This window comes from Streptomyces kronopolitis (genome assembly GCF_050953795.1).
GTDB lineage: Bacteria > Actinomycetota > Actinomycetes > Streptomycetales > Streptomycetaceae > Streptomyces > Streptomyces kronopolitis_A.
The window spans coordinates 5,985,872-6,043,542 of record NZ_CP191850.1; the positions used below are offsets into that span (position 1 = coordinate 5,985,872).

Consider the following 57,671-nt stretch of genomic DNA (forward strand, 5'->3'; position numbering starts at 1 on the left):
CTCCTTTCGGCGGGCCCGTTGCTGGACGTGCAAAGCGCCCGCAAGCCGCAGGCTTCGTGACGCGAGGGGGCCGGGCCGATACCCTTCAGGGACCGTCGGCCCGGCTTCCCGCAGAATCGCGACTTCTTCCCCGCGATCTTTCTTGACCGCCGGAATTTCCCTTCCTGACCGATAGCACCGCATCTGCCCCGATTCCCTGAACACGGTTTCCTCACGGGCGAGTTGAGCATGTTGTGATCCCGCAACAAGGGGCCTCCCCCAGTTGGGAACAGACGTGTGGAGTGGTTAAAGTGAGCGAAGGCGTCAGCAGGAGATGCCCACCACGCAAGCCGGCTTCGTCGGTGCGGCGCGGTACGACGTACAAGTCTCATGGGGGACGTTGACTATGGCTGGTCAGCAGTACACAACCACCGAGGAGGAGATGGTCGCGTTCAGCGGCAAGATCTCCTCGGTCAACCAGTCGATCCAGGGCGAGATCTCGCGCCTGAACACGGTCGTCGACACCATCACGTCCGGGTGGAAGGGTGCTGCGGCCTCCTCGTACAACCAGCTGCAGACGCAGGTGAACGAGGACGCCAACCGTCTCAACCAGCTTCTGGGTGAGATCAAGGAAGCGATCGACGAGACCACGAAGAACTACTCCGCCTCCGAAGAGGAGCAGGCCCAGTCGATTTCGCACGTCTCCGCCTCGGCTTCCCCGTTCGGATGACGGAGCCGCGCCGCTCCGTGCGGCGCAGTGGCTCAGCGGCCGCAGCACGGGCCTGTCGGGTACGCCCGCCGGCCCGCTGCGGCATGAATCGACCAGGCTTCATCAACTCCTGAGGAGACACCATGTCAGGCCAGATCCTCGTTAATTTTGCGACGATCTCCCAGGCCAGTTCCGACGTGCGCGGTACTGCCAACAACATCCGCCAGCAGCTCGACGACCTCGAGGCCGGCGTCAAGAAGATCGCCGCCAGCTGGGAAGGCGCGGCGCAGGAGGGCTACCAGGCCCGCCAGCGCGAGTGGGACCAGCGTGCGGCCTCCCTGCACTCGACGCTCGAGGCCATCGCCAAGGCGCTCGACCAGGCCGCCCAGAACTACCAGGCCACCGAGCACAAGAACTCCGGTATCTGGGCGGGCTGACCTCGCGTCGGCACACGTACGGATAGCGATCGGCTGAGCAGCCCCGACGGCTCGCACAGTGGTCCAAGAGGGCGAGCGCGCTGCTTCAGTGCGCTCGCCCTTCTGCCGTCCACACGGCCGCCCGCATGTCTCCACCTCCCCTCCCCACTCCCTCCTCGCCCCTCCCCTTCCGCCCCTCATGGAGAGCAGACAACCCGTGGGATCTCGCGCCATCGGTCATCGAGCCGGGCACCGTCGCCGCACGACGGGCGCCCTGGTCACGGCGGCCTGCCTCGTCGGCCTGTCCAGCCTCACCGCCGCACCGGCCGTCGCGGACGAGAACGTCCCGCTCAACAGCGGTGAGTGCAAGTTCGGCGCCGACTACATCAAAGAAACCCCGTGGTCGCTCCAGCGCATACTCACCAATCAGATGTGGGCGTACGGAAAGGGAAAGGGAATCCGGGTCGGCGTCATCGACACCGGAATCGATGCGCAGAACCCGCAGATCAAAGGTGCCATCGGCAGCGGCGGCATCTCCCTCGTCAAGGGAAAGCCGACCGATGACAAGGTCGGTCACGGCACCAAAGTGGCAGGCATCATCGCCGCCCGCCCCTTCAAGGGCTCCGGCTTCTACGGAATAGCGCCCGACGCGACCGTCATCCCCTTCCAGCAGACCTCGCAGGAAAAGCCCGGCACCGCCGACAGCCTCGCCACGGCCATCAAAAAGGCCGTCGACGAGCACGTGGACATCATCAACATCTCGCAGGGCACCTCCGCCAACCCGCGCCTGCTGCCCACCCTTGAGAACGCGGTCAAGTACGCCAACGCGCACAAGGTCCTGATCGTCGCCTCGGCCGGCAACGGCGGCGCCGACGGCGGCGAGAAGAACATGTACCCAGCTGCCTACTCGGACGACTACCCCAACGTCCTCGCAGTGGCCGCCTCGGACCGGAACAACGAGCGGGCACCCTTCTCCCAGTCCGGCACGTTCGTCCAGATCGCCGCGCCGGGCGTCGACATGGTCTCCACCGTCCCCGACGGCGGAAACTGCGTCGACCAGGGCACCAGCTTCGCCGCCCCCTACGTCGCGGGCGCCGCGGCCCTGCTCAAGGCGAAGCACCCCACCTGGGCCCCGCAGCAGCTGATCTGGCACCTGGAGGAGACCGCCGAGCGCGTCCGCCCGAACCGGAACGACTTCATCGGCTGGGGCGTCGTCGACCCGGTCGCGGCCCTCAACGACAACACGGTGCCCACCGGAGAACCGAAGCCGGACAAGCCCTCCAACGTGGCTGACGGCTCCAACATCCACCCGGTCGCCGTCGCCCTCGGCGAAAGCCCCGAGGACCGGCGCGCCCGCTATTCCATCTACATCGTCGGCGGCGGACTTCTCGCCGTCGGCACGGTAGTTGGCTCCGCCATCGCACTCCGCGACTGGCGCCGAAAGACTGGTTTGCGAACACACGGGGAGGCTTAATCATGGGTGGTAAAGGCGAGTACGGCGTTGACCTGGACGCTTTGGACCAGGTGGTGAAGGAGCTCAACCACGTCCTCCAGATGATGGGCGACTCCACGAGCACGGCCAAGAACAGCACCTATCTGGCAAAGGGCACCCTGGGGCAGGGATTCGCCGAGGAAAGCCAGCTGTATCAGGCTCATGGCGCCATGAAAGGCGACATCGAGCAGCTGATGGAGATGGTGGAAGGCCTGATCGACCGGTTCGGCAAGAAGTCGTCCAAGGTCAGGGGTGCCTACCAGGATGCCGAGGCGGACAACACCGTCAACATGTCGTGACATCGGCGGGTTGATTGCAGTGACAGATGGAGCATGTTCGATGACGGAGTGGGGGACAGCAGATGGCTTCGAATCACGATAAGTTCAAGCCCGCCGAGGTCCATGTACCAAAGAACGCCGGTTCGGCGCAGGCGGGTTCGGGCGCGGCTCAGGATCAGAGCTACGAAGTCGGCCAGAGTCGGCCTCAGTTCACCAAGCTGAGGCTGAACCAGGTCAAGCAGATGGTCGACGGCTCCAATCCGGGCGAAGTCGGCAACGTCGCCGAGGGTTGGAAGCTCGTCCGCATCAAGCTGGTCGGCGGCGGCAGCGACTGGACCTCGCAGGACTGGAATGACGGCATCAAGAAGAAGTTCGATGATGCGGTGACCAAGGTCCTGCAGTCCTGGCACGGCACCTCCGCGGACCAATTCGCAGCCGAGGCGCAGAAAATCAGCAACAACTTCGCCAAGCTTGCCGCCTACCCGCACAACACCGGCTACGTCCTGCACCAGATCAGCGAGCGGCTGGCGTCCGTCAAGAAGGCGGTCGAGGGCGTCCAGGAGCCCAGCGAGTGGGAGCGCATCAAGGACCGTGCCGCCGACGGATTGGGTTCCGGCGCCGGAAAGGGCGCGGCCATCGGGAACAGCATCATGCCGGGCGGCGGTGCCCTGGTCGGCGGTCTCATCGGCGGAATGACGGGCGGCGACGGCCGGGACGACTCGCAGCTGAACGCCGACCTGGCCAACCCGAAGATGAGCATCTACGACGCCGTCAACAAAAACCGGGGAAGTCTGTCGATCGACCGCGAACGCGAGCTCGAGGCCGCCCATTACATGGAGCAGCTGGCGACCACCTACCGGGCGGGTGTGACGGCTATGGGGAAGCCGCCGATCGGTGGTCGGGGCGTGGGCCGCGCCGACGACGAGGTGCCGGACCGCGATGGTAGCGACGTTCCCATCCCCCCGATTGGCGCATACGGTCCGACTCCGTCAGGCCCGAAGGGCGGCACTGCGCCGAACATCCCGGGTATGAGGGACGGCGGCGGTTACACCACGCCACCGGCAATGGAAGCGCCGCGACCGCACGGCATTGACGGCGGTATCGGTAGCGTGCCGAAGACGCCTGCGCCGCATGTAGGCACCGGACTCGACGGCCTCTCAGGAGGGAGTGGCCTGGGAACCGGCGGAGGCGCCGGCGCTGGTGGAATCGGCGGCGGTGGTGTCGGCGGCGCTGTAGGAACCGGTGGTCTGGGCACAGGCGCTGGAAGCGTCGGTGGAGGCTCTGGTCCGGGCATCGGTAGCTCCGGTGCACCTGGGATGGTCGGGGGTGTCGGCGCCGCAGGCGGAGCTCGTACCGGCGGCACAGGTGCTGGAGCGGGCGCCCGGGGTGGTCGCGCCGGCATGCCGGGAATGGGTGGAGCCGCTGGCGCCGCCAAGGGGGCCGGCGCCAAGGGCGCTGGTGCTGGCGGCAAGGGGGGTCCGCTGGCGCGGCAAAAGGGCGGTGTCATCGGTGGCAAGGGAGGCAAGCCCGGTGCCGCGGGCCAGGGAGGCTCCGGCTTGCATCGAAGTCGTGGCGGTACGCAGCAGGGTGCTGCAGGCGGTCGCCGCCCGGCAGGAATGTCCGGTGCTCATGGAGTCCACGGCGCCAAGGGCAAGGACAAGAAGGGCGAGAACGGAGAGCGCCCCGACTACCTGGTCGAAGAAGAGGAGACCTGGACGCCGGAGCGCAACGTGGCGCCGAAGGTCATCGAGTAGGGCCCCTCAGTCCGGATAGGGTGCTCGGCGGAATCGAGGTGGGGCCCGCAGCCCTCGGGCTACGGGCCCCACCGTCGCTACGGAGAGGTGTACGGCATGAGCTTCACGCGGACGCTGCGTGCGGTGGGCGGCGCGGTGGTGGCGGGAGCACTGCTCTTCGGCGCCGCTCCGACCGCTCTTGCGGACCAAATCAGAGATGATCAATGGCCGTTGAAGTCATTTGACGCCGCAAATGTGTGGAAGGAATCTACTGGTAAGGGTGTCACGGTCGCCGTGATCGATGATGCCGTTAATGCGGCTCACTCTGACTTGAAGGGTAATGTACTTCCAGGGAAAGATGTTGTGAAAGGTGGAACTGCAGACCATGAAAGCGTAAACGATCATGGTACTGCGATGGCTTCCATTATTGCTGGCCATGGGCATGGCGCCGGTGGTTCGGAAGGGGTAAAGGGCCTTGCTCCCGATGCCAAGATCCTGCCGGTAGCAGTTCCCCGCGAAGCTGATGTACCAGATTTGAACGCCGGGGACAGTCTGGCTGAAGCCCTAAAATACTCCGTCGACCATGGCGCGTCCGTCATCAACATGTCGATTACCACGCCTGCGCTAACCGATCAGGAGAAGGAGGCGCTTTCTTATGCGGCTAAGAAGAACGTCCTCCTTGTGGTCTCGACAGGTAACGAGGGACAAGGGCATCTTGATGAGTTGCCATCTCACCCTGGCGTAATGGCTGTTGGTGCAGTCGACAAGGCTGGCAAGGTGTGGGACAAGTCCAACTACGGTCCGCAGACGATGGTCACGGCACCTGGGACTCTCATCAGGTCTGCAGGGGCGTCCAAGCCTTATCGATTGGCCAATGGCACATCCGACGCAGCAGCGTACGTCTCCGGTGCCGCAGCTCTTCTCCGTGCCAAGTACCCAGACCTCACTGCCGGCCAGATCGCCAACCGGCTGGTGAAGACGGCTGGACTGCCGCCGGGGCAGGAAGGCATGAAGCTCCCTGACCCGCACTACGGGTATGGCTTCATCCGGCCCTTGAGGGCGCTGACTCAGGACATCCCGGCCGGTTCGAAGAACGGCCCGCTGAAGACTCCCAAGACTGAGCCGGGGGCCGGTGCCGGTGGCGCAACTGCTCTCGGTTCGTCGGGTACTGGTGGCGAGTCCGGTGAACAGAAGAGCAGTGGGCTCGGACTGGGCGCCATTGTGGGCATTGGGGCCGGCGTTCTGGTCGTGGTCGCGCTCATCGTGATCGTCGTGGTGCGGCAGAAGAAGAACGGTCGTAACGGACCGCCGTCCGGCGGCCCTGGTGGCTACGGCGGCCCCGGGTTCCCGCAGCAGCCGGGCCCGTACCAGCAGCCTCCCGCCCCGTACCAGCAGCAGCCAGGCGCCTACCAGCAGCCGACTGCACCTGGTTCTTTCCCGCCGCCTCCTAACCAGCCGCCCGGCCAGTAGATGGTGTCGTGCGTAGTGCCGTCAGGCCTTCGTCGTGGTTGGCCGCTTGACGGTGTCGTCCGATACGTGGTGATGGCGGACGGCGCAGGGACGCGATAGTCGATCATCAGAATGGACTTGGGGCTCGCAGTGTTGTTGCTGCGGGCCCCAAGTTGTCTTGTGGGGGATTTCGAAATGAGTTTCACGCGGAAGCTGTGTGCGGTGGGCGGCGTGGTCGTGGCGGGAGTGCTGCTCTTCGGGGCTGCCCCGGTCGCCTTGGCTGATCAGAGCAGGGATGATCAATGGCCACTCAAGGCCTTTGACGCTGCCAGCATTTGGAAGGAGTCGACGGGTAAGGGCGTCACGGTTGCGGTGATCGATGATCCCGTGAACGGTGCCCATCCGGACTTGCAGGGAAATGTGCTGCCCGGGAAGAGTTTCATCGATGGCGGGCGCGGGGATCGTAAGGGGCCGGGTGACCACGGGACCGGCATGGCATCGCTCATCGCCGGGCACGGGCATGGCACCGGTAGTGCCGACGGTGTAATGGGTCTTGCGCCCGACGCGAAGATCTTGCCCGTTGGGAGGCCGCAGGTCGGAGCCGGATCGGAGAACTCCGGTCCGGGTGATTGGATCAGATACGCAGTCGATCATGATGCCTCGGTCATCAACATGTCGATCGGCCCCGCGTTTCTCACCGATGCTGACAGGAGCGCTCTGGCTTATGCGGCACAGAAGGACGCCCTTGTCGTGGTGGCGTCCGGAAACGACGGTGAGACGAAGCTTGGTGGGTTGGCTGCCAGCCCGGGCGTTGTAGCTGTAGGTACTGTGGACAGAGCCGGAAAGATGTGGGCCAAGTCCAACTCTGGCGATGAACTCATGCTGACGGCTCCTGGCGTGGAGATCACTTCTGCTTCGGCTACTCCTGGGCAGTACCGGCTGGCGGACGGCACATCCGATTCCGCGGCTTACGTTTCAGCTGCCGCAGCCTTGCTGCGTTCCAAGTTCCCTGACCTTTCCGCCGGCCAGATCGCTAATCGCCTTGTGAAGACAGCGGCGCTTCCAAAGGGTGAAGAAGGCATCAGCCTTCCGGACTCGCACTACGGGTTCGGCGTAATTCGTCCCTACAGCGCACTGACCAGGGAAATCCCTGCCGGCTCCAAGAACGGTCCACTCAAGGCACCCAAGATGAATGCGTCCGGAGGCGGGGCTGCGGCGAGCGCAGGTGGCGGCGGCCAGCAGGCAAGTGGTGAGAAGGGCGCAGGTCTGGGTTCAGGCGCCATCGTGGGTATCGCGGTTGGTGTCCTAGTTGTCGTCGCGGTCATCGCCGTCGTCGTTGTGCTGCAGAAGAAGAACGGCCGCGGTGGGCCGCCCAACGGCGGTCCCGGTAGCTTCGGGGGTCATGGCTTCGCGCCTCAGCAGCCCGGTCACTACCAGCAGACCGGTCCCTACCCGAATGCCGGTCCGTACCCGCAGCCCGGGCCGTATCACCAACCCACCCCCAATCAGAGTCCGGCGCCCTACCCGCACCCCGGCCCGTATCAGCAGCCGGGGCCGTATCAGCAACAGCAGGGTGTTCCGGGGTCGTTTCCTCAGGTGCCGCCGCCCGGGCAGTGACGCAGTGGCCGTGTGAAGGCGTAATTCTTGGGGGTCCGCAGGGCGGTTCAGCCTGCGGACCCCGAAGTGTGTGGGATGAGGGAGGGGCGGGCGGGGTTCAGCCCATCGCCTAGGGCCCGTCTGCCCATGGTGTGGCCGGGGGTGTTGGCGGGTCAGCCGAAGACTGAGCGGACCTCGTCCGTGACGTCCTGGTGGCGGGTGGCGGCGCCGCCGGTGTGGCGGTCGGTGTGGCGTTGGGCGGCGTCCAGGCCCCGGGTGGTGAGGTCGTCCTTGGCGTGGTCGAGGTAGGTGCCGGGGTCGGCCAGGCTGGTGACGCCGTCCTTGTATTCCTGGGCGCCTTCCTTGAGGCCGTCGACGTATTCGCCGGCCTTGTCCTTGCCGATGTCGGCGGTTTCGCCCCAGTCGATGCCGTCGCGCGCGCCGAAGTGGCTCTCGACGCCCTGCTGGGCGACGTTCTGGGCCATCTCCGTGGCGGCCTCTTTGGCCTTGTTCTTGCCCTCTTCGACGATCTTGTCCTTGGCGATTTCCTTCGCCTGGTCGACGACCTTGTCCTTGACGGTCTCCTTGACCGTCTTCTTGACGTAATCCGTCGCGATCTTGCGGGCTTCCTTGGATACGGCCTTCTTCGCCATCTTCTTGATGGCGTCCATGGTGGCGTGCTCCATGGCCTTGGTGGCCGCTTCCATGACCTCGCGTTTGATCTTGTCGAGGATCTGGCGGACCACCACGCGGGTCGCCTGGGTTCCCCCTGCGGCGCCGATCTCGGAGAGGCCGAGGGTGAAGGGCGCGGCGGCCTGGGCCGCGATGATTTCCGCGGCCAGGATCACGAGCTGGACAATGACGGCGATCTTTCCCGCCAGCACGGCGATGGCCGCCGCGTCGAAGGCGACGGCGATGACTTCCGCCGCGGCGGCCGCGTCGCGGAGGTAGTTGTCCCCGCTGTCGCCGCCGCCGGCGAAGGACCCCCATTCCTGGGAGAAGCCTTCGACGGCCTCGCCGGAGTTTGCCGAGACGATTTCGCCCGCTGCCGAAGAGCCCTGGGAAGACGCCCGGTTGACCGCCTCGGCGAAGTTGCGCCAGACCTGGGCGCATTCGTGGAGCTTGTCCTCGTCGGCGTCCGGCCAGTTGTAGCCGAGCAGGTCAAGGACCCAAGCCACCTCGCTTGGCAGCGTCAAAGACACAGTGATTGTCCCCCGTGCGGTGGTAGCCCATTGCCGAGCGCAATGGAGAGAAAGAGAAGGAGAAGGGAGAAGGAGAAGGGAGAAGGAGAAGATGAAAGTGAAGGGAAGGGAAAGGAAAGGAAGGCGAGGAAAAGGGAGGCGAGGAAAAGGGAGGCGAGGAAAAGGGAGGGGTGAGGGGGCCGCTGCCGGGTGGCCAGTGGGTGCGGCGGGTGGAACTCAGAGAGCCGGGTGGCCTACGGCGCTGATGGTGTGGATGCCCTGTTGGTCGGATTCGGTGTACGAACCGGCCATCTGCTGCAACTTGTCGCCGATGCCTTCGAGACGCTCACCCAAGGAGTCCATCGACTCGAACATGCCGTCGCGGAGGGGCGTGTAGATCGTTTCGAAGATGTCGCCGAAGTCGCAGTTCTCCCATGGGCTGCCGAGGCCTTCCAGGTCGTCCTGGAGCTTCTTCGACGCTTTGGAGAAATCGCCGCCGAGGTGGACGAAGGTGGTGCCCTGCGTGTGCAGTACATCCGGATCTACGTCGAATGCCTTGCCGCCTGTCACGCTTGCCCCCGTGATGATGCCGTGTATGTCGCGCAGAAATCCGTCGCGTCTTTAGTGATCCACCCTAAGCGCTGTCCCGTAACTGCTGGTCACGAGTGAGATGATCTCGCTGTGTCTGGTGTGATCACGGCGTCGGAGCCGTCCTGGATAGCCCCGTTCACCGGGCTGAGCCCGCGTGCCTTCGGGAAGCTGGTGACTGTTCTGCGGCGCGAGGGTGCGGACGCGGTCCGTAAGGGCCGGCCGTGGAGCCTTCCGCTGGAGGACCGGACCCTGCTGGTCGCGGCGTACTGGCGCACGAACCTGACGATGAGGCAGCTCGCCCCGCTGTTCGGGGTATCCAAGTCGGCTGCGGACCGGATCATCGACCACCTCGGGCCGATGCTCGCGCTCCAGCCCCGAAAGCGGTTCGCCAAGGACACCGTGCTGATCGTCGACGGCACCCTGGTACCCACCCGGGATCACACCATCGCCGCGCAGTCGAAGAACTACCGGTACTCCACCAACCACCAGGTCGTCATCGACGCCGACACCCGCCTGGTCGTCGTGGTCGGCCGGCCGCTCGCCGGGAACCGCAACGACTGCAAGGCGTGGGAGGAATCCGGCGCCAAGGCCACAGTCGGCAAGACCCTCACGATCGCCGACGGCGGCTACCCCGGCACCGGCCTCGTCATCCCGCACCGCCACGAGCGCGGCCAGACCGAACTCCTCGCCTGGAAAGAGGAACACAACAAGTCCCACAAGCAGGTCCGAGCCCGCGTCGAGCACGTCTTCGCCCGTATGAAGACCTGGAAGATCCTCCGCGACTGCCGCCTCAAAGGCGACGGCGTTCATCACGCCATGCGCGGCATCGCCCGGATGCACAACCTCACTCTCGCCGGATAGGCGAGCGGGCCACACCTGCGGCCGACCATGCCCGAGGCGACTCAAAGATCATTTACGGGACAACCCTTAGGTGATCTCGAACCAGACATGTCAAGGCGAGGAGTGTGGAGGGAGCGTGGGCATTGTGATGCCCAACGGGCGGGAGGAGGAGGCGGATTGAGGCGTGGCGTGGGCGCGTGGGTGGGCGCCTGTGGGTGGGTGGCGCCGGGCGGGGGAGTGGCGGGTGGTGGCGGTCGCCGGTCCCGTAGCATTCCCCCTCATGGACATGCCCGGCAATGAAGAGCCCCTGATCGACAGTCGTGTGGGGCTGACGCCACGTCAGGCACGGCGGATACGCATCGTCCTGGCCTCGGTGCTGATGGCCGCGATGGCGGTGGTGCTCGTGGTGCGCCTGGCGTCGCGTACGTCGGTGCTGGTGGTCGGGGTGTACGGGGCGGCGCTGGTGCTCTGCGGCGTGGTGATCGAACTCAGCCGGCACGGACGTACCCGGCTCGGCACCTGGATGCTGGGCCTCGGCCTGGCGGCCGCACTGGCGGCGGACTGGCTGCTGTTGCCCTGAGGGCGTCCAGGCGGCCTGTGTCGACATGACGGCCTGGTGGCTTCATGTGCCCCATGCCGGACTGCTGCCCAACTGCCTTGAGAGAGGGCCGGTCTCCGGGTGAGGGACGGCCCGTTTCCGAGCCGTCCCTCACCCCTCACCCCTCACTCCACCCCTCAGAACAACCCGTGCCACATCTGCTCGATGATCAGCGACCACCAGTTGCCCTCGTCGTCCAGGGCCCAGGAGTCGAGGGCGGCGATCTGCTCCTGGAAGGCGGCGACCGCGGTGCCCGCCGCTCGTGGGTCCATGCCCTGCATCTGCCGGCGCGTGGTCGCCAGCAGGGCGAGGGAGCGGAGGTAGGCGGCCAGGGTGCGGTTGACGAAGCGGCCGCCGCCGGAGGACGGCTGGACGGCCCAGACGGTGCCGATCAGGCTCTGGTTGTTCTCCGGGGCGACGCACTGGACGGCGAGCGTGTAGAGCCCGTCCGTGCCGAGCCGGACGTAGCCCGCAAGGGTCGTCAGGGTCTGCTCCGGAGCCTGGGTGCCCGTGGTGCGCAGCTGGGTCGCCACATCGGTGAACAGCCCGCCGGCGGGCGGGGACTGCGGACGGTCGGCGCTGAAGAAGAGCGGCACCGTCAGGGGCAGCCCGGCCAGGGTGAGCGTGTTCCGGGTGGACTCGGGCAGCGGGGTCGCGCCGAGGGCGTCGGGGTGCGGACGCTCGATCCCCTCGGGGCCGAAGACCTCCACGAGGTGCTTGCCCAGGGCCACGTCCTGCATCGCCGGGGCGGCCTCGACGTCCTGCGGGACCGGCAGCCGGTGCGGGCGCGGCGGCGCCTGCCGGCCCGCCGTCCGGTGCATCGCCTCGACGTGCCGCAGCAGCCCGGCGACGCCCTCCGCACGCTCCTGGGGGCGCATGCCGTAGCCCTCGGTGCAGGAGAAGGCGGCGTTCGGGAAGGCGCGCAGCACGAAGTCGGCCGGGTAGCCGCCGGGGAGCAGGGCCGGGCGCAGATCCGTGCGGACCGCGCGGACGTCCGCGGGGTTGACGCCCAGCCGCCGCAGCTCGTCATGGAGCTGGTACTCGACGGGCGGCGCGCCGGGCGCCGCGACGCGGACGAGGGTGGTCTCCTCGCCGGTCGACGGGTCGGTGTAGGTCGCCACGGCGGTGTTGCCCGGGCCGGTGACCGGCGGCTCGGCGGGGGCCTCAGCCGGAGCGCCCTGCGCATCCGTACCCGAGCCGTGCTTGTGCTGGTACATCCGGACGACCTCGTCGACCGGCACCGACGGCCACACCGTCAGCTCGCCGGACGCCCGGTCGACGACACCGCACGCGGCGCCGATCTCGGCGGGCGGGCGCCGCTGCCCGGTCTGCGGATCGACCTCCGGGGGCGGCGGCACGGCCCACACCACCCAGCCGAGGTCGAATTCCTGCATGGCCACCTCGCGCGGCGGCCCCTGGTGCCCCTCGGGGTTGAGCCAGCGGGCGGCGGTGGCCTGCGCCTGCGCCTGGGTGATCATCAGTGGTCTCCTTCGAGGCCGTCGGAAGAAGCGGAGTCGGGGGAGCCGGTGCGCTGGGCCGGCACGGTGGGAGCGGCCACGGGCGGCGCGGCGAGGATCCGGCGGGCGGTGACACCGCGCCCGGTGGCGACGACGAGCACGCCGTCGGGGGAGAGGTCGGCGCCGGTGATCGGGGTGTCCGAGAGCAGCGTGGCCACCACCTCCCGGCTCGCGCGCGCCCAGATCCGCAGGTAGTCGGCGCCGCGGCTGAACCCGAAGGGCGCCGCGGCCCGCGCCGCCTCGGAGGGGCGCCGCAGCCGTGCCGGGTCGGCGTCGACGTACCCTGGGCGCAGCAGCTCGTGGACGAGGAGCGCGCCCGCGGCACCGTCCTCGTCGGCCGCGCCGTCCGGGTCGGGCACCGGGTGGGAACCAGGGGTCCCCCGGGGGACGAGGAGGGCGGCGACGGGGTGGGAGGCGGCGGTGTTCGTCCCGTCCGGTGCCGGTCCCGCCGTCGTCTCCGCGGCCTCGGCGTCCTCCGGCGGGAGGGTCCCTGCCGTCACCTCGCGGACGCCGGTCAGCGGCACGCTCCACAGCGTGCGCCAGGGCAGGGCGAAGTCGAGCCCGTGCAGCGCCTGGGCGTAGGGGTCCAGCCCGTCCTCGACGAACGCGGACTCCAGGAAAGCGGCCCGTACGGCGGCCGGTGCCCGGGAGCGGGTGAGCAGCGGCGCGGTGCGCAGATACGTCCGGGCCGGGGCGCCCAGCCGCTCCAGGGGTACGGCCTCGATGGCGGCCCGCATCGCCACCGGATCGGCGTGGGCGAACAGGGCCGGGTCGGTGAGGAGTTGGGGGAGGAGCCCGGCGTCGAGGGTGTGTGCCGCGAGATGGTCGCGGATGTAGGGGTCGGCCCGGGACCAGTCCTGCTGCGGCACCGCTTCCAGCAGCGCCATGGCGATCCTGGTCTGGGCGTCGCGGGCGTCCGGCAGACCCGCGCGGATCTCCTCGGCGATGCCCGGGTGCGTCAGGCGCAGCAGCGTACGGGCGCCGTCGACGGCGCCCCCGGCCTCCTCCGCGCCCTTCGCCCCGTCCGGCTCCCCGCCACTCGCCCCGTCCCCCTCCGCCGTCGCGACCGGTTCGAGGAACGGCGCGGCCAGCAGCATGCCGTCGGCGAGGTCGCGGCTCATGTCCCGGCCGGCGACGGCGTCGGCCAGCGGGCCCCACAGCTGGACGGGCAGCCCCTCGCCCTCGGCGAACGCGAGCGGTGCCAGCATCAGCCGCAGGGTTTGCGGGTCGGCGCCCAGCCGGCGGGCGTGCAGATCCAGCGCCTCGCCCACGCTGCCGGGCAGCATCGACGGGTCCGCCGGGTCGAAGCCTTCGGGCCGCATGAACAGCGACTGCACGGCGAGCTGGAGGGTCAGCCGGCTGCCACCCGCGCGCTGCGCCATCGCCTCGGCGAGCGCCCGGCGGGCCGCCGGATCGGTGACGAAGGGGAGTTCCGGCACCCCCGCACCCAGCGAGAGCGCGGTCTCGGCGTGCCGCACCAGGCCGTCGGGGTCGGCCCACTCGGGGTCGTCGAGATCGATGATCCGCGCCTGGCCGGACGGCAGCGCCCCCGCCAGCTCCGCGGCCAGCGCGCGCGGCACATCGGCCAGCAGCTGCACCCCGTCGGTCGCGGCGAGCGGCATGAGGACCTCCCGGACGAGGCGGGCCGGCTCGTCCGCGGCGCGCACCGGGCCGGCCCGGTCGACGTCCGGCACCACAATCGTCACCGGCTCTTCACGGGCGGCGAGTTCGGTGCAGATGTCTTCGCCGCGGGCCGCCTTCAGCTGGAAGTGGTCGGCGAGCAGCCACAGCAGCTGCGCCGCGGTGCGCCCCTGCGGGTCGGGCACGGCGGGCGCCGGCAGGTCCGGCGGCACGGTCGCCGGGTCCATGTGGTCCAGCGGCAGCTGCCGCCGGCCCTCGGGGTCGCACATCATCAGGAAGCCGGTGAGCAGGCGCGAGCGCCCGCTGCCCGGACTTCCGGTGAGGACGATGACCCGCGGGGCCCCCGGCCACCGCATACGCCAGGCCGCCAGCGCACGGAGCACGGCCGTGCGCCCGCCGATGTACGGATGCGGTGCGTATCCGGCCGCCGCGGCGAATCCTTCATCTGAGGCGCTCATGGCTCCCTCGTCCCCCATCGATCCCGCTTCCACCTTTGTGGATTCCTGCACCTGCCGGCTCGATCTTATGTTCCGGGCCGCATGCTCCCGACCGTTCGGGGTGCGCCGTTCCGGAACTGGAACACGCAGGCCGGACGGATGCGGAAGGAACGGAGTCGGATGGCGCGGTGACGGTGCCCGAGAGCCGCGCCGGGAGATCCGGTGTGGAGAAAAGGGGATCACCCTGTGCGGAAAGAAAGCAGGCCTGTGCGGCAATTCCGGCGGCGGTCCGCTTTCCGCCGTATCGGCACCCCGGGCGCGGTATGCCGATTGCGGGAAAGGAAAAGGCCGGCCGGGCGTGGTGCCGGGCCGGCCTGTCGCGCACCGTCCGCGCGGTGCTCCGCTCAGCCCCGGTGGCCGCCGCCGCGCCCGCCGCGCCGGGGAGCGGTCACGATGTCGCCCGTAGGACCGTCGCGCTCCGCGCGCTCGGCGTCCTCCTGGGCCTCCTGCTCCTTCTGCCAGGCGGCGAACTTCTCGCGCGACGCCTCGCGTTCGGCCATGGTCTGGTCCTCCGCGGCCCGCCGGATCTGCTGCATCCGGTCGCCCAGCGCGTCCATGTACCCGGGCGTCTCGATGGCGTCCTTCATGCCGATGCGGCCGGAGAGCACTTCCCGCGCCATCTCCTGGAGCTTGCCGCCCACATTGGGGTTGTCCGCCAGGACCTTCAGCGCCTTGCGCAGCCGGTGCGCCTGCTCCGGATCCTGGGCGACGTCCATCAGGTCCTCGTCCTGGATCTGCCGCTCATTGCTCATCTCTGCCCCCTTGAACGTGCTGGCACAGCAACCGCAGGTGCGGCACCGGCGTCCAGAGTCTCATGACGGCCGTGAACACCTCGTCCAGGCGGGTGTTGTCGGTATTGCCGCATATCGCTGCGTATGCATTCCGCGCGGCTCCGGTGACCGCTTCGCGGAAGACATCGGGGCTATTGCGGGTGTGCTAGACCTGTGAGGCGGTGCCGGCAGGCAGCTGTCATTCCATTCGGGGAGAAATCATGGCCGACGAAGTCCGGCTCAGTACGGAGGAGTTGCACGCACTCGGTGCGGCCTTCGAGGTACGCGCGGAAGAACTGAGCCGGCAGCTTGCCGCATTCAGACGGCGGGCGGACGCCGAGGCGCTGCGCGAGGGCTTCGGCGGCGACGAGGCGGCGCGGCCGCACCGTGAGCTGTACGAGCAGGCCGAGCACGCCCTCGTCCAGCTCCAGCAGCGGCTGCGCGAGGTCGGCGGAGGAATCAAGGAGACCGTCGCGCACTGGCGGGCGGCCGAGGAAGAGCTGGACGAGATGATCCGGAGCGTCACATGAGCGAGCGGCGCAACCCCGAGGCCCTGCACGAAGCGGCGGCCGGCTGGCGGGAGATGGGCAAGCACCTCGACGGCCTCGTCCGCGACCTGGACCGCAAGGTCGCCACCGCCGCCGCGGCCAACTGGCACGGCCCGGCCGGTGAGGCCTTCGCCGGGGAGTGGCACCGCCTCAAGCGGTCCGTCGACGAGTCGCTGCCGGCCTTCGAACTCGCCGCCGCCGACCTGGAGACCGCTGCCGCCGCGCCCCCCGACGACAACGAGGGCGCGGACGGCGGGCACGACAAGGGCCACGGCGCACCACCGGCGGACCGTTCCGCCGGCGCCGCGCAGTCCTCGTCCGGCAACGAGACCGCGTACGGCTTCATGGCGCTCGGCCAGCTGGCCAACGGCCTCGGCGGCGCCTTCGGCAAGCGCGGCGGGGGCGGCCGGGGCCAGGGCCCGGTCGTGGCGCACCGGTGGGACACCTCGACCGCGCCGCCCGGGCCCGACCCCTTCGACCCGGAGCGGGACGCCAAGCCGACGACGCGCGGCGGCGAGGGCATCGCCAAGGGCGTACGCAGCCGGCCCGCCGACGCCGAACCGGCGCCGGGCGACGCACGGGACCCCAAGGCCGGAACGGCCCCCAAGGCCACGGCGGCCCCCAAGGGGACACCCGCCGCACCCGGGACGAGCGCCGCGGCGGCCGACGGCCCGCCCGGCCCCGACGTCACCCGGCACGGCGCCTTCGGCTGACCCACGGAAACGGCGGTGGGGCGCCCCTCCCAGGAGGAGCGCCCCACCGCCGTCGTGAGGTGCCGCGTCAGCCGCTGCTCGCCGGCAGCCAGCCCGTCTGGACCAGCTGCGCACCGCGCTTGCGCGTGATGAACGTGGCCCGGCCGGGCGTCAGGCTCTGACCCTTGACGCTGCCCATCAGCGGGCCCTCGGCCGGGTCGGCCGAGAGGATCAGACCCTGCGCGCCCAGTTCCTTGGTGCGCTGCATGACCGGCTCGAACGACGACCGTCCGGCGCCCGAGGAGCTGCGCGCGATGATCAGGCGCAGACCCAGGTCACGGGCGAACGGCAGGTACTCCAGCAGCGGCTGCAGCGGGTTGCCGCTGCTGGTCGCCACCAGGTCGTAGTCGTCCACGATCACGAACGCGTCCGGCAGGTCGTACCAGCTGCGGTTGCGCAGCTGCTCCGGCGTGACGTCCGGCCCGGGCATCCGGCGGCCCAGCGAACCCGCCAGCCCCGTGATGACCTCCTGCAACTGCGGCCCCGCGGCACAGTACTTGTACATGTGGCTCTCGGGGATCTCGCCGAGCAGGGCTCGACGGTAGTCGGAGACCACCATGAGCGCCTTGTCCGACGGGTACCGCTCGGCGATCTGCTTGGCCAGCAGCCGCAGCAGCGACGACTTGCCCGACTCGCTCTCGCCGTAGACGACCAGCAGCGGGTCGGTCTCGAAGTCGATGAACGCCGGCGACAGCGTGGTCTCGTCGACACCGATCGCGATCCCGTGCTCGGGGTAGTCGTTGCCCTTGGGCAGGTCGGTGGCGCGCAGCATCGTCGGCAGCATCCGCACCTTGGGGGCGGGCTCGCCCTGCCAGTGCTCGCTGACCGTCTCGACCAGGTTGGCCATGCCGTCGCTGAGGGTCTCCGGGTCGCTCATCCCGTCCAGACGCGGCAGCGCCGCGAGGAAGTCGAGCTTCTCGGGGGACATACCGCGGCCCGGCTTGCCCATCGGGACGTTCTCTGCGCGCTTGCGGTCGAACTCCGACTCCATCGGGTCACCCAGGCGCAGCTCGACACGGTTGAGGAGCTGGTCGCGCAGCGCGGGCCGCACCTCGGTGTAGCGCGAGCCGGCCAGGATCAGGTGGATGCCGAAGCCCAGACCACGGCCGGCGATGTCCAGGATCACCGGGTCGAGCTGCTCGTAGTCCGTCTTGAACGTGCCCCAGCCATCGATGATCAGGAAGACGTCCCCCCACTTCTGGTCGGGGAAGGCGCCCGCGGCCCGCCGCTGGCGGTAGGTCGCGATCGAGTCGATGTGGTGCGCGCGGAAGAACTCCTCCCGCTCGTTGAGGATGCCGACGACCTCGGCGACCGTACGGCGCACCTTCTCCGCGTCCAGGCGCGAGGCGACCCCGCCGACGTGCGGCAGGCCCTCCAGCGCCAGCATGCCGCCGCCACCGAAGTCGAGGCAGTAGAACTGCACCTCGGCCGGGGTGTGGGTGAGCGCGAACGAGGCGATCGCGGACCGGACGAGGGTGGACTTGCCGGACTGCGGACCACCCACGACCAGGCCGTGACCGGCGCCGGCGGAGAAGTCCAGGTACATCACGTCACGCCGCTGCTCGAACGGCTTGTCCACCAGCGCGACCGGCACCACGAGCTTGCCGAGCGCGGTGTACTCCGCGGCGTGCACGCCCCGTTCGGGCGTGACCGCGAGCGCCGGCAGCAGCTGGTTGACCGTGGGCGCCTCCTCCAGCGGGGGCAGCCACACCTGGTGCGCCGGCGGGCCCTGGCCCTGCATCCGCTGCACCATGACGTCCAGCACGGTGTCGGCCAGCGCGTCGTCGATCTCCGGCTCGGCCGCCTCCACGGAGACCGGCTCCTCGATGATCTGCTCGACGACCGGGGCCGCGGTGAACGGCACCGGCATCCGCCTCGTCCGGCCGCCGGCGCCGCCGCGGCCGCCGCCGCCCGGGCCGCGGTAGGTGCCCGAGACGTACGCGGCCTTGAACTGGACCATCGTCTCGGTGTCGTACTTCAGGATGCCGGAGCCGGGGACGTTCGGCAGGTGGTAGGCGTCCGGCACACCGATCGCGGTCCGCGACTCGGCCGCGGAGAACGTCCGCAGACCCAGCCGGTAGGACAGGAAGGTGTCCAGACCCCGCAGCTTGCCCTCTTCCAGCCGCTGCGAGGCGAGCAGCATGTGCACACCCATGGACCGGCCGATCCGGCCGATCTGGATGAACATCTCGATGAAGTCCGGCTTGGCGGCGAGCAGCTCGGAGAACTCGTCGATGATCATCACCAGCGAGGGCAGCGGATCCAGCGGGGCACCCGCGGCACGCGCCTTCTCGTAGTCGGTGATGTTGGCGTAGTTGCCGGCGGAGCGCAGCAGCTCCTGGCGGCGCTGGAGTTCACCGGTGATCGAGTCGCGCATGCGGTCGATCAGGGTGACGTCCTCACCGAGGTTGGTGATGACCGCCGCGACGTGCGGCATCTCCGACATACCGGTGAAGGTGGCGCCACCCTTGAAGTCCGCGAGGATGAAGTTCAGGGTCTCCGAGGAGTGCGTGACCGCCAGGGCGAGCACCAGCGTGCGCAGCACCTCGGACTTGCCGGAACCGGTCGCGCCGACACACAGGCCGTGCGGGCCCATGCCCTGCTGCGAGGCTTCCTTGATGTCCAGCATGACCGGCTGGCCGTCGCGGTCGACACCGATCGGCACCCGCAGCCGCTCGGCCAGCGTCCGCGGCCGCCAGGTCCGCGCGACGTCCAGCGAGCCGGCGTCGCCGATGTTCAGCAGGTCGGTGAAGTCCAGGGCGGACAGCAGCGGTTCCTCGCCGTCCGCACCCGAGCCCGCCCGCAGCGGGGCCAGCTGGCGGGCCAGCGCCTCCGCCTCGGGGATCGACAGGGTGTCGCACACGCCGTGGTAGACCGCGCCGCCGGCCGACTCCAGGGTCAGCTTGCCCGGCCACACCTGCACGGCAAGACCGCCGCGGATCTCGTCCAGATCGCCCGGCACGACCTCCAGGATGGTGACGCCCTGCAGGCCCTCGGCCCCGGCGATCACCGAGTCCATCGGCACCTCGCCGCCGTCCAGCACGATCACCACGTGCGGGGTGTCGGTCACCGGAGTGCCCTGCGGGCTGAACCGCCCGCGGCCCTCCAGCTCGTCCGCCAGCAGCTCCTCGATCTCCCCGAGGTCACCGACGACCAGCCGGCGCGAACCGGCGCCGTCGGTGCTCTTGTCCTGCACGTGCGGCAGCCACTTCGTCCACTCCCACTCCGCCTGCGCACCGGGCGCGGCGACGACCGCCACCACCAGGTCCTCGGGCGAGTGCAGGGTGCACAGCTGGGCGAGGGCGGCACGCGAGGCGCCGTAGACCGTGTCCGGGTCACCCGAGACGGTCAGGTGGTAGAAGGCGCGCAGCGAGACCGCCAGCGGCAGGCTGTCCAAATGGCCGTGCTTGTCGAGGAATTCCTTCATCGCGTGCGCGGTCAGCGGCTCCAGCTCGTCGACCGGCGCGGTCTCGGGGGCCCGCAGGGGGGTGGCCAACTGCTGCGGCCCCAGGCCCAGTCGCACCTGCCCGAAGTCCGGATCGGTCGTCCGGCGCTCCCACACGCGTTTGCCCTCGGCCACGACCGACCACAGCTGGCTCGGATCGGGGTGGGTGAACAGCTGCGCGTCCCGCTGCTTTCGTGCGGTGCGGCGCACCTCTTTTCGCTTCTGCGTCAGGTACTTGAGGTAATCCTGACGCTCTTGAAGCATTTGCCCGGAAGGCCCTTGGCGAGCCTTGACGATCTGCACGATCGCCATTGCCAGGGTGGATGCCACCATAAAGCCGCCCATGATTTTCATGAACGGCTGGTTGCCCATGAACAGGAATCCCGCCGAAGACGCCATACCCATCATGGGCATAAGGGTCATCAGCATGTTTTCTGATTCGCCCTCACGGGGCAGCTCCGGAGGTGCCTCGAGTGTCACCTCCTCGGAGGGGACTTCGGGTGGCAGCGCGCGGGGCGGGCGCTTAACGATGACAACGCTCACCGAGGCATCAGTCCTTCATGCATCTCGCAGTCTCGGACCGCCCCCGTTGGATTCGACGGTCCCCCCGAGCCAAGTGCTTGGCCCGAACCAGGCGTTGATCCTACTGTCAACCGTCAGCACTCGGGGTGGGTGGGGCGACCGCGGAATTGGACGGTACGCTGACGCCTCGCGAGCGTGCCCCAAGTCCCGAGTAACGGCTCTCTATAGAGAGGGCGCGCGACGCGACAAAACGCCCAACGGATAGGGGGAACCGCCAGGTGAGCACGAGCACTGGCACCGGTTTTTGCCGGGTCACTGTCGCCGCGCCGGATGCACGGATCGATGTGGCGCTGCCGGAGGATGTCGCACTCGTCGACATTTATCCGGAGATCCTGCGGCTCTCCGGCCAGTCGCAGGCCGAAGGCGCCCCGACCGGCTATCACCTCGTACGCCGCGACGGCACGGTGCTCGACGCCGGCCAGTCGCTCGCACAGCAGCAGATCCTCGACGGCGACCTCCTTTTGCTGAAGCCGTTCGCCGAATCGCTGCCGCTGCCGGTCTTCGACGACGTCTCCGACGCCGTCGCCTCCGCGGTCAAGCGCAACCGCAGCCGCTGGAGCGACGACCTCATGCACGTCGTCGGCCTGTCCGCCGGTGTCCTGCTGCTCGTGATGATGGCGTTCGCCCTGTGGTTCTCCAACCCGCTGAACCGCGACATGCACCGCCTGCCCGGCCTCATCGCCGGCGTCGTCGGCATCGTCCTGGTCGCCCTGGCCGGCGTCCGCGCCCGGGTCTACGACGACCACGGCTCCTCCATCGCACTGGGCCTGGCCGCCCTGCCGCACCTGCTGCTCGCCGGCTCCGGCATCTTCCCCGTCGACCAGGGCTCCGGACCCGGCCGGCTGCACCTCCTCGTCGGCTGTGTCGTCGTCCTGATCGCGTCCGTCCTGCTGGTGGTCCTGCTGCCGCGCGGTGACGCGCCCTTCGTCGCCGCCGCGTTCCTGGCCGCCATCGGCACCCTCGCGGTCTTCGCCGCGATCCTCACCGACGCCGCGCCCCGCGAGGTCGCCGCCGTCACCGCCGTCGTGTCGATCGCCCTGGTCGCCTGGCTGCCCGGCCTCTCCGCCCGCTTCGCCCGGCTGCCCATCGGCTACAAGTCGCCCGACCAGATCGCCAAGGGCTCCTACGACAACGGCGGCGAGACCGAGTCCGTCGACTTCGTCAAGATCGCCAACCAGGCCAAGCGCGGCCACGAGCTGCTGCTCGGCCTCGTCGCCGGCTGCGCCGCCCTGGTCGTCGGCTCCGCCGGTGTCGTCCTCGGCTTCTCCGACAATATGTGGGCCCAGCTGCTGGCGCTGGCCGCCGGCATCACGATCATGCTCCGCGCCCGGCTCTTCGACTACACCGCGCAGGTCGCCTGCCTGACCATCGCCGGCATCCTGACGATCGTCCTGCTCATCCTGGGCATCGCGCTGAACCCGCCGTCGGACATCTTCGTCGACCTGCTCCGCTTCCAGGACTCCGGTCCGCTGAACATCCGCACCGTCTGGTTCTCCAGCAGCATCGCGGCGGGCGCCGCCCTGCTCGTCGGCGTCGGCCTGATCGTCCCGCGCAAGGGCGTCACCCCCTTCTGGGGCCGGATCTTCGACATCTTCGACGGACTGTTCCTGCTCTCCCTGGTGCCGCTGTGCCTGGCGGTCCTGGAGGTCTACGGCAAGGTGCGCGGCCTCACCGGCAGCTAGCCGCCGGCCCCTCCCCGCCCGGATTTCCGGCCCCCCGACCACCCGGTCGGGGGGCCGTTTCCAGCTGGTACGCTGTGTGACGGTCCGGTGGAGTCATCCAAGATTCCCTGTGAGGCAAACCAGGGGCGCTCACGGACCGCAACCAAGAGGAGTACCGCGTGTCGCTCGACGCCGCTACGAAGAAGCAGATCATGGCCGAGTTCGCCACCAAGGAGGGTGACACCGGCTCCCCCGAGGTCCAGGTCGCGATGCTCTCCCGCCGCATCTCGGACCTGACCGAGCACCTCAAGATGCACAAGCACGACCACCACTCCCGCCGTGGTCTGCTGCTGCTCGTCGGCCAGCGCCGCCGCCTGCTGCAGTACCTGGCGAAGAAGGACATCACGCGCTTCCGTGCGCTGGTCGAGCGCCTGGGCATCCGCCGCGGCGCGGCGGGCGCCAAGTAGTACACCGCATGCGCCGCAAGGGGAGCGGTTCCCGCCGGGGGCCGCTCCCTTTGCCATAGGCGCCGGACGCCCGTGCCGCCTCATGACGGCCGGAAGCTTTGTAGTCTGGTGCCGTACGCAAAACTGAACGCGGTAGGAGCGCCACCTGGCCGCCGGTCCTCGGTAGTGGCCCCCGGACGATGCACGGACGCCCGCGTCCGTCGCTCCGGGTGCTTCGATCGAAGACCGGCCCGCACCGGCGCTCCACCGAAGACGGTCCGCCGCCACACGGGCAGCGGACGCTGACGAGGAGATATTCCTGGTGGAGAACGAGACCCACTACGCCGAAGCCGTGATCGACAACGGTTCCTTCGGCACCCGCACCATCCGCTTCGAGACGGGCCGCCTGGCCAAGCAGGCCGCCGGTTCCGCCGTGGCGTACCTGGACGACGACACCATGGTGCTGTCGGCCACCTCCGCTTCCAAGACCCCGAAGGACCAGCTGGACTTCTTCCCGCTGACCGTCGACGTCGAGGAGCGGATGTACGCAGCCGGGAAGATCCCCGGTTCCTTCTTCCGCCGTGAGGGCCGCCCCTCCGAGGACGCGATCCTCACCTGCCGCCTGATCGACCGCCCGCTGCGCCCCTCGTTCAAGAAGGGCCTGCGCAACGAGATCCAGATCGTCGAGACGGTCATGGCGCTCAACCCCGACCACCTCTACGACGTGGTCGCGATCAACGCCGCCTCCTGCTCCACGCAGCTGGCCGGTCTGCCCTTCTCCGGCCCGGTCGGCGGCACCCGTGTCGCGCTGATCAACGGCCAGTGGGTGGGCTTCCCGACCCACACCGAGCTCGAGGACGCCGTCTTCGACATGGTCGTGGCCGGCCGCGTCCTCCCGGACGGCGACGTCGCGATCATGATGGTCGAGGCCGAGGCCACCGAGAAGACCATCCAGCTGGTCAAGGACGGCGCCGAGGCCCCGACCGAAGAGGTCGTCGCCGCCGGTCTGGAAGCCGCCAAGCCCTTCATCAAGGTCCTGTGCAAGGCCCAGTCGGACCTCGCCGCCAAGGCCGCCAAGCCCGTCGGCGAGTTCCCGATCTTCCTGGACTACCAGGACGACGTCCTCGAGGCGCTGACCAAGGCCGTCAAGGACGAGCTCGGCCAGGCGCTGACCATCCCGGGCAAGCTGGAGCGCGAGGCCGAGCTGGACCGCGTCAAGGCGCTCGCCGCCGAGAAGCTCCTGCCGGAGTTCGAGGGCCGCGAGAAGGAGATCTCCGCCGCTTACCGCTCGCTGACCAAGACCCTGGTCCGCGAGCGCGTGATCAAGGAGAAGAAGCGCATCGACGGCCGCGGCGTCACGGACATCCGTACGCTCGCCGCCGAGGTCGAGGCGATCCCGCGGGTGCACGGTTCCGCGCTGTTCGAGCGTGGCGAGACCCAGATCCTGGGCGTCACCACCCTCAACATGCTCCGCATGGAGCAGCAGCTGGACACCCTCTCCCCGGTGACCCGCAAGCGCTACATGCACAACTACAACTTCCCGCCGTACTCCGTCGGTGAGACCGGCCGCGTGGGCGCCCCCAAGCGCCGCGAGATCGGCCACGGCGCGCTCGCCGAGCGCGCCATCATGCCGGTCCTGCCGACCCGCGAGGAGTTCCCCTACGCGATCCGCCAGGTCTCCGAGGCGCTGGGCTCCAACGGCTCGACGTCCATGGGCTCGGTCTGCGCCTCGACCATGTCGCTGCTGAACGCCGGTGTGCCCCTCAAGGCCCCGGTCGCCGGTATCGCCATGGGCCTGATCTCCCAGGAGATCGACGGCCAGACCCACTACGTCGCCCTCACCGACATCCTCGGTGCGGAGGACGCCTTCGGCGACATGGACTTCAAGGTCGCCGGCACCAAGCAGTTCGTGACCGCGCTGCAGCTCGACACCAAGCTCGACGGCATCCCCGCCTCGGTCCTGGCCGCCGCGCTGAAGCAGGCCCGTGACGCGCGTCTGCACATCCTGGACGTCATGAACGAGGCCATCGACGTCCCGGACGAGATGTCCCCGAACGCCCCGCGGATCATCACCGTCAAGATCCCGGTGGACAAGATCGGTGAGGTCATCGGCCCCAAGGGCAAGATGATCAACCAGATCCAGGAGGACACCGGCGCCGACATCACGATCGAGGACGACGGCACCATCTACATCGGTGCCGCCGACGGCCCGGCCGCCGAGGCCGCCCGCGCCACGATCAACGGCATCGCCAACCCGACCATGCCGGAGGTCGGCGAGCGCTACCTGGGCACGGTCGTCAAGACCACCACCTTCGGTGCGTTCGTCTCCCTGCTCCCGGGCAAGGACGGCCTGCTCCACATCTCGCAGATCCGCAAGCTCGCCGGTGGCAAGCGCGTGGAGAACGTCGAGGACGTGCTCGCGGTCGGCGCCAAGGTCCAGGTCGAGATCGCCGAGATCGACCAGCGCGGCAAGCTCTCCCTGATCCCCGTGATCGAGGAAGAGGACGCCGACAAGGCCGCCGCGGACGACTCGAAGGACGACACCGACAAGTGACGTCGCGTACGCACACGACGACGGCCCGCACCTCTTCGGAGGGGCGGGCCGTCGCCCGTACCCAAACGCTTCTCAAGGGCACCGCGGGCGCCGGCACGGTCCGCCGGACCACCCTGCCCGGCGGCCTGCGCGTGGTCACCGAGACCCTGCCGTCGGTCCGCTCCGTCACCTTCGGGATCTGGGCGCACGTCGGATCCCGTGACGAGACCCCCTCCCTCAACGGCGCCACGCACTACCTGGAGCATCTGCTCTTCAAGGGCACCGAGCGGCGCAGCGCGCTGGACATCTCCGCCGCCATCGACGCGGTCGGCGGCGAGATGAACGCCTTCACCGCGAAGGAGTACACCTGCTACTACGCGCGGGTGCTGGACTCCGATCTGCCGCTCGCCATCGACATCGTGTGCGACATGCTCACCGGCTCGCTGGTCGAGGCCGAGGACGTGGACGCCGAGCGCGGCGTCATCCTCGAAGAGATCGCGATGACCGAGGACGACCCGGGCGACTGCGTGCACGACCTGTTCGCGCACACCATGCTCGGCGACACCCCGCTCGGCCGTCCCGTGCTCGGCACCGTCGACACCGTGAACGCGCTCACTCCCGAGCGCATCCGCCGCTTCTACAAGAAGCACTACGACCCCACGCACCTCGTCGTCACGGCCGCCGGCAACGTCGACCACGCCAAGGTCGTCCGCCAGGTCCGCCGCGCCTTCGAGCAGGCCGGGGCGCTGGACCGCACCGACGCCGTCCCCGTCGCGCCGCGCGCCGGCTCCCGCTCCGTGCGCACCGCCGGCCGCGTCAACCTGCTCAACCGCAAGACCGAGCAGGCCCATGTGATCCTCGGGCTCCCCGGCATGGCGCGCACCGACGACCGGCGCTGGGCGATGGGCGTGCTGAACACCGCCCTGGGCGGCGGGATGAGCTCCCGCCTCTTCCAGGAGGTCCGTGAGAAGCGCGGCCTGGCCTACAGCGTGTACTCCTACACCTCCGGCTTCGCCGACTGCGGCCTGTTCGGCGTCTACGCCGGCTGCCGCCCCAACCAGGTGCACGACGTCCTCAAGATCTGCCGGGACGAACTCGACCAGGTGGCCACCCACGGCCTCACCGACGACGAGATCCGCCGCGCGATCGGCCAGCTGCGGGGCTCCACCGTCCTCGGCCTGGAGGACTCGGGTGCGCTGATGCACCGCCTCGGCAAGAGCGAGCTGTGCTGGGGCGAGCAGATGTCGGTCGACGACATGCTGGCCCGCATCGCGGCCGTCACCCCCGACGAGGTGCGCGAGGTGGCCCGCGACGTCCTGGGCGCACGGCCTTCACTGTCCGTCATCGGCCCCCTGAAGGACCGGCAGGCGGCCCGGCTGGACGACGTCGTCGCCTAGCACCACCACGAGAGAGACGGGAAACGATGAGCAAGCTGCGCGTGGCCGTACTGGGAGCCCAGGGGCGCATCGGCTCCGAGGCCGTACGGGCCGTCGAGGCCGCCGAGGACATGGAACTGGTCGCCGGGCTCGGCCGGGGCGACAAGCTGGAGAAGCTGGTCGAGACCGGCGCCCAGGTGGTGGTCGAGCTGACCAACCCCGGCGCGGTCATGGGCAACCTCGACTTCTGTGTCCGCCACGGCATCCATGCGGTCGTCGGCACCACCGGATGGACCGACGAGCGGCTCGCGCAGCTGCGCACCTCGCTCGCCGCCGCGCCGTCGGCGGGCGTGCTCATCGCCCCGAACTTCTCCCTCGGCGCGGTGCTGACCATGCGCTTCGCCCAGCAGGCCGCTCGCTTCTTCGAGTCCGCCGAGGTCGTCGAGCTGCACCACCCGAAGAAGGCGGACGCCCCCTCCGGCACCGCCGCCCGCACCGCACAGCTGATCGCCGCGGCGCGTCAGGAGGCCGGCTGCGCCCCGCAGCCGGACGCCACCACCACCGCGCTGGACGGCGCCCGCGGCGCGGACGTGGACGGCGTGCCCGTGCACTCCGTACGGCTGCGCGGTCTGCTGGCGCACCAGGAGGTGCTGTTCGGCGGCGAGGGCGAGACCCTCACCATCCGCCACGACTCCCTGCACCACAGCAGCTTCATGCCGGGCATCCTGCTCGGGGTGCGCCGCGTGGTCACCACTCCGGGCCTGACCGTGGGCCTGGAAAACTTCCTCGACCTGGGCTGACGGCATGGGCGGCAAGATCACGTACTTCTTCCTCGCCACCGTGCTGGTGCTCGTGTTCGGCGTGGTGGCGCTGGAGGGCGTCCTCCTCCTGCTGACCGGTGAGCCGGCGGCCATGGGCATGGGCGCGGTGGCCTTCGTGCTGCCGTTCATCGGTGCCTGGTTCCTCCGGCACAACACCCGCTTCGCCCGCGACGCCCACCGGCTGGCCCATGCGCTGGAGGCCGAGGGCGGGCTGCCGGCCGACGACCTGGAGCGGACCCCCGGCGGCCGGATCGACCGGGACGCCGCCGACGCGGTCTTCGCCCGGCGGCAGGCCGAGACGGAGGAGGCGCCCGGCGACTGGCGTACGTGGTTCCGGCTCGCCGTCGCCTACCACGACGCCCGGGACACCCCGCGCGCCCGCAAGGCGATGCAACGGGCGATCGCGCTGCACGACGGCAAGGCCCTGCCGGCCGCCTGAGCATGTGGTCCGGGCCTTCCGGACCAAGCCATGGACCGACGGGGAGGGCCCCGGTCACCGAGGAACGCCGCGGCGCGTCCGGGCGGTGCCGGGGCCCTCGGCCGTCAGCCGCGGTACTCCGCCGCCCACGCCTCCAGTACGTCCGCGGCCTGCTCGAACGCCTCCGGGCGGGACAGGAAATCCCCGTTGTGGTCCGTGATCAGCGTCCGCAGCGGATCACCCTGGGTCCGCTCGACGATCAGCGCCTGGCCCTGCACCGTCCGGGGCAGTCCCAGCCAGCGCACCGGCTGCTGCCGGGTGCGCACCGAGGTGATGGCGCTCCACGGCTCCGTGGACGTCCGCAGGAGGTTCACCTGCCGCAGTCCCTGGGAGCTGACCCACAGGCCGACGCGCAGCAGGCGCAGCGCGAAGGCGATCGTCAGCGCGCCCAACAGGACACAGACCGCGGCGCCGGGCAGCGAACCGGCCAGCGCGATGATCATCGCGGAGAGCAGGACGAACGACGCGAGCAGCAAAAACACCGCCGCCGCCCCCACCCGCCACGGTCCGGGGCGATAGGGACGGCGCCAGTGATCGGGCTCGTCGTGCGGCAGCGCGGTGTGATCCGCGGCAGGGGTGTCGAGGTCGCGGTCGGCCGTCAGGAAGGGCAGGGGCACGGCTGATCCTCACTCATGGTCACGCTGACGGAAGCTGTGACCGGTGAGGCTATCGGGACCGGCGGAGCGGAACCACTTGCGGCCCGCTCCGCCGGACCGATCAGCGGTGCGACGCTTCGGACTGATGCACCCGGCTCGAGGTGGAACTGTCCTGCTGCAGTGCGGGAACGCCGAACAGCAGGGCGCCTGCCAGGCCGCCCACGACTGTCAGCGTGATGAGAGACTGGCCGAGCAGTTGCCCACGGGAGGCGCGCTGACGCGGCGGGGGAGTGACATTGCTGCGGAACCGGTCTGCCTCGGCAACGAAGGCGAACGGGACGGGCTCTCGCCGGCGGAACATGAGCGGGCTCTCCTAGGAACCTCGAAGTGGGCACTGTCACAGGGTTAGACGTGTGTGCGGTGCGATTGGTGCCCGTTTTCAGGGACTTCTGTGAAAAATATCAACTGCCGCTCCGGACGCCGCTCGCACGCCGTCCGTTTTGCGGTGAACGCGGCGTCACGCGGCATTTCCCGGGCTGTCGGAGGCGGGCCGTAGTCTGGTCGCGCACGAGGATCGATTGGAAGGAACCGCCGGTGTCCCAGACCCCCGCCGAGAGCACTGAGAGCGCTGAGAGTCCCGACAGCGCAGCCGTCAGCTTCCGGAGCGAGGTGACGGTCGAGCTGGTCAAGCACAGCGCCGCGGACAGTGACGTGCTGTGGGCGGCCCGAGTCTCCACGGCCGGCGAGCAGTCCCTCGAGGAGCTGCAGAAGGACCCCGAGCGCTCCAAGGGCTTGATCAACTACCTCATGCGGGACCGGCACGGCAGCCCGTTCGAGCACAACTCCATGACCTTCTTCATCAGCGCGCCGATCTTCGTCTTCCGCGAGTTCATGCGCCACCGCGTCGGCTGGTCGTACAACGAGGAGTCCGGCCGCTACCGTCAGCTGGACCCGGTCTTCTACGTCCCCGGTGCCTCCCGCAAGCTCGTCCAGCAGGGCCGCCCCGGGAAGTACGAGTTCGTCGACGGCACCCCGGAGCAGTCCGACCTGACCGGCCGCGTCATGGAGGACTCCTACCGCCGGGCGTACGAGGCGTACCAGGAGATGCTGGCAGCCGGCGTGGCCCGCGAGGTCGCCCGCGCCGTGCTCCCCGTCGGCCTCTTCTCCTCCATGTACGCCACCTGCAACGCGCGCTCGCTGATGCACTTCCTCGGCCTGCGGACCCAGCACGAGCAGGCGAAGGTCCCCTCCTTCCCGCAGCGGGAGATCGAAATGGTCGGCGAGCAGATGGAGGCCCACTGGGCCACGCTCATGCCGCTCACGTACGGCGCATTCAATGCGAACGGCCGGATCGCCCCGTAAGACCCAGGCCGGGGGCCGGTTCCCGGGCCCCGTGGGGCGGGGGTGCAAGGTGTCCGGATTGCGGCATTTTAAGAAGTTCATCTACGCTGAACAGACGGACCCGGCACTGCTTGAACCCCCGAGCAGGCAGTGCCGGTGTCCACATCCCTGCTCCCCAGAGGCGCATCCTGTGGGGAGCTACGAGTAGCGTGGGACCCATGGCTCCGACTTCCACACCGCAGACCCCCTTCGGGCGGGTGCTGACCGCCATGGTCACGCCGTTCACGGCGGATGGCGCTCTCGACCTCGACGGCGCGCAGCGCCTGGCTGCCCACCTGGTGGACGCCGGTAACGACGGCCTCGTCGTCAACGGCACCACCGGAGAGTCCCCGACCACCAGCGATGCGGAGAAAGCCCAGCTGGTCCGCGCCGTGGTCGAGGCGGTCGGCGATCGCGCCTTTGTCGTCGCCGGAGCCGGCACCAACGACACCCGGCACAGCCTGGAGCTGGCCCGCGGCGCCCAGGAAGCCGGAGCCCACGGACTGCTCGCGGTGACGCCCTACTACAGCAAGCCCCCGCAAGAGGGCCTGCTGCGGCACTTCACCGCCATCGCGGACGCCACCGACCTGCCGGTCATGCTCTACGACATCCCCGGCCGCAGCGGTGTCCCGATCAACACCGAGACCCTCGTCCGGCTCGCCGAGCACCCCCGGATCGTCGCCAACAAGGACGCCAAGGGCGACCTCGGCCGCGCCAGCTGGGCCATCGCCCGCACCGACCTCGCCTGGTACAGCGGCGACGACATGCTCAACCTCCCGCTGCTCTCGGTCGGCGCCATCGGCTTCGTCTCCGTGGTCGGCCATGTCGTCACCCCCGAGCTGCGCGCCCTCCTGGACGCCCACCTCAACGGCGACGTCACCAAGGCCACCGAGATCCACCAGACGCTGCTCCCCGTCTTCACCGGCATGTTCCGCACCCAGGGCGTCATCACGACCAAGGCGGCGCTCACCCGGCAGGGCCTGCCCGCCGGACCGCTGCGGCTGCCGCTCGTGGAGCTCTCCCCGGAGGAGACCGAACAGCTCACGCGCGATCTCGCCGCCGGCGGGGTACACCTCTGATCACAGACTTCACAACTGAATACGGACCAACAACCGCCACATAGCAAGTGCACGAATGTCATGCGCGCCACGTGCCCCGACGGCAGCGTGGCGCGTGTGGTGAGGAGAGTCTTTTGAGTCATCCGCATCCTGAGCTCGGCGCCCCGCCCAAGCTTCCCAAGGGCGGGCTGCGCGTCACGCCCCTCGGCGGCCTCGGCGAGATCGGCCGCAACATGACGGTCTTCGAATACGGCGGCCGGCTGCTGATCGTCGACTGCGGAGTGCTCTTCCCCGAGGAGGAGCAGCCCGGAATCGACCTGATCCTGCCGGACTTCACGTCCATCAGGGACCGCCTCGACGACATCGACGGCATCGTGCTCACGCACGGCCACGAGGACCACATCGGTGGTGTCCCCTACCTCCTCCGGGAGAAGCCGGACATCCCCCTCATCGGCTCCAAGCTGACCCTCGCCCTGATCGAGGCCAAGCTCCAGGAGCACCGCATCCGCCCCTACACCCTTGAGGTGAAGGAAGGCCACACCGAGCGGATCGGCTCCTTCGACTGCGAATTCGTCGCGGTCAACCACTCCATCCCCGACGCCCTGGCCGTCGCGATCCGCACCCCCGCGGGCATGGTCGTGCACACCGGCGACTTCAAGATGGACCAGCTCCCGCTGGACCGCCGCCTGACCGACCTCCCCGCCTTCGCGCGGCTCGGCGAGGAGGGCATCGACCTGCTCCTCTCCGACTCCACGAACGCCGAGGTCCCGGGCTTCGTCCCGCCCGAGCGGGACATCTCCAACGTGCTGCGCACGGTGTTCGCGAACGCCCAGAAGCGCATCATCGTCGCCAGCTTCGCCAGCCATGTGCACCGCATCCAGCAGATCCTCGACGCGGCGCACGAGTACGGCCGCCGGGTCGCCTTCGTCGGCCGCTCGATGGTCCGCAACATGGGCATCGCCCGCGAACTGGGCTACCTCAAGGTCCCCGCCGGCTTGGTCGTCGACGTCAAGACCCTCGACGACCTCCCGGACGACGAGGTCGTGCTGGTCTGCACGGGTTCCCAGGGCGAGCCGATGGCCGCCCTCTCCCGGATGGCCAACCGCGACCACCAGATCCGGATCGTCCCCGGCGACACCGTGATCCTGGCGTCCTCCCTCATCCCGGGCAACGAGAACGCGGTCTACCGCGTGATCAACGGCCTCACCCGATGGGGTGCGGACGTGGTCCACAAGGGCAATGCCAAGGTCCATGTCTCGGGCCACGCCTCGGCCGGCGAGCTGCTGTACTTCTACAACATCTGCAAGCCGAAGAACCTCATGCCGGTGCACGGCGAATGGCGCCATCTGCGGGCCAACGCCGAGCTGGGCGCCCTGACCGGCGTACCGAAGGACCGGATCGTCATCGCCGAGGACGGCGTCGTGGTCGACCTCGTCAAGGGCGTCGCCAAGATCACCGGCAAGGTCCAGGCGGGCTACGTCTACGTCGACGGCCTTTCGGTCGGCGATGTCACCGAAACCCATCTGAAGGACCGCCGCATCCTCGGCGACGAGGGCATCATCTCGGTCTTCGTGGTCGTCGACAGCAGCACCGGCAAGATCGTCGGCGGCCCGCACCTGCAGGCCCGCGGTTCCGGCATCGACGACGCGTCCTTCGCGGCCGTGGTCCCGAAGATCGACGAGGCGCTGGCCAAGGCGGCTCAGGACGGTGTCGCAGAGCCTCATCAGCTCCAGCAGCTGGTCCGCCGCTCGGTCGGCAAGTGGGTGTCGGACAACTACCGCCGCCGCCCGATGATCCTCCCCGTGGTCGTCGAGGTCTGACACACGGGGTCGTACAAACGTGCCCAAGTGGGAGCGGGGCGCCCGGATTTGCATCCGGGCGCCCCGCTCCAGTACGTTTACGGCTCCGCCTGAACGGGAAGCACCGGACGCCTGCGCGTACGGGGCCTCACCAAGTCGGGCGGGAATTCCGACCCAGAGCAATCTGATAAAGTCGGATCAGCCGAAAGGCAAACTCCCTCCGATCAAAACTCGGACCGAATTCGAACCGGAAACGGAACGAAATCGGGTCTGGTAGAGTCGGAAAGGTCGAAAAGCGAAAGCCGGACGGCCGAGCCCGCTCCAACAGGGCGCCGGACACGGAAACGGATCTGGTAAGGTTGGAAACGCGAAGAAGCCGAAAGGCGGAAACGCACCGGCGAAAATCGGGCCCGCAAGGATCTGATAGAGTCGGAAACGCAAGACCGAAGGGAAGCGCCCGGAGAGCCCGGTACTGAGTCAATCAGAACCGATAAGGCACAAAGGAAGCGTCCGTTCCTTGAGAACTCAACAGCGTGCCAAAAGTCAACGCCAGATATGTTGATACCCCGTCCACCTCGGTGGATGAGGTTCCTTTGAAAGTCCATCGGCACCCATGCGGTGCGGATGGCACACACAGCGAGGACGCTGTGAACGACCGGACCTATTCCGTCTGGTCGTTCCGCTCTCGTGTGTGTTTCACCCGCAGTTTTTAATTAAACGCAGTCGGGAAAACATTCACGGAGAGTTTGATCCTGGCTCAGGACGAACGCTGGCGGCGTGCTTAACACATGCAAGTCGAACGATGAACCTCCTTCGGGAGGGGATTAGTGGCGAACGGGTGAGTAACACGTGGGCAATCTGCCCTTCACTCTGGGACAAGCCCTGGAAACGGGGTCTAATACCGGATACGACACGGGGTCGCATGACCTCCGTGTGGAAAGCTCCGGCGGTGAAGGATGAGCCCGCGGCCTATCAGCTTGTTGGTGGGGTGATGGCCTACCAAGGCGACGACGGGTAGCCGGCCTGAGAGGGCGACCGGCCACACTGGGACTGAGACACGGCCCAGACTCCTACGGGAGGCAGCAGTGGGGAATATTGCACAATGGGCGAAAGCCTGATGCAGCGACGCCGCGTGAGGGATGACGGCCTTCGGGTTGTAAACCTCTTTCAGCAGGGAAGAAGCGAGAGTGACGGTACCTGCAGAAGAAGCGCCGGCTAACTACGTGCCAGCAGCCGCGGTAATACGTAGGGCGCAAGCGTTGTCCGGAATTATTGGGCGTAAAGAGCTCGTAGGCGGCTTGTCACGTCGGATGTGAAAGCCCGGGGCTTAACCCCGGGTCTGCATTCGATACGGGCAGGCTAGAGTTCGGTAGGGGAGATCGGAATTCCTGGTGTAGCGGTGAAATGCGCAGATATCAGGAGGAACACCGGTGGCGAAGGCGGATCTCTGGGCCGATACTGACGCTGAGGAGCGAAAGCGTGGGGAGCGAACAGGATTAGATACCCTGGTAGTCCACGCCGTAAACGTTGGGAACTAGGTGTGGGCGACATTCCACGTCGTCCGTGCCGCAGCTAACGCATTAAGTTCCCCGCCTGGGGAGTACGGCCGCAAGGCTAAAACTCAAAGGAATTGACGGGGGCCCGCACAAGCAGCGGAGCATGTGGCTTAATTCGACGCAACGCGAAGAACCTTACCAAGGCTTGACATACACCGGAAACGTCTGGAGACAGGCGCCCCCTTGTGGTCGGTGTACAGGTGGTGCATGGCTGTCGTCAGCTCGTGTCGTGAGATGTTGGGTTAAGTCCCGCAACGAGCGCAACCCTTGTTCTGTGTTGCCAGCATGCCCTTCGGGGTGATGGGGACTCACAGGAGACTGCCGGGGTCAACTCGGAGGAAGGTGGGGACGACGTCAAGTCATCATGCCCCTTATGTCTTGGGCTGCACACGTGCTACAATGGCCGGTACAATGAGCTGCGATACCGCGAGGTGGAGCGAATCTCAAAAAGCCGGTCTCAGTTCGGATTGGGGTCTGCAACTCGACCCCATGAAGTCGGAGTTGCTAGTAATCGCAGATCAGCATTGCTGCGGTGAATACGTTCCCGGGCCTTGTACACACCGCCCGTCACGTCACGAAAGTCGGTAACACCCGAAGCCGGTGGCCCAACCCCTTGTGGGAGGGAATCGTCGAAGGTGGGACTGGCGATTGGGACGAAGTCGTAACAAGGTAGCCGTACCGGAAGGTGCGGCTGGATCACCTCCTTTCTAAGGAGCACTTCTTACTCGGACTTGTCCGGGTCAGAGGCCAGTACATCGGCGAATGTCTGATGCTGGTTGCTCATGGGTGGAACGTTGACTATTCGGCACACTTGGTTGGTTGTCACTAGTACTGCTTCGGCGTGGAACGTGGGGATTGATCGGGTGGGCCGGGCGCGCTGTTGGGTATCTGAGGGTACGGACTACGGTCTGGACCTTCGCGATGCCGGCCCCAGTGAACTCAGCCTTCGGGTTGGGGTGGTGGGTGGCTGGTCGTTGCTTGAGAACTGCACAGTGGACGCGAGCATCTGTGGCCAAGTTTTTAAGGGCGCACGGTGGATGCCTTGGCACCAGGAACCGATGAAGGACGTGGGAGGCCACGATAGGCCCCGGGGAGCTGTCAACCGAGCTTTGATCCGGGGGTGTCCGAATGGGGAAACCCGGCAGTCGTCATGGGCTGTCACCCGCTGCTGAACACATAGGCAGTGTGGAGGGAACGCGGGGAAGTGAAACATCTCAGTACCCGCAGGAAGAGAAAACAACCGTGATTCCGGGAGTAGTGGCGAGCGAAACCGGATGAGGCCAAACCAGTCACGTGTGATACCCGGCAGGGGTTGCGTGGTTGGGGTTGTGGGAGTTCTCTTTTGCAGTCTGCCGGCTGTGAGACGAGTCAGAAACCGTTGATGTAGGCGAAGGACATGCGAAAGGTCCGGCGTAGAGGGTAAGACCCCCGTAGCTGAAACATTAGCGGCTCGTTTGAGAACCACCCAAGTAGCACGGGGCCCGAGAAATCCCGTGTGAATCTGGCGGGACCACCCGTTAAGCCTAAATATTCCCTGGTGACCGATAGCGGATAGTACCGTGAGGGAATGGTGAAAAGTACCGCGGGAGCGGAGTGAAATAGTACCTGAAACCGTGTGCCTACAAGCCGTGGGAGCGTCGCGCATCGAGCTTGCTCGGTGCGTCGTGACTGCGTGCCTTTTGAAGAATGAGCCTGCGAGTTTGCGGTATGTTGCGAGGTTAACCCGTGTGGGGAAGCCGTAGCGAAAGCGAGTCCGAATAGGGCGTTGAGTAGCGTGCCCAAGACCCGAAGCGGAGTGATCTAGCCATGGGCAGGTTGAAGCGGAGGTAAGACTTCGTGGAGGACCGAACCCACCAGGGTTGAAAACCTGGGGGATGACCTGTGGTTAGGGGTGAAAGGCCAATCAAACTCCGTGATAGCTGGTTCTCCCCGAAATGCATTTAGGTGCAGCGTCGTGTGTTTCTTGCCGGAGGTAGAGCACTGGATAGGCGATGGGCCCTACCGGGTTACTGACCTTAGCCAAACTCCGAATGCCGGTAAGTGAGAGCGCGGCAGTGAGACTGTGGGGGATAAGCTCCATGGTCGAGAGGGAAACAGCCCAGAGCATCGACTAAGGCCCCTAAGCGTGTGCTAAGTGGGAAAGGATGTGGAGTCGCAGAGACAACCAGGAGGTTGGCTTAGAAGCAGCCACCCTTGAAAGAGTGCGTAATAGCTCACTGGTCAAGTGATTCCGCGCCGACAATGTAGCGGGGCTCAAGCACACCGCCGAAGTCGTGTCATTGCGATATTACCCCCAACGGGGATCGTGATGGGTAGGGGAGCGTCGTGTGCCGGGTGAAGCAGCCGTGGAAACGAGTTGTGGACGGTTCACGAGTGAGAATGCAGGCATGAGTAGCGATACACACGTGGGAAACGTGTGCGCCGATTGACTAAGGGTTCCTGGGTCAAGCTGATCTGCCCAGGGTAAGTCGGGACCTAAGGCGAGGCCGACAGGCGTAGTCGATGGACAACCGGTTGATATTCCGGTACCCGCTTTGAAACGCCCAGTATCGAATCCATTAATGCTAAGGCCGTGAAGCCGGCCTGGAGTCTTCGGACAAAGGGACGTGGTGGAGCCGCCGATCCAAGGTGGTAGTAGGTAAGCGATGGGGTGACGCAGGAAGGTAGTCCAGCCCGGGCGGTGGTTGTCCCGGGGTAAGGGTGTAGGCCGTGTGGTAGGTAAATCCGTCACACGTTAAGGCTGAGACCTGATGCCGAGCCGATTGTGGTGAAGTGGATGATCCTATGCTGTCGAGAAAAGCCTCTAGCGAGTTTCATGGCGGCCCGTACCCTAAACCGACTCAGGTGGTCAGGTAGAGAATACCGAGGCGTTCGGGTGAACTATGGTTAAGGAACTCGGCAAAATGCCCCCGTAACTTCGGGAGAAGGGGGGCCATTGCTGGTGATCACTCTTGCAGTGTGAGCTGGTGGTGGCCGCAGAGACCAGCGAGAAGCGACTGTTTACTAAAAACACAGGTCCGTGCGAAGCCGTAAGGCGATGTATACGGACTGACGCCTGCCCGGTGCTGGAACGTTAAGGGGACCGGTTAGTCAACCTTCGGGTTGGCGAAGCTGAGAACTTAAGCGCCAGTAAACGGCGGTGGTAACTATAACCATCCTAAGGTAGCGAAATTCCTTGTCGGGTAAGTTCCGACCTGCACGAATGGCGTAACGACTTCTCGACTGTCTCAACCATAGGCCCGGTGAAATTGCATTACGAGTAAAGATGCTCGTTTCGCGCAGCAGGACGGAAAGACCCCGGGACCTTTACTATAGCTTGATATTGGTGTTCGGTTCGGCTTGTGTAGGATAGGTGGGAGACTTTGAAGCGGCCACGCCAGTGGTTGTGGAGTCATTGTTGAAATACCACTCTGGTCGTGCTGGATGTCTAACCTGGGTCCGTGATCCGGATCAGGGACAGTGTCTGGTGGGTAGTTTAACTGGGGCGGTTGCCTCCTAAAGAGTAACGGAGGCGCCCAAAGGTTCCCTCAGCCTGGTTGGTAATCAGGTGTTGAGTGTAAGTGCACAAGGGAGCTTGACTGTGAGACTGACGGGTCGAGCAGGTACGAAAGTAGGGACTAGTGATCCGGCGGTGGCTTGTGGAAGCGCCGTCGCTCAACGGATAAAAGGTACCCCGGGGATAACAGGCTGATCTTCCCCAAGAGTCCATATCGACGGGATGGTTTGGCACCTCGATGTCGGCTCGTCGCATCCTGGGGCTGGAGTCGGTCCCAAGGGTTGGGCTGTTCGCCCATTAAAGCGGTACGCGAGCTGGGTTTAGAACGTCGTGAGACAGTTCGGTCCCTATCCGCTGTGCGCGTAGGAGTCTTGAGAAGGGCTGTCCCTAGTACGAGAGGACCGGGACGGACGAACCTCTGGTGTGCCAGTTGTCCTGCCAAGGGCATGGCTGGTTGGCTACGTTCGGAAAGGATAACCGCTGAAAGCATCTAAGCGGGAAGCCTGCTTCGAGATGAGGACTCCCACCCCCTTTGAGGGGTTAAGGCTCCCAGTAGACGACTGGGTTGATAGGCCAGATATGGAAGCCCGGCAACGGGTGGAGTTGACTGGTACTAATAGGCCGAGGGCTTGTCCTCAGTTGCTCGCGTCCACTGTGTAGGTTCTGAAGTAACGACCTGTGTTATTGCCGGGTTGGTTAACTTCATAGTGTTTCGGTGGTCATAGCGTTAGGGAAACGCCCGGTTACATTTCGAACCCGGAAGCTAAGCCTTTCAGCGCCGATGGTACTGCAGGGGGGACCCTGTGGGAGAGTAGGACGCCGCCGAACAATCATTCAGCTCCGGTCCCTGAACCTTCTGGTTCAGGGACCGGAGCTTTTTTGTTCTGATTTTAGGGTGGTGGGCGTAACTCGACGTTCATCTCAGCTGACCAGGATCCGTTTCATGCGGACAGTGGGAACGCTCAAGTCGGCCGGTGTACGTGCTGGTGACGAGGTCGTGGTGCCGGCCTACGGCAACGCCGAGGTGGCCCGGGCCGTGGTGGAGCTGGGCGCGGTGCCGGTCTTCGCCGATATCGATATCGACAGCTACTGCCTCGATCCCGCCGCGGTGGCCGACGTGGTCACCGGACGGACCGCCGCCGTCGTGGCCATCAACCGGTTCGGGCGGCTGGCGGACGCCGGCTGGATCCGTGAAGTGGGCCAGCGGCACGGTCTGTTGGTGCTGGTGGACGACGAGCCCGGGGCCCGCGCGGAGGGCTTGGAGCTGCGCCGGGAGCAGGCGTCGTACCTGGACGGCAAGCTGCGCGGGGTCTGGACGCCGACGCCGGCCGCGGGGCACACCTATGAGCAGTACGTGGTGCGGGTGCCGGGGAACGGGCGGCCGGACCGCGACGCCTTCGCGCGTGCCCTGCGGGCCAAGGGAGTTGGCTGCAAGGTGCCCGTACTGGCGCCCGTGTACCGGATGCCGGGGCTGCGGCGGGACGTCTTCCTGCCGCAGACGGAGCGGGCGGTGGACGAGACGCTGGCGCTGCCCGTGCACGCGGAGATGTCGCGGCGGGACCTGCACAAGATGGTGAGCGCCTGCAATGCGTTGGGCGGATTGCTGCAGCCGGCCTTTTAGCCGCGTGTGGGGGACGGTTCGAATCTGCCGCGGAGTTGGGGTAATATCTTTTCTGTTGCCGCGCCCCAATAGCTCAGTCGGCAGAGCGTCTCCATGGTAAGGAGAAGGTCTACGGTTCGATTCCGTATTGGGGCTCAGAGAACGAAGGCCCCCGCCTTATGGCGGGGGCCTTCGTCGTATGCGGACGCGGTCCGCGCCGGGTTTTCGTTCTTCATGCTTGCCGCGGGCCGGATATGACGGGTCGTGAGGATACGGTCCGCGGGGTGGTGGCAAGCGGAGATCCACGTCCGCCTGCCACCAACTCCTTCGGGTCAGCTCGCCTGGGGCTCGGGGACGCGCAGGGCGAGGATGGCCATGTCGTCGGAGGCCGGCTCCGCGGCGAAGCGTTCCACGGCGCGCAGCACGCGGGTGGCGACGGCGCCGGCCGTCAGGCCCGTGCAGGTGGTCAGCACGTCGGTGAGGCCGTCGTCGCCGAGCATGCGGGTGCCCTCGCGGCGTTCGGTGACGCCGTCGGTGACGCACAGCAGGACGTCGCCGGGGTCGAGGGTGACGGACTGTTCGTAGAGCTCTAGGTCGTCCATGACGCCCAGCAGGGGCTGGGGTTCGGCGGCCGGTTCGACCGAGCCGTCCTGGCGCAGCCGGAGCGGCAGGGGATGGCCGGCACAGACGACCTTGAGCAGGGCGCTGCCGTCGTCCTGCGGCCACAGCTCGCCGTAAAGGAGCGTCAGGAAGCGGCTGCGGGAGCCCTCGTCGAGGATGGCGGCGTTCAGGCGTTCCAGGACGGCGGGGCCGCCGAGGCCCTCGCGGGCGAGGAGACGGAGGGCGTGGCGGGCGAGGCCGGTGACGGCTGCCGCTTCCGGGCCCGTGCCGCAGACATCGCCGATGGCGAAGCCGTAGGCGCCGTCGTGGATGGGGAAGAGGTCGTAGAAGTCGCCGCCGACCTCGTTGCCCTCGCCGGCCGCGCGGTAGATGACCTCGACCTCGACGCCGGGCACGGCGGGCAGTGGCTCCGGGGGCAGCAGGCTGCGCTGGAGGGACTGGCTGATGGCCGTGCGCTCGGAGTAGAGGCGGGCGTTGTCCAGGGCGAGGGCGGCCCGGCGGGAGAGGTCCTCGGCGAGTTCGAGGATCTCCTGGCGGAAGTGCTCCTCGGTGGGCTTGCCGAGGGTGAGCATGCCGATGACGCGGTTGCGGGCGACCAGCGGCAGCACGACGGTCTCCCCGCCGACCGCGGAGGCGGTGGCGAGAGTCGTGCCGGGGCCCGTGGAAGGGCGGGCCGAGTTGCCCAGGCCCAGGCTGCGCATCGAGGTCCGCAGTGCGGCGTCGTGCGCGGCGTCGCTGGGGGCGGTCCACACGCGTGCCCCGGGGGTGGGGACCGGCTCGGGCGGGTCGACCTTCGTCAGCAGGGTCTTGAGGCCGTCGATGCGGTCCTCGTCCTCGTGCAGGACGTAGGACAGCTCGGGCTCGGAGGCCTGGTCGGCGACGGTGTAGACCGCGCACCAGGTGGCGAGGGTGGGGACCGTCATCTGGGCCATCAGGGCCAGCGTCTGGTCGCGGTCGAGGGTGCCGGCCAGCAGGTCGGAGGCCTCGACGAGGAAGGAGAGCGAGCCGCGGCGCAGCTTTTCCAGCTCGGTCAGGCGGGCGCGTTCGACGGCGAGGGCGATGCGGTCGGCGGCGAACTGGAGGCGGAGCGCCTCCTCGTTGGTGTAGCGCCCCGCGCTCTCCGCGGCGACGCCCAGGGAGCCGGTGAGCCGCCCCTCGACCTTCAGCGGGACGGTGACGACCGAGCGCATGCCCGTGCCGCTGAGGAGCGGGACGGCGCCGGGCACGGCCGTGAGGTCCTCGTGGACGGCGGGCATCCGGGCGGAGCCGTAGCGTCCGGATCCGGCCTCCACGGGGACGCGGGCGAACCGCTGGCGGGCGGAGGGCAGGCCCGTGGAGGCGCGCACCTCCAGTTCGGTCTCGTCGTCGGTGGCCAGTAGGAGGTAGGCGGCGTCGCCGTCGAGCATGTCGCGGGCGCGCTCGACGGTGCGCTGGAGCAGGCCGTCGAGATCGTCGGGGGCCGGGGAGCCGATGAAGACCTCGAACGGGTCGGAGGGGCGTCCCTCCGCCTGCGCGGCCTGGGTGGCGGAGTCCGGCGCGGGGGTGCGCGGCGGGCTCTGCAGGATCGCCCGCTCGTGGTCGCGCACCAGGAGGCAGACCGTGGAGGCCTCGCCGTCGGCGTCGCGGACGCGCAGGTGGGAGGCGTAGACGGGGACGACGCGGCCGTCGGCGCCCCTTATGCCGTAGGAGCCCTCCCAGCGGGAGAGCTGGAGTGCCTCGGCGATGCCGGTGCCGGTGCCGGGGGTGTGCGGCCAGGCGGCGAAGTCGGTGAGCGGTTTGCCGATGACCTGCTCGGGGTCGTAGGCGAAGAGGTCCTGGGCGTCGTCGTTCCAGAAGCTGATGCAGCCGCCGCGGTCGATCTGGATCACCGCGACGCGTACCCGGGTGTCGGCGACCGGGAGGGCGTCCACGGGCAGGGCCGGGCCGGCGGAGCGGGTGCCGGCCGGGCGCTCGGGGAGGTCGAGCTGGAACCACACGTGCTTTTGTGCGGCGGTGTACTCGACGCCCCAGCGGGTCGCCAGCGCGCCGCACAGCAGCAGGCCGCGGCCGCCCTCGCGGTCCGGGTGGACGACGACCTGGCCGGCGTTCTGGAGCGGGATCTCGCGCTCGGGGTAGCGGTCGGCGACGGAGATCCGTACCCCTGTGTCATTGCGCAGACACAGGACATCGGCGGCGGTGCCGGCGTGCACCACGGCGTTGGTGACCAGCTCGCTGGTCAGGACGACGGCGTCGTCGACGATGTCGGCGCAGCCCCAGCCCTGGAGCGTGTCGCGGACGAATGCACGGGCAGTGGCGACCGAGCGCCCGACCGGCTCGAAGGTTGCGGCGGCCCGCGCGGTGATCACTGGTCTCCTCATGCGTGTGTCGGTGATCTGCTCCCCCATGGTCGCGGCGCCCCTCCGAATACCTGTTGTCGGTGTGCCACCGCCCGTGCTCGGGGGACGGGCCGGGTGGACAGCCGTATGCCAGGTTACTTACCTTCGCCGCACCCGAGGATGCCGGTCACGTGTGTTTCCGCCCCAATCGTGCCCTGGGACGGTGTGCGATGCTGCCGAACTGTTATGGCCTGGTTGAGCCATGGTGAAACACTGGGCAAGTATCAAGAGAAAGCCCGGGTAGAACGGTCGACCCTGCGGGAGGGACACGGTGGAGTCTGGCGCAGCGGCGCGGGGCGCAAGCACACGCGCGAAAGGCGGACGATCCCGGAACAACGGGACGACCGAGGTGGATACGGCTGCGCTCAATCGGCTGCTGGTCGCTTTGGTGGCCATGCGGGACGGGAACTTCCGCAAGCGGCTCACGGTTTCCGGCGAAGGCGTCATGTCGGAGATCGCCGCGGTCTTCAACGAGGTCGCGGACCGCAATCTGCATCTGACGGGCGAGCTGGCGCGGGTGCGCCGGGTCGTGGGGCGCGAGGGCAAGCTGACGGAGCGGCTGGAGGTCGGCGCCGCGGAAGGCTCCTGGGCCGCCGCCATCGACGCCTCGAACGCCCTGGTCGACGACCTCGTACGGCCTGTTTCCGAGGTGGGACGGGTGCTGTCGGCGGTGTCCGAGGGTGACCTGGAACAGCGGATGGATCTGCGCTCGCGCAGTTCGGACAGCTCTTCGGAGCACCCTCTGCGGGGTGAATTCCTGAAGGTCGGCCGGACCGTCAACGGGCTGGTCGACCAGCTCTCCGCGTTCACCGACGAGGTCACGAGAGTGGCCAGCGAGGTCGGCACCGAGGGCAAGCTCGGCGGCCAGGCCCGGGTGCGCGGAATGTCGGGTTCGTGGAAGGACCTGACGGAATCCGTCAACACCATGGCGTCCCGGCTGACGGCACAGGTACGTGACATTGCTCTCGTCACCACCGCGGTGGCCAAGGGCGATCTGTCGCGCAAGGTGACCGTGCACGTCGCCGGCGAGATGCTGGAGCTGAAGAACACCGTCAACACGATGGTCGACCAGCTCTCCTCCTTCGCCTCCGAGGTGACGCGCGTCGCCCGCGAGGTGGGCACCGAGGGCGAACTCGGCGGTCAGGCGCAGGTCCCCGGCGTCGCCGGGGTGTGGAAGGACCTGACGGATTCGGTCAATCTCATGGCCGGCAACCTCACCGCGCAGGTGCGCGGGATCGCGCAGGTCACCACGGCCGTCGCGAACGGCGATCTGTCGCAGAAGGTCACGGTCAGCGCACGCGGCGAGGTCGCGCAGCTGGCCGACACCATCAACACCATGACCGAGACGCTGCGGACCTTCGCCGACGAAGTGACGCGGGTGGCGAACGAGGTCGGCGCCGAGGGGCAGCTCGGCGGTCAGGCGCAGGTGCCGGGCGCGGCGGGGACCTGGAAGGACCTCACCGACTCCGTCAACACCGCCTTCCGCAACCTCACCGCGCAGGTCCGGGACATCGCGCAGGTGACGACGGCGGTCGCCAACGGCGATCTGTCCCAGACGGTCACCGTCGATGTGGCCGGGGAAATGCTGGAGTTGAAGAACACCGTCAACACGATGGTGGGTCAGCTCTCGTCGTTCGGTGCCGAAGTGACGCGCGTGGCGCGGGAGATCGGCGTCGAGGGTGAGCTGGGCGGCCAGGCGGCGGTCCCGGGCGCGGCGGGGACGTGGAAGGACCTGACGGACTCCGTCAACACCGCCTTCCGCAACCTCACCGGGCAGGTGCGCAACATCGCCCAGGTGACGACCGCGGTGGCCAACGGCGATCTGTCGCAGAAGGTCACCGTCGACGTCTCCGGCGAGATGCTCCAGCTGAAGAACACCGTGAACACCATGGTGGACCAGCTGTCCTCGTTCGCCGACCAGGTCACGCGGATGGCCAGGGACGTGGGCACGGAGGGCCGGCTGGGCGGTCAGGCCCGGGTGGACGGCGTCAGCGGCACCTGGAAGGAACTCACCGACTCCGTCAACTTCATGGCGGGCAACCTGACGTCGCAGGTGCGGCAGATCGCGCAGGTGACGACGGCGGTCGCCCGTGGTGACCTGTCGCAGAAGATCGACGTGGACGCGCGCGGCGAGATCCTGGAGCTGAAGAACACCATCAACACGATGGTCGACCAGCTCTCCGCCTTCGCCGAGCAGGTCACCCGGGTCGCCCGGGAGGTCGGTACGGACGGCCGGCTGGGCGGTCAGGCGCAGGTGCCGGGCGTCGCGGGTGTCTGGCGCGATCTGACCGACTCGGTGAACGGCATGGCCGGCAACCTGACGGCCCAGGTCCGCAACATCGCGCAGGTCGCCACGGCGGTCGCGCGCGGTGACCTGTCGCAGAAGATCGACGTGGACGCCCGGGGCGAGATCCTGGAGCTGAAGAACACCCTGAACACCATGGTCGACCAGCTCTCCTCGTTCGCGGAGCAGGTCACCCGGGTCGCCCGTGAGGTGGGCACCGAGGGCATCCTGGGCGGTCAGGCCGAGGTGCAGGGCGTCAGCGGGACGTGGAAGGACCTCACCCAGTCCGTCAACTTCATGGCGAACAACCTGACCTCGCAGGTGCGCAACATCGCCGAGGTGACGACCGCGGTGGCCCGCGGTGACCTGTCCAAGAAGATCACCGTCGACGCCAAGGGCGAGATCCTCGAACTGGTCACCACGGTCAACACGATGGTCGACCAGCTGTCGTCGTTCGCCGAGCAGGTGACCCGGGTTGCCCGCGAGGTGGGTACCGAGGGCCAGTTGGGCGGTCAGGCGCGGGTGCCGGGAGCCACCGGCATCTGGCTGGACCTCAGCGACAACGTCAACCTGATGGCCAACAACCTGACCATCCAGGTACGCAACATCTCCCAGGTCTCCGCGGCGGTCGCCAACGGTGACCTGACCAAGAAGGTCACGGTCGAGGCGCGCGGCGAGGTCGCGCAGCTCGCCGACACGGTCAACACCATGGTGACCACGCTGTCGTCGTTCGCCGACGAGGTCACCCGGGTGGCCCGTGAGGTGGGCACCGACGGCATCCTGGGCGGCCAGGCCCGCGTCCCCGGCGTCGCCGGTACGTGGAAGGACCTCACCGAGTCCGTGAACTCGATGGCCAACAACCTCACCGGCCAGGTCCGCAACATCGCCATGGTCACCACCGCCATCGCCAAGGGCGATCTGACCAAGAAGATCGACATCGACGCGCGGGGCGAGATCCTCGCGCTGAAGACCACCATCAACACGATGGTCGACCAGCTGTCGTCCTTCGCCGAACAGGTCACCAGAGTGGCCCGTGAGGTGGGTACGGAAGGCCAGCTGGGCGGTCAGGCGCAGGTGCGCGGCGTGGCCGGCACCTGGCGGGACCTGACCGAGTCGGTGAACGAGATGGCCGGCAACCTGACGCGTCAGGTGCGGGCCATCGCCGCGGTCGCCGCGGCGGTCACCCTCGGGGACCACAACGTGCGCATCGACGTGGACGCGGCCGGCGAGATCCTGGAGCTCCAGGACAACGTCAACACCATGATCTCCACGCTCCGGGAGACCACCCTCGCCAACGAGGAACAGGACTGGCTCAAGGGCAATCTGGCCCGGATCTCGGGTCTGATGCAGGGCCGGCGCGACCTCAAGGACGTCGCCACGCTCATCATGAGCGAGCTGTCGCCGGCGGTCTCCGCCCAGCACGGCGCGTTCTTCCTCGCCGCGCAGCCCGACAGCCGGGAGATCGGGGCTGACGGCGCCGAGGCGGGCGCCTACGAGCTGCGGCTGATGGGCTCGTACGGCTACGCGATGGGCGGCATGCCGACGACCTTCAAACCCGGCGAGACGCTGATCGGCACGGCCGCGGAGGAGGGGCGCACCATCCTGGTGGAGAACGTCCCCTCCGGCTATCTCAAGATCGCCTCCGGGCTGGGCGAGGCGCCGCCGGCCAACGTGATCGTGCTGCCGGTGCTGTTCGAGGACAAGGTGCTCGGCGTGATCGAGCTGGCCTCCTTCCAGCCGTTCACCCAGATCCAGAAGGACTTCCTCAGCCAGATCGCCGAGATGATCGCGACCAGCGTCAACACCATCTCGGTCAACACCAAGACCGAGGTGCTGCTCAAGCAGTCGCAGGAGCTGACCGAGCAGCTCAAGGAGCGGTCGGGCGAGCTGGAGAGCCGGCAGAAGGCGCTGGAGCTGTCCAACACCGAGCTGGAGGAGAAGGCCGAGCAGCTGCGCGCGCAAAACCGCGACATCGAGGTGAAGAACACCGAGATCGAGGAGGCGCGCCAGGTTCTGGAGGAGCGTGCCGAACAGCTCGCGGTCTCCATGCGCTACAAGTCGGAGTTCCTGGCGAACATGTCGCACGAGCTGCGGACGCCGCTGAACTCCCTGCTGATTCTGGCCAAGCTGCTGGCCGACAACGCCGAGGGGAATCTCTCCCCCAAGCAGGTCGAATTCGCCGAAACCATCCATGGCGCCGGCAGCGACCTGCTTCAGCTGATCAACGACATCCTGGACCTGTCCAAGGTCGAGGCGGGCAAGATGGACGTCAGTCCGACGCGGATCGCGCTGGTCCAGCTCGTCGACTACGTGGAGGCCACGTTCCGGCCGCTGACCGCGGAGAAGGGACTCGACTTCTCCGTACGGGTCTCCCCGGAGCTGCCGGCCACCCTGCACACCGACGAGCAGCGGCTGCTCCAGGTGCTGCGCAATCTGCTCTCCAACGCGGTGAAGTTCACCGACAGCGGCGCAGTCGAGCTGGTGATCCGGCCGGCCGGGGCGGACGTCCCGGTGGCCATCCGGGAGCAGCTGCTGGAGCACGGCTCGCTGCGCGACCCGGACGCGGACATGATCGCCTTCTCGGTCACCGACACCGGCATCGGCATCGCCTCCAGCAAGATGCGGGTCATCTTCGAGGCGTTCAAGCAGGCCGACGGCACGACCAGCCGCAAGTACGGCGGTACGGGCCTGGGCCTGTCCATCAGCCGCGAGATCGCCCGGCTGCTGGGCGGCGAGATCCACGCAGCGAGCGAGCCCAACCGAGGCTCCACCTTCACGCTCTACCTGCCGCACAACCCGGGCGGGCTGCCGCCGCAGGGCTACCCGCAGCTGGTGGCCGGCGGGCTCGCGATGGACGCGGAGGCCCGTGAGACGGAGGTCGGCCGGGAAGAGGCCCAGGAACAGCAGGAGTTCGAGCAGGGCTCCGGCGGCAGTCTCAACCGGCGCCGCCGCCGGGCCGTTTCGGGCCCCCCGCGGCGCTTCGAGCTGCCCGGCCGCCCGGCGGCCCCGGCCGCGCCGCAGGAGGCGCCACAGGCCCCCCAGGCGCCCCGGACGCCGTCCCGGCCCGCCGCCGCCCCGCAGCCCGCGGAGGAGCCCTGGCTCGGCAACGGCCAGGACCTGGTGGATCCCGTCTTCCAGGGCGGCTTCCACGGCGAGAAGGTGCTGATCGTCGACGACGACATCCGCAACGTCTTCGCGCTCACCAGCGTCCTGGAGCAGCACGGGCTGTCGGTGCTGTACGCGGAGAACGGGCGCGAGGGCATCGAGGTGCTGGAGCAGCACGACGACATCGTCCTGGTCCTGATGGACATCATGATGCCGGAGATGGACGGCTATGCGACGACGGCGGCGATCCGCCGGATGCCGCAGTTCGCCGGGCTTCCCATCATCGCGCTGACCGCGAAGGCGATGAAGGGCGACCGCGAGAAGAGCATCGACTCGGGGGCCTCCGACTACGTGACCAAGCCGGTGGATACCGATCATCTGTTGTCGGTCATGGAGCAATGGATGCGCGCGGAGTGACGGAGCGTCCAGTATGGAGGCGAAAGAGGATCATCGCGTGCTGACTCAGTGTTGCCGTGGACGTGTGGAAGCCTGGTATTCGGGGAACCTTCTGGTCCCTGTCTGCGTTTCTGCTACGTGCACAGTGACATCGCGGTGACAGGGTGTGGCGACAGACGGGGTGCAGCTACCATGACCGGCACAAGGACGGGCGGCGTGACGGAGTCGTCCCCTGGGGCGGCGTCCGGTGCCATGCCGGGGCGAGGAGGACGGGCCATGGTGCAGAAGGCCAAGATCCTCCTGGTCGATGACCGGCCGGAGAATCTGCTGGCGCTGGAGGCGATCCTCTCTGCGCTCGATCAGACACTGGTGCGGGCATCGTCCGGGGAGGAAGCGCTCAAAGCACTGCTCACGGACGATTTCGCGGTGATTCTGCTCGATGTGCAGATGCCGGGGATGGACGGATTCGAGACCGCGGCGCACATCAAGCGCCGGGAGCGCACCCGCGACATCCCGATCATCTTCCTCACGGCCATCAACCACGGCCCGCACCACACGTTCCGCGGTTACGCGGCCGGTGCGGTGGACTACATCTCCAAGCCGTTCGACCCGTGGGTGCTGCGGGCCAAGGTCTCGGTGTTCGTCGAGCTCTACATGAAGAACTGCCAACTGCGCGAGCAGGCCTCCCTGCTGAGGCTGCAGCTGGAGGGCGGACGGCCGAGCGCCGACGAGGCGAAGGAGTCGGCGGGGCTGCTCGCGGAGCTCTCCGCGCGGCTGGCCGCGGTCGAGGAGCAGGCCGAGGCGCTGTCCAAGCAGCTGGACGAGACGGCGGACGCGGCGGCGGTGGCCACCGCCGCACATCTGGAGCGCAAACTGACCGGGCTGCGCAGGGCGCTGGATGCCCTGGAACCGGGGTCGGGCAGCGCCGCGGGGTGACTGACGCCCTTTCATGAGACGGGCGCGCGACACGTTCGGGTGAAGCGCCGTGCGCTCGTATCATGCCCGCGTTCGCCTGTAATCTCGTCGTCATGGCCTCACGTACGTCCGGCAAGGGAACCCAGAGCTCGGCGGGACCCTCGAAGCAGCGCGCCGGACGGACCGCGGGCGCCGCCAAGAAGACCGCAGCCAAGAAGGCGGCCCCCAGGCCGCCGGCGAAGAAGACCGCCGCGAAGAAGGCACCGGCCAAGAGGGCGCCCGCGAAGAAGGCAGCCCCCAGGCCGGCGCCCTCACCCACCGGCGGCGTCTACCGCCTGGCCCGCGCCTGCTGGCTGGGCCTCGCGCACGCCATCGGGGCGATGTTCCGCGGCATGGGCCGCGGCGCGAAGAACCTCGATCCGGCGCACCGCAAGGACGGCCTGTCGCTGCTGCTGCTCGGCCTGGCACTGGTCATCGCGGCCGGGACCTGGTCCAACCTCAGCGGCCCGGTCGGCGACCTCGTCGAACTGCTGGTGACCGGCGCGTTCGGCCGGCTCGATCTGGTCGTGCCGATACTGCTGACCGGCATCGCCCTGCGTCTCATCCGCCATCCCGAGCGGCCGGAAGCCAACGGCCGGATCGTCATCGGGCTGTCGGCACTGGTCGTCGGCGTGCTGGGGCAGGTCGCGATGGCCTGCGGGTCGCCGGGCCGGGACGACGGGCTGGCCGCCATACAGGACGCCGGCGGCTATCTGGGGTGGGTGGCGTCCAAGCCGCTGATCTTCACCGTCGGACAGACCCTGGCGGTGGCGCTGCTGGTGCTGCTGACCGTCTTCGGGCTGCTGGTGGTCACCGCGACGCCGGTGAACGCCATCCCGCAGCGGCTGCGGGCGCTCGGCGTCAGGCTGGGCGTGGTGCACCCGGCGGACGCCGGGGTGGACGGCTACGGGGCCCCGGAGTACGAGGACTACGCCGACGAGTGGCGCGAGCAGCCCGCGCGCGGGGCGCGCCGCAGCGCCGCCGCGAGCACCGCAGCCGACCCCGACGCGATAGAGGAAGCGGCCCTGGCCAAGCGGCGCCGTCCGCGCCGGGCCTCCGCCCAGCCCGCCGAGGACCGTCCGCTGGACGCGGTGGATGTCGCCGCCGCGGCCGCCGCCGCGCTGGACGGCGCGGTGCTGCACGGCGTCCAGCCCTCCCCGCTCGTCGCCGGCCTGAGCAGCAGCGTCTCCGGCGAGATCCGCGGCCGCGACGGCGAGGACAGCGCGGGGGAGAGCGGCACGGTGCCGCCGGCCCGCGGCGCCGACCGGACGGCCGCCGCGCCCGAGCACACCCCGGCGGTCCCCGACTTCACCAAGGCCCCGCCCGAGCCGTCCGGCGATCTGCCGCCGCGCGCCGAGCAGCTCCAGCTGGCCGGCGACATCACCTACTCGCTGCCCTCGCTGGACCTGCTCGCGCGAGGCGGCCCCGGCAAGACCCGCAGCGCCGCGAACGACGCCATAGTGACCTCGCTGACCACCGTCTTCCAGGAGTTCAAGGTCGACGCCGCGGTCACCGGCTTCACCCGCGGCCCGACGGTCACCCGCTACGAGGTCGAGCTGGGTCCGGCCGTCAAGGTCGAGAAGATCACTGCGCTGGCCAAGAACATCGCCTACGCCGTGGCCAGCCCCGACGTCCGCATCATCAGCCCGATCCCCGGCAAGTCCGCCGTCGGCATCGAGATCCCCAACACCGACCGCGAGATGGTCAACCTCGGCGACGTGCTGCGGCTGGCCGACGCCGCGGGCGACGAGCACCCGATGCTGGTGGCGCTCGGCAAGGACGTCGAGGGCGGCTACGTCATGGCCAACATGACGAAGATGCCGCACGTCCTGGTGGCCGGCGCCACCGGCTCCGGCAAGTCCTCCTGCATCAACTGTCTGATCACCTCGGTGATGGTGCGGGCCACCCCGGAGGACGTGCGGATGGTGCTCGTCGACCCCAAGCGCGTCGAGCTGACCGCCTACGAGGGCATCCCGCATCTGATCACGCCGATCATCACCAATCCCAAGCGCGCCGCCGAGGCGCTCCAGTGGGTGGTCCGCGAGATGGACCTGCGCTACGACGATCTCGCCGCCTACGGCTTCCGGCACATCGACGACTTCAACGAGGCGGTGCGGGCCGGCAAGGTCAGCTCGCCCGAGGGCAGCGAGCGCGAGCTGGCGCCGTACCCGTATCTGCTGGTCATCGTGGACGAGCTGGCGGACCTGATGATGGTCGCCCCGCGCGATGTGGAGGACTCCATCGTCCGCATCACCCAGCTCGCCCGCGCCGCCGGTATCCATCTGGTGCTCGCCACCCAGCGCCCGTCCGTCGACGTCGTCACCGGCCTGATCAAGGCCAATGTGCCCTCCCGCCTCGCGTTCGCCACGTCCTCGCTCGCCGACAGCCGGGTCATCCTGGACCAGCCGGGCGCCGAGAAGCTGATCGGCAAGGGCGACGGCCTGTTCCTGCCGATGGGGGCGAACAAGCCGGTCCGCATGCAGGGCGCGTTCGTGACGGAGGAGGAGGTCGCGGCCGTCGTCCAGCACTGCAAGGACCAGATGGCGCCCGTCTTCCGCGACGACGTCACCGTCGGCACGGCGAAGAAGAAGGAGATCGACGAGGACATCGGTGACGACCTGGATCTGCTGTGCCAGGCCGCTGAGCTGGTGGTTTCCACCCAATTCGGGTCGACGTCGATGCTCCAGCGCAAGCTGCGGGTGGGCTTCGCCAAGGCCGGGCGGCTGATGGACCTGATGGAGTCGCGGAACATCGTCGGGCCCAGCGAGGGGTCCAAGGCGCGCGACGTCATGGTGAAGCCGGATGAATTGGACGGAGTGCTGGCGGTGATCCGTGGGGAGGCTAGCGAGTAGCACAGATTTCCGGGCCGCGCGCACGGGCGCAGAAGGCAACCGTTTCTCCTGCCAAGACGTCAAGTTGAGGGAGATGAGCAAACGATGCTCCACCACCGCACCCCACGGCACCGCCGATGGCGTTCCGATGGCGTACAAACTCCGCTCTCCCGCTTGCCCCACCCTTTCGCCCCACCCCTAGACTGAACTTCCAGCAGGTGGCTACACGCTCGAAAGGCGCCCCCGTGTCCATCGGCAACTCCCCCGAAGCAGACCGGCCTTCCGTCGGTGCTGCCCTCCAGAAGGCCCGTATCGGAGCGGGACTGACCGTCGAAGAGGTCAGTGCGACGACACGGGTGCGCATCCCCCTCGTCCAGGCCATCGAGCAGGACGATTTCTCCCGCTGCGGCGGCGACGTCTACGCCCGGGGACACATCCGGGCGCTCGCCCGGGCGGTGTCCCTCGATGCCCGCCCGCTGATCGACCGGTTCGACGCCGAGCACGGCGGCCGGCCCGCGCCGACCCCCGCCGCGCCGCTCTACGAAGCCGAGCGGATCCGTTCCGAGCCGCGCCGTCCCAACTGGACCGCGGCGATGGTCGCGGCGATCGTCGCCGTCGTCGGATTCGCGGGCTTCACGCTCTTCACGGGCGGCGACAAGAGCGGCGGCGGCTCGATCGCGGCCGGTGACAACGCCAAGCAGGCCCCCGCGCCCACCCGCCATCCGTCGACGATCAAGCCCCCGATCACGCCCGAGCCCTCCGACAGCGCCGTCGCCGGACTGCCGAAGGACAAGGTCACGATCAAGGTCACCGCCCGCGACGGCCAGAGCTGGATCTCCGCCAAGGACGCCAGCGGCAAGCTCCTGGAGGACGGCCTGCTCAAGAAGGGCGAGTCCAAGACCATCACCGACAAGGGGCGGATCGACCTGGTCCTCGGCAACGCCGGAGCCGTACAGCTGTACGTCAACGGCAAGGAGGTCAAGGAGATCGGCCACAAGGGCACCGTGGAGCGGCTGAGCTACACGCCGGGGGATCCCCAGGCGGGCTGAGCGCGCCTCCCGAAGGGCGTCCGCCGCCGGTTCCGGGCCCCCGGGAGCGGCGGCGGAGACCTGCGCGCCGAGGGGCCACCCGGGACGAAGTAGGCTGAGCCCCATGCCCGAACGCCGTACCGTCGCCCTTGTCACCCTTGGCTGCGCCCGTAACGAGGTGGACTCGGAGGAGCTCGCAGGCCGCCTGGCAGCGGACGGCTGGGAGCTCGTCGAGGAAGCCGCCGATGCCGATGTCGCCGTCGTCAACACCTGTGGGTTCGTCGAGGCCGCCAAGAAGGACTCCGTCGATGCCCTGCTGGAAGCCAATGATCTGAAGGATCAGGGCAGAACCCAGGCCGTCGTGGCCGTCGGCTGCATGGCCGAGCGCTACGGCAAGGAGCTCGCCGAGGCGCTGCCCGAGGCCGACGGCGTGCTCGGCTTCGACGACTACACCGACATCTCCGGCCGCCTCCAGACCATCCTGAGCGGCGGCATCCACGCCTCGCACACCCCGCGCGACCGCCGCAAGCTGCTGCCGATCAGCCCGGCCGAGCGCCAGGACGCCGCCGCGGTCGCCCTGCCCGGCCACGCCCAGACCGGCTCGGAGGAGCCGTCGGGCGCGCCCGAGGACCTGCCGGAGGGCGTCGCGCCGGCCTCCGGGCCGCGGGCCCCGCTGCGCCGCCGGCTCGGCAGCAACCCGGTGGCCTCGGTGAAGCTGGCCTCCGGCTGCGACCGCCGCTGCTCGTTCTGCGCCATCCCGTCCTTCCGCGGTTCGTTCATCTCCCGCCGCCCCTCCGACGTGCTCGGCGAGACGCGCTGGCTGGCCGGCCAGGGCGTGAAGGAGGTCATGCTGGTCTCCGAGAACAACACCTCCTACGGCAAGGACCTCGGCGACATCCGGCTGCTGGAGACGCTGCTGCCGGAGCTGGCGGCCGTCGACGGCATCGAGCGGATCCGGGTCAGCTACCTCCAGCCGGCCGAGATGCGCCCCGGCCTGATCGACGTCCTGACCGGTACCGACAAGGTGGCGCCCTACTTCGATCTGTCCTTCCAGCACTCGGCGCCCGGTGTGCTGCGCACGATGCGCCGCTTCGGCGGCACCGACAGCTTCCTGGAGCTGCTGGAGACCATCCGCGGCAAGGCGCCGCAGGCCGGTGCCCGCTCCAACTTCATCGTCGGCTTCCCCGGGGAGAGCGAGAGCGACCTCGCGGAGCTGGAGCGCTTCCTCACCGAGGCCCGGCTCGACGCCATCGGCGTCTTCGGCTACTCCGACGAGGACGGCACCGAGGCCGCCTCGTACGAGGACAAGGTCGACCCGGACGTGGTCGCCGAGCGGCTGGCGCGGGTGTCGCGGCTGGCCGAGGAGCTGACCGCGCAGCGTGCCGAGGAGCGGATCGGCGAGACGGTGCGGGTGCTGGTCGACCGGAACGACGACGAGGACGGTCTCGTCGGGCGGGCCGCGCACCAGGCGCCGGAGACGGACGGCGTCACGCTGCTGTCGACCGACCTGGAGCTGGCGCCCGGTCGTATGGTCGAAGCAAAGGTAGTGGCGAGCGAGGGCGTCGATCTCGTCGCGGAGGTGCTGTCGGTGGAGGGCACGGGGTGTACCGAGGAGGCGGCGAGATGAGCGGAATCCCGGCTTCCGCAGCGGGCGGCCCGCGCCCGGCGCCGGCCGCCCGGCAGGCCGGGCTGTGGAACATCGCCAATGTCCTGACGATGCTGCGGCTGGTGCTGGTCCCCGCCTTCGTGGTGCTGCTGATGCACGACAACGGCACCGATCCCGTCTGGCGGGTCTTCGCCTGGGCCGCTTTCGCCGTCGCCATGATCACCGATGTCTTCGACGGGCATCTGGCCCGCGCGTACAACCTGGTCACCGACTTCGGCAAGATCGCCGACCCGATCGCGGACAAGGCGATCATGGGTGCCGCACTCATCTGTCTGTCGGTGCTGGGTGATCTCCCCTGGTGGGTGACCGGGGTGATCCTCTTCCGTGAGCTCGGGATCACGCTGATGCGGTTCTGGGTGATCAAGCACGGAGTGATTCCGGCCAGCCGGGGCGGCAAAATCAAGACATTGGCACAGGGCACCGCGGTCGGGATGTACGTCCTGGTGCTGACCGGACCGCTGGCGACCTTCCGCTGGTGGGTGATGGCCGTGGCCGTGCTGCTGACCGTCGCCACCGGCCTCGACTACGTCCGGCAGGCCGTGGTGCTGCGCCGGGCCGGACTGGCCCGGGAGCGGGCCGAGCGGGCCGGGAACGCCGCGAGGGACACCGTCCGGTGAACGGGCCGGGTTCTGCCGCGGCCCGGGCGCTGGAGCTGCTCGCCGCACGGGGGCAGAGCCTGGCGGTGGCCGAATCGCTGACCGGCGGCCTGGTGGCGGGCGCGCTGACCGCCGTCCCCGGGGCCTCACGGGTCCTGCGGGGCTCGGTCACGGCGTACGCCACCGATCTCAAGCGGGAGCTGCTGGGCGTGGACGGTGCCCTGCTGGCCGCGCACGGGGCCGTGGACGGCGAGGTCGCGCGGCAGATGGCGGGCGGGGTGCGGCGGGTGCTGGGCGCCGACTGGGGCATCGCCACCACGGGCGTCGCCGGGCCCGATCCGCAGGACGGACATCCGGTGGGCACCGTTTTCGTGGCGGTGCGGGGACCGGAGGGCGCCGGGGAGGTGCGCCGGCTCACGCTGGAGGGCGACCGCGACCGGATCCGACGAGACACCATCGGGGCCGTGCTCGCACTGTTGTTGTGCGAACTTGCAGAAAATGCGCGGGCACAGGATACGGAACAACACGGGGGGAATGGATGTTTGCAGCCCTGAGTGAACACGTACTTGCGCCCGGCACGTGTACTGCCCGAGGCGGTACGGTGGGGCGAGAAGGATCCGGATCCGAGGTCCGAGGAGGGAGCCAGCGATGATTCTGCTTCGTCGCCTGCTGGGTGACGTGCTGCGCCGACAGCGTCAGCGCCAGGGCCGAACCCTGCGCGAGGTCTCTTCCTCCGCCCGGGTATCGCTCGGCTATTTGTCCGAGGTCGAGAGGGGGCAGAAGGAGGCGTCCTCCGAGCTGCTCTCGTCGATCTGTGACGCGCTGGACGTGCGCATGTCCGAGCTCATGCGGGAAGTCAGCGACGAGCTCGCGCTCGCCGAGCTGGCAGCGTCCGCGGCCGCGAGCGACCCGGTGCCCGCACCGGTACGGCCGAAGCTCAACGCGGTGTCCGTCACGTCCCTGGCCGGTGTGCCCGAGGACCGTGTGACCATCAAGTCCCCGGCCGACGTCGTGGATGTCGTCGCGGCCTGACACCCCTGTTCGTACGCATCGAAGCCCCGGCGGGCAGCACCCCGCCGGGGCTTTGTGCTGCCCGCCGGGGCGCGGGTGCGCGGCACCGCGGGGGCGTCCGGCCGGACCTGCTCGGCCGCTCCTCGGGGGCGATTCATTTGTACGATGACAAAACCGGATGAAACGCCCAAAGAGGAGTATCTGGATGTCTGTGGTCAAGAGCACACTCTCCGACGAGGGCCGCGGCATCGTCGGACGTGCCCTCCAGGGGGCACTGGTGGACCTGGTGGATCTCTCCCTCGTCGCCAAGCAGGTGCACTGGAACGTGGTCGGGCCGCGCTTCCGCTCGGTGCACCTCCAGCTCGACGACGTGGTCGCCAGCGCCCGGGCGCACGCCGACACGGTGGCCGAGCGGGCGTCCGCGATCGGGGTGCCGCCCGACGGGCGGGCCGCCACCGTCGCCAAGACCAGCGGCATCGGCGAGATCGGGGACGGCTGGATCAAGGACGTCGAGGTGGTGCGGGCCATGGTGGAGGCGCTGGCCGCGGTCATCGGCCGGATGCGGGAGCGGATCGAGGCGACCGCGGACCCCGATCCGGTCAGTCAGGACATCCTCATCGGCCTGACCGCCGATCTGGAGAAGCACCACTGGATGTTCCAGGCCGAGGCCCACTGATCGGCGGCCTCGCCCACCGACGGGCCGTTCGGCCCGGTCCGTGCGGCTCACGGCAGCCCCTTGCGGGCGTGCGAGACCGTCCACGCGCCGGGAACGCCCCGGTGCGCCCTCCCGCCGGGCGGCGGGTCCCGTCTAGCGTCGGCCGGAGGAGGCAGCCATGGGGTGGCGTGACGTCACGGCCCGCGGGCGGGCCGGCCGGCATCCGCGGGCCGTACCGGGGCGCTGGATATCCGCGGCCGTCGCCGGGGGACTGTGGTGGTGGGCCGCGGTCCGGCTGGTGCTGTGGCCGCAGTCGACGGGGGTGGTCGAAGGGGCCGTCGTCCTCGGTGGCTGGGGGCTCAGCCTGCTGCCGGTGCACTGCGTTCCGTGGACGGACCGGGGGAGCGGCAGATTCCGCCGGGTACTGGCGCGAGCGGGGCTGGGGGGCCGGGGGCGAGGGGGTGCATCCCGGCGGACCGGGGTGTCGGTGAGTTCCGGGGGGTTCGGGAGGCGGGGCGGGCGGGGTGCTGACGGGAATGGCGACGCTGTCGGGCGGATGGGGGAGGCGGGGGATTCCGGGGGACGTGAGGGGTGAGGCACGGGTGGCCGGATGTGGCGTGGACCGGCATTCCGGCTGTGGGTGCGGCTGTGGCTGCGGGTCCGGGTCCGGTTCCGGGCCTGGCTCTGCCTCCGGCCGCGGCTCCGGCCCCGGCTCTGGCTCTGGCTCCGGCTCCG

At 68.6% G+C, this 57,671-nt stretch carries 41 protein-coding genes, 1 tRNA gene and 3 rRNA genes (1 of these 45 cut by a window edge); 36 read left to right on the plus strand and 9 right to left on the minus strand.

Features of this window, described 5'->3' with window-relative positions:
* The 8 genes from ACQP17_RS26560 to ACQP17_RS26595 form a co-directional block, all read left to right on the plus strand.
* Positions 1–60 carry the final stretch of a type VII secretion protein EccB gene (locus ACQP17_RS26560; protein ID WP_433858514.1) on the plus strand. Its footprint begins 1,587 nt before the window's first position, so 60 of the gene's 1,647 nt are visible here — the last part of the coding sequence; its start codon lies off the left edge, out of view; it ends in the stop codon at positions 58–60.
* 325 nt (positions 61–385) lie between these two features.
* The gene (locus tag ACQP17_RS26565) at positions 386–709 is read left to right on the plus strand and encodes a WXG100 family type VII secretion target (protein WP_189103604.1); all 324 of its coding nucleotides are present in this window, start codon (positions 386–388) and stop codon (positions 707–709) included.
* 122 nt (positions 710–831) lie between these two features.
* Positions 832–1,125, plus strand: coding sequence for a WXG100 family type VII secretion target (locus tag ACQP17_RS26570; protein WP_006602760.1), 294 nt, complete (start codon positions 832–834; stop codon positions 1,123–1,125).
* A 196-nt stretch (positions 1,126–1,321) separates the two neighbouring features.
* The gene (mycP, locus tag ACQP17_RS26575; RefSeq protein ID WP_433858515.1) at positions 1,322–2,578 is read left to right on the plus strand and encodes a type VII secretion-associated serine protease mycosin; all 1,257 of its coding nucleotides are present in this window, start codon (positions 1,322–1,324) and stop codon (positions 2,576–2,578) included.
* 2 nt (positions 2,579–2,580) lie between these two features.
* Positions 2,581–2,895, plus strand: coding sequence for a hypothetical protein (locus tag ACQP17_RS26580; protein ID WP_433858516.1), 315 nt, complete (start codon positions 2,581–2,583; stop codon positions 2,893–2,895).
* Positions 2,896–2,957: 62 nt separating this feature from the next.
* On the plus strand, positions 2,958–4,628 hold the full coding sequence (locus tag ACQP17_RS26585) for a hypothetical protein (RefSeq protein ID WP_433858517.1): 1,671 nt from the start codon (positions 2,958–2,960) through the stop codon (positions 4,626–4,628).
* Positions 4,629–4,724: 96 nt separating this feature from the next.
* A complete protein-coding gene (locus ACQP17_RS26590) occupies positions 4,725–6,077 on the plus strand; it encodes a S8 family serine peptidase (protein ID WP_433858518.1) in 1,353 nt (450 codons plus the stop codon).
* Between the two features lie 174 nt (positions 6,078–6,251).
* The gene (locus ACQP17_RS26595) at positions 6,252–7,673 is read left to right on the plus strand and encodes a S8 family serine peptidase (protein ID WP_433858519.1); all 1,422 of its coding nucleotides are present in this window, start codon (positions 6,252–6,254) and stop codon (positions 7,671–7,673) included.
* Positions 7,674–7,825: 152 nt separating this feature from the next.
* On the opposite strand, the gene ACQP17_RS26600 is transcribed toward ACQP17_RS26595, so the two are convergent.
* Positions 7,826–8,830, minus strand: a complete 1,005-nt coding sequence (locus ACQP17_RS26600) for a PE-PGRS family protein (RefSeq protein ID WP_433858520.1) — start codon at positions 8,828–8,830, stop codon at positions 7,826–7,828.
* Positions 8,831–8,896: 66 nt separating this feature from the next.
* Here ACQP17_RS26600 and ACQP17_RS26605 point away from each other — a divergent pair, with 66 nt between their 5' ends.
* The gene (locus tag ACQP17_RS26605) at positions 8,897–9,028 is read left to right on the plus strand and encodes a hypothetical protein (RefSeq protein WP_433858521.1); all 132 of its coding nucleotides are present in this window, start codon (positions 8,897–8,899) and stop codon (positions 9,026–9,028) included.
* Between the two features lie 42 nt (positions 9,029–9,070).
* On the opposite strand, the gene ACQP17_RS26610 is transcribed toward ACQP17_RS26605, so the two are convergent.
* The gene (locus tag ACQP17_RS26610; protein ID WP_433858522.1) at positions 9,071–9,403 is read right to left on the minus strand and encodes a WXG100 family type VII secretion target; all 333 of its coding nucleotides are present in this window, start codon (positions 9,401–9,403) and stop codon (positions 9,071–9,073) included.
* A gap of 111 nt (positions 9,404–9,514) precedes the next feature.
* Here ACQP17_RS26610 and ACQP17_RS26615 point away from each other — a divergent pair, with 111 nt between their 5' ends.
* Together ACQP17_RS26615 and ACQP17_RS26620 are read left to right on the plus strand one after the other, a co-directional pair.
* Positions 9,515–10,285 (plus strand): transposase, encoded by a 771-nt coding sequence (locus ACQP17_RS26615; protein ID WP_433855415.1) that lies wholly within the window; start codon positions 9,515–9,517, stop codon positions 10,283–10,285.
* A gap of 259 nt (positions 10,286–10,544) precedes the next feature.
* Positions 10,545–10,844 (plus strand): hypothetical protein, encoded by a 300-nt coding sequence (locus ACQP17_RS26620; protein ID WP_433858523.1) that lies wholly within the window; start codon positions 10,545–10,547, stop codon positions 10,842–10,844.
* A 155-nt stretch (positions 10,845–10,999) separates the two neighbouring features.
* On the opposite strand, the gene ACQP17_RS26625 is transcribed toward ACQP17_RS26620, so the two are convergent.
* The 3 genes from ACQP17_RS26625 to ACQP17_RS26635 all read right to left on the minus strand — a co-directional run bounded on the left by ACQP17_RS26625 (position 11,000) and on the right by ACQP17_RS26635 (position 15,269).
* Positions 11,000–12,340, minus strand: coding sequence for an SUKH-4 family immunity protein (locus ACQP17_RS26625; protein ID WP_433858524.1), 1,341 nt, complete (start codon positions 12,338–12,340; stop codon positions 11,000–11,002).
* Entirely contained in the window at positions 12,340–14,478 is a 2,139-nt protein-coding gene (locus tag ACQP17_RS26630; protein ID WP_433858525.1) for an ATP-binding protein, read from the minus strand. The genes ACQP17_RS26625 and ACQP17_RS26630 overlap by 1 nt, the downstream gene beginning before the upstream one ends.
* A gap of 383 nt (positions 14,479–14,861) precedes the next feature.
* The gene (locus ACQP17_RS26635) at positions 14,862–15,269 is read right to left on the minus strand and encodes a hypothetical protein (protein ID WP_433858526.1); all 408 of its coding nucleotides are present in this window, start codon (positions 15,267–15,269) and stop codon (positions 14,862–14,864) included.
* 239 nt (positions 15,270–15,508) lie between these two features.
* Between ACQP17_RS26635 and ACQP17_RS26640 the strand changes: the two genes are divergently transcribed.
* Complete coding sequence (locus ACQP17_RS26640) at positions 15,509–15,817, plus strand: hypothetical protein (RefSeq protein WP_433858527.1); 309 nt, start codon at positions 15,509–15,511, stop codon at positions 15,815–15,817.
* Positions 15,814–16,548 carry a WXG100 family type VII secretion target gene (locus ACQP17_RS26645; RefSeq protein ID WP_433858528.1) on the plus strand — a complete coding sequence of 245 codons (735 nt, stop codon included), beginning with the start codon at positions 15,814–15,816 and terminating at the stop codon, positions 16,546–16,548. Before ACQP17_RS26640 ends, ACQP17_RS26645 begins: the two co-directional genes overlap by 4 nt.
* 67 nt (positions 16,549–16,615) lie before the next feature.
* Here the strand turns inward: ACQP17_RS26645 and eccCa are convergent, their stop codons facing one another.
* Entirely contained in the window at positions 16,616–20,575 is a 3,960-nt protein-coding gene (gene eccCa / locus ACQP17_RS26650; RefSeq protein ID WP_433858529.1) for a type VII secretion protein EccCa, read from the minus strand.
* A 257-nt stretch (positions 20,576–20,832) separates the two neighbouring features.
* On the opposite strand from eccCa, the gene eccD reads away from it, so the two are divergent.
* The 6 genes from eccD (at position 20,833) to ACQP17_RS26680 (ending at position 27,890) form a co-directional block, all read left to right on the plus strand.
* Positions 20,833–22,296 carry a type VII secretion integral membrane protein EccD gene (gene eccD, locus ACQP17_RS26655; RefSeq protein ID WP_364878981.1) on the plus strand — a complete coding sequence of 488 codons (1,464 nt, stop codon included), beginning with the start codon at positions 20,833–20,835 and terminating at the stop codon, positions 22,294–22,296.
* Between the two features lie 158 nt (positions 22,297–22,454).
* Positions 22,455–22,742 (plus strand): 30S ribosomal protein S15, encoded by a 288-nt coding sequence (rpsO, locus tag ACQP17_RS26660; RefSeq protein WP_189103560.1) that lies wholly within the window; start codon positions 22,455–22,457, stop codon positions 22,740–22,742.
* A 301-nt stretch (positions 22,743–23,043) separates the two neighbouring features.
* Positions 23,044–25,275, plus strand: a complete 2,232-nt coding sequence (locus ACQP17_RS26665) for a polyribonucleotide nucleotidyltransferase (RefSeq protein WP_433858530.1) — start codon at positions 23,044–23,046, stop codon at positions 25,273–25,275.
* On the plus strand, positions 25,272–26,651 hold the full coding sequence (locus ACQP17_RS26670) for a M16 family metallopeptidase (RefSeq protein WP_433858531.1): 1,380 nt from the start codon (positions 25,272–25,274) through the stop codon (positions 26,649–26,651). The genes ACQP17_RS26665 and ACQP17_RS26670 overlap by 4 nt, the downstream gene beginning before the upstream one ends.
* Before the next feature lie 26 nt (positions 26,652–26,677).
* Positions 26,678–27,430, plus strand: coding sequence for a 4-hydroxy-tetrahydrodipicolinate reductase (gene dapB, locus ACQP17_RS26675; protein WP_433858532.1), 753 nt, complete (start codon positions 26,678–26,680; stop codon positions 27,428–27,430).
* Between the two features lie 4 nt (positions 27,431–27,434).
* Positions 27,435–27,890 carry a hypothetical protein gene (locus ACQP17_RS26680; protein ID WP_433858533.1) on the plus strand — a complete coding sequence of 152 codons (456 nt, stop codon included), beginning with the start codon at positions 27,435–27,437 and terminating at the stop codon, positions 27,888–27,890.
* Between the two features lie 104 nt (positions 27,891–27,994).
* On the opposite strand, the gene ACQP17_RS26685 is transcribed toward ACQP17_RS26680, so the two are convergent.
* Together ACQP17_RS26685 and ACQP17_RS26690 are read right to left on the minus strand one after the other, a co-directional pair.
* A complete protein-coding gene (locus ACQP17_RS26685; RefSeq protein WP_433858534.1) occupies positions 27,995–28,546 on the minus strand; it encodes a PH domain-containing protein in 552 nt (183 codons plus the stop codon).
* A 100-nt stretch (positions 28,547–28,646) separates the two neighbouring features.
* Entirely contained in the window at positions 28,647–28,886 is a 240-nt protein-coding gene (locus tag ACQP17_RS26690) for a hypothetical protein (protein ID WP_189103548.1), read from the minus strand.
* A gap of 233 nt (positions 28,887–29,119) precedes the next feature.
* Here ACQP17_RS26690 and thyX point away from each other — a divergent pair, with 233 nt between their 5' ends.
* The 8 genes from thyX to ACQP17_RS26730 all read left to right on the plus strand — a co-directional run bounded on the left by thyX (position 29,120) and on the right by ACQP17_RS26730 (position 39,570).
* Positions 29,120–29,887, plus strand: a complete 768-nt coding sequence (gene thyX / locus ACQP17_RS26695; RefSeq protein WP_433858535.1) for an FAD-dependent thymidylate synthase — start codon at positions 29,120–29,122, stop codon at positions 29,885–29,887.
* A gap of 197 nt (positions 29,888–30,084) precedes the next feature.
* Positions 30,085–30,984 (plus strand): 4-hydroxy-tetrahydrodipicolinate synthase, encoded by a 900-nt coding sequence (dapA, locus tag ACQP17_RS26700; protein ID WP_433858536.1) that lies wholly within the window; start codon positions 30,085–30,087, stop codon positions 30,982–30,984.
* Between the two features lie 113 nt (positions 30,985–31,097).
* A complete protein-coding gene (locus ACQP17_RS26705; protein ID WP_364878997.1) occupies positions 31,098–32,783 on the plus strand; it encodes a ribonuclease J in 1,686 nt (561 codons plus the stop codon).
* A 713-nt stretch (positions 32,784–33,496) separates the two neighbouring features.
* Positions 33,497–35,025 (plus strand): 16S ribosomal RNA (locus ACQP17_RS26710).
* Positions 35,026–35,328: 303 nt separating this feature from the next.
* Positions 35,329–38,451, plus strand: a 23S ribosomal RNA gene (locus tag ACQP17_RS26715).
* Between the two features lie 74 nt (positions 38,452–38,525).
* A 5S ribosomal RNA gene (rrf, locus tag ACQP17_RS26720) occupies positions 38,526–38,642 on the plus strand.
* The 16S, 23S and 5S rRNA genes sit together here, the layout of an rRNA operon.
* Positions 38,643–38,757: 115 nt before the next feature.
* A complete protein-coding gene (locus tag ACQP17_RS26725; protein WP_433858537.1) occupies positions 38,758–39,435 on the plus strand; it encodes a DegT/DnrJ/EryC1/StrS family aminotransferase in 678 nt (225 codons plus the stop codon).
* Positions 39,436–39,497: 62 nt separating this feature from the next.
* Positions 39,498–39,570 (plus strand) — tRNA-Thr (locus ACQP17_RS26730).
* 176 nt (positions 39,571–39,746) lie between these two features.
* Here ACQP17_RS26730 and ACQP17_RS26735 read toward each other — a convergent pair.
* Positions 39,747–42,419, minus strand: coding sequence for a SpoIIE family protein phosphatase (locus ACQP17_RS26735; protein WP_433858538.1), 2,673 nt, complete (start codon positions 42,417–42,419; stop codon positions 39,747–39,749).
* Between the two features lie 262 nt (positions 42,420–42,681).
* Here ACQP17_RS26735 and ACQP17_RS26740 point away from each other — a divergent pair, with 262 nt between their 5' ends.
* The 9 genes from ACQP17_RS26740 (at position 42,682) to ACQP17_RS26780 (ending at position 56,957) form a co-directional block, all read left to right on the plus strand.
* Complete coding sequence (locus tag ACQP17_RS26740; protein ID WP_433858539.1) at positions 42,682–48,216, plus strand: HAMP domain-containing protein; 5,535 nt, start codon at positions 42,682–42,684, stop codon at positions 48,214–48,216.
* A 255-nt stretch (positions 48,217–48,471) separates the two neighbouring features.
* Positions 48,472–49,131: a response regulator gene (locus tag ACQP17_RS26745; RefSeq protein WP_189096215.1), complete on the plus strand. Its 660-nt coding sequence runs from the start codon at positions 48,472–48,474 to the stop codon at positions 49,129–49,131.
* Between the two features lie 92 nt (positions 49,132–49,223).
* Complete coding sequence (locus ACQP17_RS26750; RefSeq protein WP_433858540.1) at positions 49,224–52,001, plus strand: DNA translocase FtsK; 2,778 nt, start codon at positions 49,224–49,226, stop codon at positions 51,999–52,001.
* 224 nt (positions 52,002–52,225) lie between these two features.
* Positions 52,226–53,029 carry a helix-turn-helix domain-containing protein gene (locus ACQP17_RS26755; RefSeq protein ID WP_433858541.1) on the plus strand — a complete coding sequence of 268 codons (804 nt, stop codon included), beginning with the start codon at positions 52,226–52,228 and terminating at the stop codon, positions 53,027–53,029.
* A gap of 103 nt (positions 53,030–53,132) precedes the next feature.
* Positions 53,133–54,635: a 30S ribosomal protein S12 methylthiotransferase RimO gene (gene rimO, locus ACQP17_RS26760; protein WP_433858542.1), complete on the plus strand. Its 1,503-nt coding sequence runs from the start codon at positions 53,133–53,135 to the stop codon at positions 54,633–54,635.
* A complete protein-coding gene (gene pgsA, locus ACQP17_RS26765; RefSeq protein ID WP_433858543.1) occupies positions 54,632–55,291 on the plus strand; it encodes a CDP-diacylglycerol--glycerol-3-phosphate 3-phosphatidyltransferase in 660 nt (219 codons plus the stop codon). Before rimO ends, pgsA begins: the two co-directional genes overlap by 4 nt.
* Complete coding sequence (locus ACQP17_RS26770; RefSeq protein ID WP_433858544.1) at positions 55,288–55,824, plus strand: CinA family protein; 537 nt, start codon at positions 55,288–55,290, stop codon at positions 55,822–55,824. Before pgsA ends, ACQP17_RS26770 begins: the two co-directional genes overlap by 4 nt.
* Positions 55,825–55,918: 94 nt before the next feature.
* Positions 55,919–56,302 carry a helix-turn-helix domain-containing protein gene (locus ACQP17_RS26775; protein WP_189096221.1) on the plus strand — a complete coding sequence of 128 codons (384 nt, stop codon included), beginning with the start codon at positions 55,919–55,921 and terminating at the stop codon, positions 56,300–56,302.
* A gap of 184 nt (positions 56,303–56,486) precedes the next feature.
* Positions 56,487–56,957, plus strand: coding sequence for a Dps family protein (locus ACQP17_RS26780; protein WP_364881064.1), 471 nt, complete (start codon positions 56,487–56,489; stop codon positions 56,955–56,957).
* Positions 56,958–57,671: the final 714 nt, after the last annotated feature.

Bases quoted from the DNA above. Each gene is read 5' to 3' on its own strand.
- ACQP17_RS26620 (WP_433858523.1), top strand. From the start codon at position 10,545: ATGGACATGCCCGGCAATGAAGAGCCCCTGATCGACAGTCGTGTGGGG.
- ACQP17_RS26690 (WP_189103548.1), bottom strand. From the start codon at position 28,886: ATGTTCCGCCGGCGAGAGCCCGTCCCGTTCGCCTTCGTTGCCGAGGCA.
- ACQP17_RS26630 (WP_433858525.1), bottom strand. From the start codon at position 14,478: ATGAGCGCCTCAGATGAAGGATTCGCCGCGGCGGCCGGATACGCACCG.
- dapB (WP_433858532.1), top strand. From the start codon at position 26,678: ATGAGCAAGCTGCGCGTGGCCGTACTGGGAGCCCAGGGGCGCATCGGC.
- ACQP17_RS26680 (WP_433858533.1), top strand. From the start codon at position 27,435: ATGGGCGGCAAGATCACGTACTTCTTCCTCGCCACCGTGCTGGTGCTC.
- ACQP17_RS26640 (WP_433858527.1), top strand. From the start codon at position 15,509: ATGGCCGACGAAGTCCGGCTCAGTACGGAGGAGTTGCACGCACTCGGT.
- ACQP17_RS26585 (WP_433858517.1), top strand. From the start codon at position 2,958: ATGGCTTCGAATCACGATAAGTTCAAGCCCGCCGAGGTCCATGTACCA.
- ACQP17_RS26635 (WP_433858526.1), bottom strand. From the start codon at position 15,269: ATGAGCAATGAGCGGCAGATCCAGGACGAGGACCTGATGGACGTCGCC.
- pgsA (WP_433858543.1), top strand. From the start codon at position 54,632: ATGAGCGGAATCCCGGCTTCCGCAGCGGGCGGCCCGCGCCCGGCGCCG.
- ACQP17_RS26595 (WP_433858519.1), top strand. From the start codon at position 6,252: ATGAGTTTCACGCGGAAGCTGTGTGCGGTGGGCGGCGTGGTCGTGGCG.
- ACQP17_RS26735 (WP_433858538.1), bottom strand. From the start codon at position 42,419: ATGGGGGAGCAGATCACCGACACACGCATGAGGAGACCAGTGATCACC.
- ACQP17_RS26565 (WP_189103604.1), top strand. From the start codon at position 386: ATGGCTGGTCAGCAGTACACAACCACCGAGGAGGAGATGGTCGCGTTC.
- ACQP17_RS26725 (WP_433858537.1), top strand. From the start codon at position 38,758: ATGCGGACAGTGGGAACGCTCAAGTCGGCCGGTGTACGTGCTGGTGAC.
- ACQP17_RS26750 (WP_433858540.1), top strand. From the start codon at position 49,224: ATGGCCTCACGTACGTCCGGCAAGGGAACCCAGAGCTCGGCGGGACCC.
- ACQP17_RS26780 (WP_364881064.1), top strand. From the start codon at position 56,487: ATGTCTGTGGTCAAGAGCACACTCTCCGACGAGGGCCGCGGCATCGTC.
- ACQP17_RS26775 (WP_189096221.1), top strand. From the start codon at position 55,919: ATGATTCTGCTTCGTCGCCTGCTGGGTGACGTGCTGCGCCGACAGCGT.
- ACQP17_RS26605 (WP_433858521.1), top strand. From the start codon at position 8,897: ATGGAGAGAAAGAGAAGGAGAAGGGAGAAGGAGAAGGGAGAAGGAGAA.
- ACQP17_RS26645 (WP_433858528.1), top strand. From the start codon at position 15,814: ATGAGCGAGCGGCGCAACCCCGAGGCCCTGCACGAAGCGGCGGCCGGC.
- ACQP17_RS26590 (WP_433858518.1), top strand. From the start codon at position 4,725: ATGAGCTTCACGCGGACGCTGCGTGCGGTGGGCGGCGCGGTGGTGGCG.
- rimO (WP_433858542.1), top strand. From the start codon at position 53,133: ATGCCCGAACGCCGTACCGTCGCCCTTGTCACCCTTGGCTGCGCCCGT.
- dapA (WP_433858536.1), top strand. From the start codon at position 30,085: ATGGCTCCGACTTCCACACCGCAGACCCCCTTCGGGCGGGTGCTGACC.
- ACQP17_RS26580 (WP_433858516.1), top strand. From the start codon at position 2,581: ATGGGTGGTAAAGGCGAGTACGGCGTTGACCTGGACGCTTTGGACCAG.
- ACQP17_RS26745 (WP_189096215.1), top strand. From the start codon at position 48,472: ATGGTGCAGAAGGCCAAGATCCTCCTGGTCGATGACCGGCCGGAGAAT.
- ACQP17_RS26625 (WP_433858524.1), bottom strand. From the start codon at position 12,340: ATGATCACCCAGGCGCAGGCGCAGGCCACCGCCGCCCGCTGGCTCAAC.
- ACQP17_RS26570 (WP_006602760.1), top strand. From the start codon at position 832: ATGTCAGGCCAGATCCTCGTTAATTTTGCGACGATCTCCCAGGCCAGT.